The sequence below is a fragment of the Streptomyces sp. NPDC023481 genome, from assembly GCF_055560195.1.
The window spans coordinates 1-57,671 of record NZ_JBVHJE010000023.1 but is presented as its reverse complement, the minus strand read 5'-3'; the positions used below and the strand labels follow the sequence as shown (position 1 = coordinate 57,671).

40 protein-coding genes and 4 pseudogenes (1 of these 44 running past the window's edge) are annotated in these 57,671 nt (G+C 70.9%); 25 read left to right on the top strand and 19 right to left on the bottom strand.

Going from position 1 to position 57,671, the window contains the following annotated elements; translation table 11 throughout:
* From car to ACZ3ZD_RS33875, 4 genes are all read left to right on the top strand, one after another.
* Positions 1-2,670 carry the 3' portion of a carboxylic acid reductase gene (gene car / locus ACZ3ZD_RS33890; protein WP_467406138.1) on the top strand. 726 nt of this gene lie to the left of the window's left edge, so 2,670 of the gene's 3,396 nt are visible here — the last part of the coding sequence; the start codon falls outside the window, past its left edge; it ends in the stop codon at positions 2,668-2,670.
* Positions 2,667-3,431 (top strand): glucose 1-dehydrogenase, encoded by a 765-nt coding sequence (locus tag ACZ3ZD_RS33885; protein ID WP_467406134.1) that lies wholly within the window; start codon positions 2,667-2,669, stop codon positions 3,429-3,431. Before car ends, ACZ3ZD_RS33885 begins: the two co-directional genes overlap by 4 nt.
* Positions 3,432-3,577: 146 nt before the next feature.
* On the top strand, positions 3,578-4,231 hold the full coding sequence (locus ACZ3ZD_RS33880) for a ScbR family autoregulator-binding transcription factor (RefSeq protein WP_467406132.1): 654 nt from the start codon (positions 3,578-3,580) through the stop codon (positions 4,229-4,231).
* 131 nt (positions 4,232-4,362) lie between these two features.
* Positions 4,363-4,941, top strand: a complete 579-nt coding sequence (locus tag ACZ3ZD_RS33875; protein WP_467406129.1) for a dihydrofolate reductase family protein — start codon at positions 4,363-4,365, stop codon at positions 4,939-4,941.
* A 239-nt stretch (positions 4,942-5,180) separates the two neighbouring features.
* Here the strand turns inward: ACZ3ZD_RS33875 and ACZ3ZD_RS33870 are convergent, their stop codons facing one another.
* Positions 5,181-6,089 (bottom strand): squalene/phytoene synthase family protein, encoded by a 909-nt coding sequence (locus ACZ3ZD_RS33870; protein WP_467406127.1) that lies wholly within the window; start codon positions 6,087-6,089, stop codon positions 5,181-5,183.
* Positions 6,090-6,133: 44 nt separating this feature from the next.
* Between ACZ3ZD_RS33870 and ACZ3ZD_RS33865 the strand changes: the two are divergent.
* Positions 6,134-6,871, top strand: a pseudogene (locus ACZ3ZD_RS33865) (transposase); the annotation flags it as partial.
* Positions 6,872-6,941: 70 nt separating this feature from the next.
* Here ACZ3ZD_RS33865 and ACZ3ZD_RS33860 read toward each other — a convergent pair.
* From ACZ3ZD_RS33860 to ACZ3ZD_RS33845, 4 genes and pseudogenes are all read right to left on the bottom strand, one after another.
* Positions 6,942-7,481, bottom strand: coding sequence for a GNAT family N-acetyltransferase (locus ACZ3ZD_RS33860; RefSeq protein ID WP_467406268.1), 540 nt, complete (start codon positions 7,479-7,481; stop codon positions 6,942-6,944).
* Between the two features lie 777 nt (positions 7,482-8,258).
* Positions 8,259-9,128: an IS5 family transposase gene (locus tag ACZ3ZD_RS33855; protein WP_467406124.1), complete on the bottom strand. Its 870-nt coding sequence runs from the start codon at positions 9,126-9,128 to the stop codon at positions 8,259-8,261.
* A gap of 260 nt (positions 9,129-9,388) precedes the next feature.
* Positions 9,389-9,484, bottom strand: a pseudogene (locus ACZ3ZD_RS33850) (IS5 family transposase); the annotation flags it as partial.
* A gap of 20 nt (positions 9,485-9,504) precedes the next feature.
* Positions 9,505-10,239 carry a dienelactone hydrolase family protein gene (locus ACZ3ZD_RS33845; protein ID WP_467406122.1) on the bottom strand — a complete coding sequence of 245 codons (735 nt, stop codon included), beginning with the start codon at positions 10,237-10,239 and terminating at the stop codon, positions 9,505-9,507.
* 570 nt (positions 10,240-10,809) lie between these two features.
* Here ACZ3ZD_RS33845 and ACZ3ZD_RS33840 point away from each other — a divergent pair.
* Together ACZ3ZD_RS33840 and ACZ3ZD_RS33835 are read left to right on the top strand one after the other, a co-directional pair.
* Complete coding sequence (locus ACZ3ZD_RS33840; protein ID WP_467406120.1) at positions 10,810-15,798, top strand: family 43 glycosylhydrolase; 4,989 nt, start codon at positions 10,810-10,812, stop codon at positions 15,796-15,798.
* 194 nt (positions 15,799-15,992) lie between these two features.
* Positions 15,993-17,027 (top strand): iron-containing redox enzyme family protein, encoded by a 1,035-nt coding sequence (locus ACZ3ZD_RS33835; RefSeq protein ID WP_467406116.1) that lies wholly within the window; start codon positions 15,993-15,995, stop codon positions 17,025-17,027.
* 46 nt (positions 17,028-17,073) lie between these two features.
* On the opposite strand, the gene ACZ3ZD_RS33830 is transcribed toward ACZ3ZD_RS33835, so the two are convergent.
* Genes ACZ3ZD_RS33830 through ACZ3ZD_RS33820 form a run of 3 tightly spaced genes read right to left on the bottom strand, consistent with a single transcriptional unit; the run spans position 17,074 to position 19,509 of the window.
* The gene (locus ACZ3ZD_RS33830; RefSeq protein ID WP_467406113.1) at positions 17,074-17,301 is read right to left on the bottom strand and encodes a CDGSH iron-sulfur domain-containing protein; all 228 of its coding nucleotides are present in this window, start codon (positions 17,299-17,301) and stop codon (positions 17,074-17,076) included.
* A gap of 47 nt (positions 17,302-17,348) precedes the next feature.
* A complete protein-coding gene (locus ACZ3ZD_RS33825) occupies positions 17,349-18,518 on the bottom strand; it encodes a carboxylate-amine ligase (protein ID WP_467406112.1) in 1,170 nt (389 codons plus the stop codon).
* Entirely contained in the window at positions 18,511-19,509 is a 999-nt protein-coding gene (locus ACZ3ZD_RS33820) for a methyltransferase domain-containing protein (protein ID WP_467406108.1), read from the bottom strand. Before ACZ3ZD_RS33820 ends, ACZ3ZD_RS33825 begins: the two co-directional genes overlap by 8 nt.
* Before the next feature lie 314 nt (positions 19,510-19,823).
* Between ACZ3ZD_RS33820 and ACZ3ZD_RS33815 the strand changes: the two genes are divergently transcribed.
* A complete protein-coding gene (locus tag ACZ3ZD_RS33815) occupies positions 19,824-20,870 on the top strand; it encodes an ornithine carbamoyltransferase (protein WP_467406105.1) in 1,047 nt (348 codons plus the stop codon).
* Here the strand turns inward: ACZ3ZD_RS33815 and ACZ3ZD_RS33810 are convergent.
* Complete coding sequence (locus ACZ3ZD_RS33810; protein WP_467406103.1) at positions 20,811-21,263, bottom strand: MarR family winged helix-turn-helix transcriptional regulator; 453 nt, start codon at positions 21,261-21,263, stop codon at positions 20,811-20,813. The two genes, ACZ3ZD_RS33815 and ACZ3ZD_RS33810, sit on opposite strands and share 60 nt — an antisense overlap.
* A gap of 111 nt (positions 21,264-21,374) precedes the next feature.
* Here ACZ3ZD_RS33810 and ACZ3ZD_RS33805 point away from each other — a divergent pair, with 111 nt between their 5' ends.
* Positions 21,375-21,911: a phenolic acid decarboxylase gene (locus ACZ3ZD_RS33805; RefSeq protein ID WP_467406099.1), complete on the top strand. Its 537-nt coding sequence runs from the start codon at positions 21,375-21,377 to the stop codon at positions 21,909-21,911.
* Between the two features lie 17 nt (positions 21,912-21,928).
* Here the strand turns inward: ACZ3ZD_RS33805 and ACZ3ZD_RS33800 are convergent, their stop codons facing one another.
* Entirely contained in the window at positions 21,929-22,051 is a 123-nt protein-coding gene (locus ACZ3ZD_RS33800; RefSeq protein WP_467406095.1) for a hypothetical protein, read from the bottom strand.
* Between the two features lie 167 nt (positions 22,052-22,218).
* Between ACZ3ZD_RS33800 and ACZ3ZD_RS33795 the strand changes: the two genes are divergently transcribed.
* Positions 22,219-23,301, top strand: a complete 1,083-nt coding sequence (locus tag ACZ3ZD_RS33795) for a LacI family DNA-binding transcriptional regulator (protein WP_467406093.1) — start codon at positions 22,219-22,221, stop codon at positions 23,299-23,301.
* 40 nt (positions 23,302-23,341) lie between these two features.
* Here the strand turns inward: ACZ3ZD_RS33795 and ACZ3ZD_RS33790 are convergent, their stop codons facing one another.
* Both ACZ3ZD_RS33790 and ACZ3ZD_RS33785 read right to left on the bottom strand, forming a co-directional pair.
* Complete coding sequence (locus ACZ3ZD_RS33790) at positions 23,342-25,114, bottom strand: cellulase family glycosylhydrolase (protein WP_467406090.1); 1,773 nt, start codon at positions 25,112-25,114, stop codon at positions 23,342-23,344.
* A gap of 126 nt (positions 25,115-25,240) precedes the next feature.
* Positions 25,241-26,758 carry a glycoside hydrolase family 43 protein gene (locus ACZ3ZD_RS33785; RefSeq protein ID WP_467406086.1) on the bottom strand — a complete coding sequence of 506 codons (1,518 nt, stop codon included), beginning with the start codon at positions 26,756-26,758 and terminating at the stop codon, positions 25,241-25,243.
* Positions 26,759-27,162: 404 nt separating this feature from the next.
* On the opposite strand from ACZ3ZD_RS33785, the gene ACZ3ZD_RS33780 reads away from it, so the two are divergent.
* From ACZ3ZD_RS33780 to ACZ3ZD_RS33765, 4 genes are all read left to right on the top strand, one after another.
* On the top strand, positions 27,163-28,842 hold the full coding sequence (locus ACZ3ZD_RS33780; protein ID WP_467406084.1) for an extracellular solute-binding protein: 1,680 nt from the start codon (positions 27,163-27,165) through the stop codon (positions 28,840-28,842).
* Between the two features lie 55 nt (positions 28,843-28,897).
* Positions 28,898-29,914 (top strand): ABC transporter permease, encoded by a 1,017-nt coding sequence (locus ACZ3ZD_RS33775; protein WP_467406081.1) that lies wholly within the window; start codon positions 28,898-28,900, stop codon positions 29,912-29,914.
* Complete coding sequence (locus ACZ3ZD_RS33770) at positions 29,911-30,861, top strand: carbohydrate ABC transporter permease (protein WP_467406079.1); 951 nt, start codon at positions 29,911-29,913, stop codon at positions 30,859-30,861. Before ACZ3ZD_RS33775 ends, ACZ3ZD_RS33770 begins: the two co-directional genes overlap by 4 nt.
* Before the next feature lie 102 nt (positions 30,862-30,963).
* Positions 30,964-31,152 carry a hypothetical protein gene (locus ACZ3ZD_RS33765; protein WP_467406076.1) on the top strand — a complete coding sequence of 63 codons (189 nt, stop codon included), beginning with the start codon at positions 30,964-30,966 and terminating at the stop codon, positions 31,150-31,152.
* A gap of 35 nt (positions 31,153-31,187) precedes the next feature.
* Here the strand turns inward: ACZ3ZD_RS33765 and ACZ3ZD_RS33760 are convergent, their stop codons facing one another.
* Complete coding sequence (locus ACZ3ZD_RS33760; protein ID WP_467406073.1) at positions 31,188-34,223, bottom strand: glycoside hydrolase family 2 TIM barrel-domain containing protein; 3,036 nt, start codon at positions 34,221-34,223, stop codon at positions 31,188-31,190.
* Positions 34,224-34,700: 477 nt separating this feature from the next.
* Here ACZ3ZD_RS33760 and ACZ3ZD_RS33755 point away from each other — a divergent pair.
* From ACZ3ZD_RS33755 to ACZ3ZD_RS33745, 3 genes and pseudogenes are all read left to right on the top strand, one after another.
* A pseudogene (locus tag ACZ3ZD_RS33755) lies at positions 34,701-35,654 on the top strand (arabinofuranosidase catalytic domain-containing protein); the annotation flags it as partial.
* Between the two features lie 100 nt (positions 35,655-35,754).
* On the top strand, positions 35,755-36,654 hold the full coding sequence (locus ACZ3ZD_RS33750) for a CE1 family esterase (RefSeq protein ID WP_467406070.1): 900 nt from the start codon (positions 35,755-35,757) through the stop codon (positions 36,652-36,654).
* A 54-nt stretch (positions 36,655-36,708) separates the two neighbouring features.
* A pseudogene (locus tag ACZ3ZD_RS33745) lies at positions 36,709-37,773 on the top strand (arabinofuranosidase catalytic domain-containing protein); the annotation flags it as partial.
* A gap of 125 nt (positions 37,774-37,898) precedes the next feature.
* Here ACZ3ZD_RS33745 and ACZ3ZD_RS33740 read toward each other — a convergent pair.
* Complete coding sequence (locus tag ACZ3ZD_RS33740; RefSeq protein WP_467406067.1) at positions 37,899-38,375, bottom strand: MarR family winged helix-turn-helix transcriptional regulator; 477 nt, start codon at positions 38,373-38,375, stop codon at positions 37,899-37,901.
* A gap of 69 nt (positions 38,376-38,444) precedes the next feature.
* Between ACZ3ZD_RS33740 and ACZ3ZD_RS33735 the strand changes: the two genes are divergently transcribed.
* A complete protein-coding gene (locus ACZ3ZD_RS33735; RefSeq protein WP_467406064.1) occupies positions 38,445-39,338 on the top strand; it encodes an alpha/beta hydrolase in 894 nt (297 codons plus the stop codon).
* A gap of 129 nt (positions 39,339-39,467) precedes the next feature.
* Here the strand turns inward: ACZ3ZD_RS33735 and ACZ3ZD_RS33730 are convergent, their stop codons facing one another.
* Entirely contained in the window at positions 39,468-40,208 is a 741-nt protein-coding gene (locus ACZ3ZD_RS33730; RefSeq protein ID WP_467406263.1) for a dienelactone hydrolase family protein, read from the bottom strand.
* A 483-nt stretch (positions 40,209-40,691) separates the two neighbouring features.
* On the opposite strand from ACZ3ZD_RS33730, the gene ACZ3ZD_RS33725 reads away from it, so the two are divergent.
* Complete coding sequence (locus tag ACZ3ZD_RS33725; protein ID WP_467406062.1) at positions 40,692-42,755, top strand: alpha-L-fucosidase; 2,064 nt, start codon at positions 40,692-40,694, stop codon at positions 42,753-42,755.
* 183 nt (positions 42,756-42,938) lie between these two features.
* Here ACZ3ZD_RS33725 and ACZ3ZD_RS33720 read toward each other — a convergent pair whose 3' ends face one another.
* The 3 genes from ACZ3ZD_RS33720 to ACZ3ZD_RS33710 form a co-directional block, all read right to left on the bottom strand.
* A complete protein-coding gene (locus ACZ3ZD_RS33720) occupies positions 42,939-43,502 on the bottom strand; it encodes a dihydrofolate reductase family protein (protein ID WP_467406058.1) in 564 nt (187 codons plus the stop codon).
* Between the two features lie 147 nt (positions 43,503-43,649).
* Positions 43,650-45,956, bottom strand: coding sequence for an MFS transporter (locus ACZ3ZD_RS33715; RefSeq protein ID WP_467406053.1), 2,307 nt, complete (start codon positions 45,954-45,956; stop codon positions 43,650-43,652).
* Positions 45,953-46,447, bottom strand: a complete 495-nt coding sequence (locus tag ACZ3ZD_RS33710) for a MarR family winged helix-turn-helix transcriptional regulator (protein ID WP_467406049.1) — start codon at positions 46,445-46,447, stop codon at positions 45,953-45,955. Before ACZ3ZD_RS33710 ends, ACZ3ZD_RS33715 begins: the two co-directional genes overlap by 4 nt.
* Positions 46,448-47,077: 630 nt before the next feature.
* On the opposite strand from ACZ3ZD_RS33710, the gene ACZ3ZD_RS33705 reads away from it, so the two are divergent.
* From ACZ3ZD_RS33705 to ACZ3ZD_RS33680, 6 genes are all read left to right on the top strand, one after another.
* Positions 47,078-48,613, top strand: a complete 1,536-nt coding sequence (locus ACZ3ZD_RS33705) for an AMP-binding protein (protein WP_467406046.1) — start codon at positions 47,078-47,080, stop codon at positions 48,611-48,613.
* Between the two features lie 665 nt (positions 48,614-49,278).
* A complete protein-coding gene (locus ACZ3ZD_RS33700) occupies positions 49,279-50,541 on the top strand; it encodes a phenylacetate--CoA ligase family protein (RefSeq protein WP_467406043.1) in 1,263 nt (420 codons plus the stop codon).
* The gene (locus ACZ3ZD_RS33695; RefSeq protein ID WP_467406039.1) at positions 50,538-51,815 is read left to right on the top strand and encodes an MFS transporter; all 1,278 of its coding nucleotides are present in this window, start codon (positions 50,538-50,540) and stop codon (positions 51,813-51,815) included. Before ACZ3ZD_RS33700 ends, ACZ3ZD_RS33695 begins: the two co-directional genes overlap by 4 nt.
* Positions 51,812-52,948 carry a GNAT family N-acetyltransferase gene (locus ACZ3ZD_RS33690; protein WP_467406037.1) on the top strand — a complete coding sequence of 379 codons (1,137 nt, stop codon included), beginning with the start codon at positions 51,812-51,814 and terminating at the stop codon, positions 52,946-52,948. Before ACZ3ZD_RS33695 ends, ACZ3ZD_RS33690 begins: the two co-directional genes overlap by 4 nt.
* Positions 52,945-54,111, top strand: a complete 1,167-nt coding sequence (locus ACZ3ZD_RS33685) for a LuxE/PaaK family acyltransferase (protein WP_467406035.1) — start codon at positions 52,945-52,947, stop codon at positions 54,109-54,111. The genes ACZ3ZD_RS33690 and ACZ3ZD_RS33685 overlap by 4 nt, the downstream gene beginning before the upstream one ends.
* Positions 54,108-56,615 carry an acyl-CoA reductase gene (locus tag ACZ3ZD_RS33680; protein ID WP_467406032.1) on the top strand — a complete coding sequence of 836 codons (2,508 nt, stop codon included), beginning with the start codon at positions 54,108-54,110 and terminating at the stop codon, positions 56,613-56,615. Before ACZ3ZD_RS33685 ends, ACZ3ZD_RS33680 begins: the two co-directional genes overlap by 4 nt.
* A 190-nt stretch (positions 56,616-56,805) precedes the next feature.
* On the opposite strand, the gene ACZ3ZD_RS33675 is transcribed toward ACZ3ZD_RS33680, so the two are convergent.
* Positions 56,806-57,531, bottom strand: a complete 726-nt coding sequence (locus ACZ3ZD_RS33675) for a peptidylprolyl isomerase (protein ID WP_467406030.1) — start codon at positions 57,529-57,531, stop codon at positions 56,806-56,808.
* Positions 57,532-57,671 lie beyond the last annotated feature (140 nt).

Sequence of the window (57,671 nt, the reverse complement as noted above, 5' to 3'; positions counted from 1 at the left end):
TACATGCCGATGAGCCATGTGGCCGGGCACTCCTCGCTGAAGGCCACCATGGTGCGCGGCGGGACCAGCTACTTCACGGCCAGCAGCGACCTGTCGACGTTCTTCGAGGACATAGCCCTGGCACGGCCCACGGAACTGTCCCTGGTACCCCGGGTGTGCGAGATGCTCCACCAGCGCTACCTCGGCGAGGTGGACCGGCGCACGGCCGCCGGCACGGACCGCGAGGTGGCCGAGGCCGAGGTGCGCGCGGACATCCGGGACAACGTCCTCGGCGGCCGGGTCACCTGGGCCAGCAACAGCTCCGCGCCGCTCTCCGCCGAACTGACCGCGTTCACCGAGTCCCTGCTCGGTCTGGAACTGCACAACGTCTACGGCTCCACCGAGGCCGCCGGAGTCTCGGTGGACGGTGTGCTGCTGCGCCCGCCGGTGGTCGACTACAAGCTCGCCGACGTGCCCGAACTGGGCTACTTCCGCACCGACTCGCCGCATCCGCGCGGCGAACTCCTGCTGAGGAGCGACGCCGTCATCCCCGGCTACTACCGGCAGCCCGAGCTGTCGGCGGAGCTGTTCGACGAGGACGGCTACTACCGGACCGGTGACATCGTCGCGGAACTGGAACCCGACCGGATAGCGATCGTGGACCGCCGCAAGAACGTCCTGAAGCTGTCCCAGGGCGAGTTCGTCGCCACCTCCAGGCTGGAGGCCGTCTTCGCCGCGAGCCCCCTGGTGCGGCAGATCTTCGTGTACGGCAACAGCGAACGGTCCTACCTCCTGGCCGTCGTCGTTCCCACCCCCGAGGCGCTCGGCGCGGCCGGCGGCGACGAAGGGGCCCTGCGGCGACGGCTGAGCGGGTCCTTCCAGGAACTGGCCAAGGAGGCCGGGCTCAACTCGTACGAGATCCCCCGTGACGTCCTGGTCGAGACCGAACCCTTCAGCCAGGCGAACGGCCTGCTCTCGGACCACCGGAAGCTGTTGTGGCCCCGGCTGGTGGAACGTTACGGCGAGCGTCTCGAGCAGCTGTACGCCGACACGGCCGCCCGCGAGCGGGGAGAGCTGGCGGCGATCCGCCGCGCCGGCGCGGACCGGCCGGTGCTGGAGACGGTGCAGCGGGCCGCCCGGGCGCTGCTGGCCGGGTCGGCGGCCGAGGCCGGCCCGGACGCGCACTTCAGGGACCTGGGCGGGGACTCGCTGTCCGCGGTGTCCTTCTCGGGCCTGCTCGAGGAGACCTTCGGCGTGCGGGTGCCGGTGGACATGGTCATCAGCCCCGCGTACGACCTCCGGCACCTGGCCGAGCACATCGAGGCCCGGCGCGGGAGGGCCACGGGGCGGCCCACGTTCGCCTCGGTGCACGGCGAGGGCGCGGCCGAGGTGCACGCGAAGGACCTGACCCTCGACCGGTTCGTCGACGCGCGCGTCCTCACCGACGCCCGGGCGCTGCCCCGCGCGGAAGGGGAGCCGCGCACCGTGCTGCTGACCGGGGCGAGCGGCTACCTGGGCCGCTTCCTCGCCCTGGAGTGGCTGCGGACGCTGGCGCCGGCCGGCGGCCGGCTGATCGCGCTGGTGCGCGGGAGGGACGCGGTGGCGGCCAGGCGGCGGCTGGACGCGGCCTTCGACAGCGGCGACCCCGAACTGCTGCGGACGTACGAGGAACTGGCCGCCGGCCACCTGGAGGTCCTGGCCGGTGACATGGCCGAGCCGCGGCTCGGCCTGGACGAGGCGTCCTGGGACCGGCTGACCGACGACGTGGACCTGATCGTCCACGCCGGTGCGCTGGTGAACCACGTCCTGCCCTACCCGCACCTCTTCGAGGCGAACGTGGTCGGTACCGCGGAACTCGTCCAACTGGCCCTCACCCGCCGGGTGAAGCCGTTCACCTACATCTCCAGCGTCGCGGTCGCGACCTCCCGCCCGGGCCGGCCGGCCCTGGACGAGGACACCGACCCCCGCGTCGCCATGCCCGTCCAGCAGGTCGACGGCGGCTACGCCGGCGGATACGCGACCAGCAAGTGGGCCGGCGAGGTGCTGCTGCGGGAGGCGCACGAGCTGTGCGGTCTGCCGGTCACCGTCTTCCGGTCCAACATGATCCTCGCGCACAGCCGGTACGGCGGACAGCTGAACGTCCCCGACATGTTCAGCCGCCTGCTGTTCAGTGTGCTGGCCACCGGGATCGCACCGCGCAGCTTCTACCGCGGGGACGCCGGACGGGCCCACTACGACGGTCTGCCGGTCGACTTCACCGCGGCGGCCGTGGTCGCCCTGGGCGGCCGTGGCGCGCCCCGGTCGCCGTCGGAGTACCGGACGTTCAGCCTCGTGAACCCGAACGACGACGGCGTCTCCCTCGACACCTTCGTCGACTGGCTGACCCAGGAGGGCCACCGCATCGAGCGGGTGGACGACTACGCCGACTGGTACCTGCGGTTCGAGGCGGCGATGCGCGCCCTGCCGGAGGCACAGCGGCAGTACGCGGCGCTGCCCATCCTGCACGGCTTCAGGGAGCCCGAGGAACCGGTGCCCGGATCGGTGATCCCCTCCGACCGGTTCCGCGCCGCCGTCCGGGCCGGCGCCATGACCGCGCACCAGGACGTTCCGAGCCTCGGCCGGGACCTCGTGGCCAAGTACGGGCGGGATCTGCGGAACCTGATGACGAACGGGGCAGGTGTACGGGTATGAACAGTGGTCTTCTCACCGGGAAGGTCGTCCTGATCACCGGAGCGAGCAGCGGCATCGGCGCCGCCGCGGCCGACGTGTTCTGCCAGGAGGGCGCGGCGGTGGTCCTCGCCGCGCGCCGGGAGGACCGGCTGGCCGAACTGACCGGGCGGCTGCGGGACAAAGGCGCCGAGGCCGCCCACGTGGTCTGCGACGTCACCGACGCCGACGACGCGGCACGGGCCGTGGAGTGCGCCGTCTCCGCGTTCGGACGGCTGGACGGGGCGTTCAACAACGCGGGCATCGGGGGCGACCGCACGCCGCTGCACCTGATGTCCGACGACGTCTACGACACCATCATGGACGTCAACGTCCGGGGCGTGTGGAACTGCCTGCGCCACGAGATCGCCGCGATGCTGCGGTACGGCGGGGGCGCCATCGTCAACAACAGCAGTGTGGGCGGGCTGGTGGCGATCCCCGCCGCCGCTCCCTACGTCGCCGCCAAACACGCGGTGGTCGGCCTGACCCGGGCGGCGGCGGACGAGTACGCCCAGGAGGGGATCCGGGTGAACGCCGTGGCCCCGGGCACCACCCGCAGCGAGATCACCGAGGACTGGTTCCACCGCAACCCCGGTCTGGAGCGGATGGTCAACTCGATGACACCGCAGGGCCGTACGGCGGCACCGGAGGAGATCGCGGCCGCGGCGGCCTGGCTGCTGAGCGACCGTTGCCCGTTCCTGACCGGGACGGTGCTCCCCGTGGACGGCGGCTTCGTCAACCACTGACGGGCCGCCCGGGACGCGGAGCCGGATCCATCCCCCGTCTCCGGCTCCGCGTCCTCGCGTGCCGCCCCCGGGGCAGGCCGGGAAGGCCTGGTACCATACCGGACCTTCCGTGGCCGACGGTCGACGGACCGACGTTCCGGCGGGGCGTGGGAGAGAGACTGGGAGGCGGCCGAGTGGCGCGTCAGGAGCGTGGGATCCGCACGCGGGAGTCCATTCTGGAAGCCATGGCGAGCCTCTTCATCGAGGTCGGCTACGAGGCCGCCACCATCGCGGCACTCGTCGAGCGGACCGGGCTGACCAGGGGCGCGCTGTACTTCCACTTCCCGACCAAGGAAGCGATGGCGCGCGGTGTGCTCGACCGGGCCGTGACCCGCGAGGGGATCCTCCCGCAGACGTACAAGCTCCAGGAGTGGGTCGACCTCGGTCTCGTCCTCGCCCACCGGCTGCCCCACGAGCCGATGCTGCGCGCCGCCGTGCAGCTGTCCGTGGACCCCAGGGCGCGCAGCCTGTTCGGCACCCGCTGGCCGGACTGGATCAACCTCGGAGAGGGCCTGCTCGTCGAGGCCGAGGAGCGGGGCGAGTTGCTGCCCCACGCGGTGCCGGCGGAGATCGCGCGGCTGGCGGTGGGCGCCTGGACCGGTGTGCAGCTGGTGACCGAGGCACTGCCGGACGGCCCGGACCTGTCCGAGGAGATAGCGCGGCTGTACCAGCTGATCCTGCCCAACGTCGCCAGCACCGGCGTCCTCGCCAAGCTGGACACCTCCCCCTACCGGGCGAAGCGGCTGCTCGGCGTCTTCTAGGGCCTGTCGGGAGTCGTGATCACGCGTTACTCCGTTGTCCCTTCTTCGGCTGGTCCGCATACTGGAGCCCAGCCGATCTTGCACGGCCTGCACCGAGGCGGCCGTGTGCCAGAGCAGAGACGAGCATCCTTTTGCGCACACTCACGTACTATGTCGCGGCGACGCTCGACGGCTTCATAGCCGGCCCGCAGGGCGAGTTCGACTTCTTCGGCTTCGAGGGCGACATCGTCCAGGAAATCCTGACCGAGTACCCCGAGACCATCCCCGTCCAGGGCCGCGGACCACTGGGCCTGGACGACGCGCCGAACAAGCGCTTCGACACGATCCTGATGGGCCGCGCCTCGTACGCGCCCGGTCTCTCCCTCGGAATCGCCAGTCCCTACCCGCACTTGAAGCAGTACGTGTTCTCTCGCACCCTCACCTCCCAGGACCCGCAGGTCGACGTTGTCTCCGGCGACGCGGTCGCGTTCGCCCGCGGACTCAAACAGCAGGAGGGGCAGGGAATCTGGCTCTGCGGCGGCGGCAAGCTGGCGGCCCAACTGCTGCCGGAGATCGACGAGCTGATCACCAAGCGCAGCCCCATCGTCCTCGGCGCCGGCATCCCGCTGTTCGACGGCCCCTTCACCCCGACATCGTTCACCCTCACCGCAACCCGCACGTTCGATACCGGTGTGGCCATGCAGACCTACACCCGCGAGACCGCCGCGTAAGCCCCTGCACCGTCTCCGACGTGTGCTCTGGTCGCGCAGGCACTCCGGATAGGGGCCATACTGCCCTACTGGCAGGTGAGGCCGAATCAACTCCCGGGCGCTGTCGTGCAGTACGTGTCTCAGCACACGGGCGGTCTACCAGTTCGATCGCGGCTTTCGGAAGCGATCGCCGGGACCGAGATCACGACTCCGTACACGCCCTGGTCAGACTTTGGCCCGACCGTGGCTGGGTGAGCTGATCAGTTCCCCTTACGCGCCTTCCGGCGGGCTTCCAGCAGCACTCGCAGCGAGCGTGCCAGCGGTGGAGTCGTCGAGCCGCGCAGAACCCCCGCACCGCATGCCAGTACCGCGTCCGCGGTCAGCAGTTCGATCTCGACCAGCGCGCTCAGCAACGGCCGGCTCGGGACCGCAGCCAGGGCAGGCAGCTCCCGGGCCGTTTCCAAGGCGGCGCGAGCCAGCTTCACCTCATGCTTCACCAACTCCCTCAGGCGCCTTGTATCGCGGCCCGCTGCGAGGTCCTCCACCGTGACCGAGAATCGTTCCAGCGTCTGCGATGGGATGCCCATCCGTCCCTCTTCTACGTCTTCAGCGAGGTCGTTGACGAAGTCCAGCCGCTGGCTGCCATCGATGAACCTCCGGCACGCCATCCGATACCGCTCGGCGCCGAGCTTGGGCTCCAGCAGCACGCCGACCAGCATGAAAGCAGGCAGTGCGTAGGCATCCACATAGGCCTGGTAGTCAGCCTCGCCGGCAAAGCCGGCGAACTGCAGCTCTGCAGGGGCGGTGGACAGATACTCGTGCACTACCTCCTGAAGCCGCGGATACGCAGCAATCGTGTGCAGCAGCGTTCGAATCAGCGGGTCGTCGCTCAGCCCCGTCTCCAGGGACTTGCGCACCTGCTGCTCCCAAGAAGCCCATGCTGCGGCTCGCTGCGGCTTCGGCCCGGTGTCCAGAAGGTTGTCCCCGTGGTGCATCACGGCCGTCGCTGCCACCACGTGGGGGAGCATCGGTCGCGGCAGCAACATGCGCGCTGCAAGGTACGAGGTGCGGCGGAATCGCGCCACCGCTTTCCGCTGGGCATCGTAGTCGCGCTGCAGACCCGGCTCCCAGATACCCGCCGTGGTCAGGCTCTTGGTCCACTTGCTCATAGCCCGATCGTATGTGTGTGCCCCAACGAGGCCCCCTGAAGTGCGCCGCCCTGCACGCCTTCCAGAGCAAGGACGGCGGCCTGACCAGGCCCGACGCCCGCGTCATCCTCACCATGGCGCCGACCCCGGCGAAGGCCGCGAAGCTCACCCTCGCCCAGCTGCGCGCCGGGCTGAAGCTCAGCGGCCGCACTCGCGCCTTCGACACCGAAATCGAGCGGCTGCGGGGCATCTTCCGTTCCGAGTACGCCCGCCAGCTTCCGGCGGTCGCATTCGGTCACCAGCTACTGGCCCTGCTCAGGCAACTGGACGCCACGTGCCTTGCCGCGGACGACCTCGCCATTGCCGTCGAAGCCGCGTTCCGCGAGCACGCCGACAGCGAGATCCTTCTCAGCTTCCCTGGCCTGGGCCCCTTGCTCGGCGCCCGGGTGCTCGCCGAGATCGGCGACGACCGCAGCCGCTTCACCGACGCCAGAGCCCTGAAGTCCTACGCGGGCTCCGCACCGATCACCCGCGCTTCCGGCAGGAAACACTTCGTCGGCCGCCGCTTCGTCAAGAACAACCGCCTCATGAACGCCGGCTTCCTCTGGGCCTTCGCGGCCCTGCAGGCCTCACCTGGGGCCAACGCGCACTACCGGCGCCGACGCGAACACGGAGACTGGCACGCCGCAGCCCAGCGCCACCTGCTCAACCGCTTCCTCGGCCAACCCCACCACTGCCTGAAGACGCGGCAGCATTTCGACGAACAGCGCGCTTTCGCACCGCTCCTTTCAGTGCCTGCATGACCCCGAGCCCGCCCGGCTCCGCCAACGAGAACAACGGCACTTCGACGGAGCCACGCTGTCGAGCGCGAACTCAATCAGAGGGGGTGACCGGGGCCCGCAGGCCGAGCCATTGATCGGCGTCCCAGGCCCGGAACCGCTCCGCTTCGGTGAACCCCAGCTTTGTCGCGAGGCGCATCGAACGGATGTTGGCGGTCTGAGTGGCGAGCACCACTGGCTCACCCGGAAGGACGTCTTCGAGCCAGTTCAGTGCCGCCGCGCACGCCTCGGCGGCATACCCGAATCCCCACGCCCGCGGCAGGAACAGGTAGCCGAGATCGACCTTCCCCACGGCGGCGGGGCAAAGGTGCTCCGTTGCTCTCCTGAGCAGGATCTGGCCGATCATCGCCCCTTCGAGATCGACGACGAAACTCCCGGGCCGCCGTCCGGGCACCTCGGGCATCTCGCGCTCAAGCTCGTCACGAGGGCGGGGACCGCCGAGGTAAGTGTGCACCTCCGGTGAGGCGTGCAGCTCGATGAACGCCGCACGGTCCCGGGCTTCGGACTCACGCAACACGAGCCTCTCGGTCTTGATCGGTGCAGGCGGCCACGCAGCAAAATCGAGATCATCCATGTCGGCCAGCCAATCAGCGGTCTCAGTAGCGATCAAGACTCGCGGTCCCTCTTGACTTCTTAGCCCGCTGAGATGTCTTGACCGCGCCCGCTACCGGCGCCGTCAGACTGCGGACAAGGGGGTCCCCTGCACGCTGCTCCCTCGTGTCCCCGCCCACCAGGGCGGCCCGAAGCGAAGGAGCCACCGCGATGACCACCCCCCGACCCCCGGTAGGCGCCCGGAGCGCCCGCCCCGACCACGGGCCCGACCACCAGCGGGCAAGCCGTTCCGGCCTCCTGTGGTGCGCACTCGGGAGCCACTGCGGACCCCACTTTGGTGCCCGACACCGAGCCGGACGGAGAAAGCCGAGTTCACCACGCAGATCCGGGTGCGCCGCCTTGTCACCACCCTCTTCTCCCCTTCTGAACTTCTCTGTGATGTCCGTGGAGGAGGAGATCATCGGGTCGGGGGGCCGGGTGCCCTCTTCGGCCGGGCGCGGCCGGTACTCGGCAGGTGGCCGCGCGCGCCAGACGACGGGGAGGGAGCGCAGCTGATGGAGTGCTGGAGGTCGCGACGGTCGAACAGATCCAGCAGATCTCAGCCCCGCACCTGGGCTACCGGCACACCGCCAAGCCGAACCCGTCGAAGCGGAAGCAGGCCCACACCGCCTCCCACACGGGCGCGCTGTCCGATCTGCGCAAGCACGGCCTGGCGGAGAACGGCAGGCAGATTACGGGCAGGGACACGCTGCGCAACCTGACGCCCATGGGCCTTAAGAGGTCGTTTTCTCCCGACATTTCATCCCGGAATAGGCGTTTGATCCCGGCATGTCGGGTCGCGCCAGGAGATGGTGGCTTCGTTGGTGAGGCGGCGGGCCATCAGGTCGGTCATGGCGAGGTGGATCATGGCTTCGGAGCGGGCGGGCAGGGTCTCGTAGTCACGGGCCAGGCGGCGGTGGAACATCAGCCATCCGTAGGTCCGCTCCACGGTCCAGCGTTTGGGTAGCGGGGTGAATCCTCTGGTCCCTGGGGTGCGTTGGACGATTTCCATGTCGATGCCGAGGGTGGCGGCGTGCTCGACGAGGTGCTGGCGGTAGCCGCCGTCCACCCAGACTTTGCGGATGGTGGGGTGGGCGGCCGCGACCTGGTCGACCAGGTGGGTGCCGGCGACGGAGTCCTGCACGCTCGCGGCTGTGACCAGCACGGCGAGCAGCAGTCCGAGGGTGTCGGTGACGATGCTCCGCTTGCGGCCGACGATCTTCTTCGCCGCGTCGGTGCCCTGCCCGGCGGCCGGAACGCTGGTGGAGGTCTTCACGCTCTGCGCGTCGATCACGCACGCGGACGGCTCCGCATCCTTGCCCTCCCGCTGCCGTAACGGCCTGCGCAGCACGCCGGTGAGCTGGGAGAACACGCCGTCTTTCTGCCACTTGGCGAAGTAGCCGTACACGGTCTCCCAGGGCGGGAGGTCGCGCGGGAGGTAGCGCCACTGCACGCCGGTGCGGTCCACGTAGAGGATCGCGTTCATGATCTCGCGCAGATCGTGCTCGGGCGGGCGTCCGATGTCCAGTGCATGTCGGCGCCGCTCGGCCCGCCAGGCGGACAGCACCGGTTCGATCAACTCCCAGCGGGCATCGGACAGATCACTCGGATACGGGCGACGCTCGGTCATGACCTGGACATACCGCCAGTCAGGGGCGTGCGCCCAGGCGTGCACCGCCGGCGGCGGAAGCATGCGGACCGGCGTCTTGGGATGAGACAGGCGCAAGCCGCAATCCGCCCCAGCCGTCACACCGTCCAGCGCATCCGTCACCTCGCTCCCGCCAGCACCGCCGAAACGACGACCCACCCTCAGAAAGTGCAGGTCAAAGCGCACCTCAAGGGAGAAAACGACCTCTAAGACGTCGTTTCATCCCGGTTTTATTCCGGAATCTACTGTTTGGTCTGTGGTGTCGGGTCGCGCCAGGAGATGGTGTTCTCGCCGGTGAGACGGCGGGCCATGAGGTCGGTCACGGCAAGGTGCATCATCGGTTTTCCGGGCCGGAGCCTCAACAGTTGCCCATAGCGCGGCCGAGGAGGCGGAGCAGGTGGTCCCAGTGAAGCTGCAGTGCGGCGGGGTTGAATGCGTCGGTGTCGGCCATGGTGAAGCCGTGGACGGTGTCGGGGTAGATCTCGGAGGTGTAGTCGACACCCGCGGCGTCCAGGGCCTGGTTGAGTTCGGCGAGGGCCTCGGGCGTCAGGTCGGTTTCGGCGTGGCCGAAGTGGACCTGGGCGGTGAGGCGGCGCAGGCTGTCGGGCCCGGCGGCGCCCACGGGGGCATGGAATCCGGCGACGGCGGCCACCTTGCCGGGGTGGGCCGCGGCGGTGTGCACCGCCAGGAGGCCGCCTATGCAGTAGCCGGTCACCGCGACGGGTCCGGCGCCGGCCTCGGGCTGGGTGGTGAGGAACCCGAGGTAGGCGTCGGCGTCGCGCAGGGTCCGTTCGATGGTGTGCGCCTCAATCAGGGGCATCAGCCGACCCATGACCGCGGTCCGGGCCTCTTCTCCGATGTGCTCGGGAAGTTCGACCACAGGTGCCGGGCCGTGACGGTAGAAGAAGTTGGGGACGAGCACGTAGTACCCGTGGTCGGCCAGTTCGCGGGCCATCTCCCGCAGCACGGGCCGGATGCCGAAGCCATCCGCGTACATCAGCACCCCTGGGTGCCGCTCGCCGTCGTCGGGGAAGGCGGCGAAGGCATCGGCCTGGCCGTCCGCGGTGGGAATCTGCAGCATCTTGGTGGGCATGAACTCTCCTGTCGTGGTTGATGTGTCCTGTAATCAACACGACGAGGGTGGAGCCCGCGCAGCAGCGCAAAATCCTCGAACGAACAGCGGGCTCGTACTGGCCCGCATGGCGCTCAGAAGGGCACCGGGTCACCGATCCGTGTGTGGCGCAATGCCGTCCCGGTAGTCATCCCCGCAATCTAGTCCACCGAACAAAGCCGACGCCAGCACCCCCAGCCCACAGCGCGGTTCGCGAGAATGATCCCGGCCAACGCCTCGGATCCTGAACCCGGCCAATGTGCTGACCGTGACTCCAGTACCAGGCTTGGGGCCGCACGGTCCTCACCGCATTTCTGAAACACGCCCTCTAGTCACCGCTGTGCCGCACGCCGGCCGCCAGGAGCAACTACCCGCCGGAGCCCGCGCATCGGAACGCCTGCGCCCCGTTCGTTCGACCTGTCGGACATTGTTCGAAAACCCTTGACTGCACCGCACCCCGGCCGACACTCTCGCAACACGACGACGTCACACAGCCGAAACGGCAGGGTGCCCACGGCCGAGGCCCCGCCATGCGTCAGCAGGGAACCTCATATGCCGTACATCGCACGCGCCCGCAGCCGCGCGAGACGTCTCGCGGGTCGACTCGCCGGTCTGACCGCCGCGTCGCTGTTCCTGGGCCTCGCCGCACCCGCCGTCCCCGTGCAGGCCGCGGGCCCGGCCGACGCCGCGGAGATCACCGACGGTCTGGCCCTCTGGTACAAGCTCGACACCGCCTCCGGCAGCACCGTGACCGACGCCTCCGGCCACGGCCGGGACGGCACCGTGAACGGCACCGCCGACTGGTCGGCCGCCGGCCAGGGTCTCTCCTTCAACGGCTCCGACACCTACATCAAGCTGCCGGACGACGTCATGAAGGGCATGGACGCGATCAGCGTCTCGACGGACGTGCTCGTGGACTCCACGCAGAGCACGCCGTACTTCCTCTACGGCTTCGGCAACTCCAGCGGCGGCAACGGCAACGGCTACCTGTTCACCACCGGCAACTCCCTGCGCACCTCCCTCGCCACCGGAAACTGGTCGACGGAGCAGACCACCAGGGCCGCCGACGGGCACAACCTGACCCGCGGGGTCTGGAAGCACCTCACCTACACCCAGTCCGGCACCACCGGTGTGCTGTACGAGGACGGCGTGGAGGTCGGCCGGAACACGTCGGTCACCCTCACTCCCGGCGCGATCGGCTCCGGCACGACCACCGCCGACTACATAGGAAAGTCCCTCTACTCGGGCGACCGGCTCTTCAAGGGCCGTATCCGCGACTTCCGGATCTACGACCGTGCCCTGACCGGCTCCGAGGTCGAGCAGCTCTCGCTCCCCGTCGCCACGCAGGGCGTCGCCGACGACAAGGCCGCCCTCGGCCTCGGCGACACCAGCGGCGTCACCGCCGACCTGGTCCTGCCGAAGACCGGCACGGCCGGCGGCTCCACGATCGGTTGGACCAGCGACAACCCGTCCGTGGTGTCCGACAGCGGCAAGGTGACCCGGCCCGCCGCCGGCGAACCGGACGGCCACGCGACGCTCACGGCGACCCTGCGGAAGGGCACCGTGACCGACACCAAGTCCTTCCACGTCACGGTCCTGCCCGCCTTCGACGACAGGACGGCCACCGAGCAGGCCGCCGAGGCCCTCACCGTCCACAACCTCGGCGACGTACGCGGCAACCTCACCCTGCCCGCCCAGGGAGACTTCGGCACGGACGTCACCTGGTCGTCCGCCGACCCGGACGTGGTCTCCGCCGACGGGGTCGTACACCGCCCCGCCCACGGCGACGGCGCCACCACCGTCGACCTGACCGCCACGGTCACCAGGGGGGAGGCCAGGACGACCCGGACCTTCACCGCGGAGGTCCCCGAACTGCCGGAGAGGGAAGCCCTCAAGGGCTACATGTTCAGCTACTTCACCGGCGAGGGCACCGCGGACGGCGAGCAGCTCTACGCCGCCCTCAGCAAGGGCGACGACCCGCTGCACTGGCGGGAGTTGAACGACGGCAAGCCGGTGCTGACCTCCACGCTCGGCGAGAAGGGCCTGCGCGACCCGTTCATCATCCGCTCCCCGGAGGGCGACAAGTTCTACCAGATCGCCACCGACCTCAGGATCTACGGCAACGGCGACTGGGACGCCGCCCAGCGCACCGGCAGCAGGTCCGTCATGGTCTGGGAGTCCACCGACCTCGTCCACTGGACGAACCAGCGGCTGGTGAAGGTCTCACCCGACAGCGCGGGCAACACCTGGGCCCCGGAGGCGTTCTACGACGACAAGCTCGGTGAGTACGTCGTCTTCTGGGCGTCGAAGCTGTACGACGACGACGCGCACTCCGGCGACACGTACAACCGCATGATGTACGCGACCACCCGCGACTTCTACACCTTCAGCAAGCCCAGGGTCTGGATCGACCGCGGCTACTCGGTCATCGACTCCACCGTCATCCAGCACGACGGCACCTACTTCCGGCTCTCGAAGGACGAGCGGAACAACACCTCCTCCACGCCGAACAGCAAGTTCATCTTCGAGGAGAAGAGCGACTCGCTCCTTAACCCGTCCTGGGACGCGGTCGCCGAGGGCATCGGCAAGGGCGCGATGAGCGCGGCCGAGGGACCGCTGGTGTTCAAGTCCAACACCGAGGACAAGTGGTACGCGTTCCTCGACGAGTTCGGCGGCCGGGGCTACATCCCCTTCGAGACGAACGACCTGGCCTCCGGCCACTGGACCCCGGTCACCGGCTACGACCTGCCCGCCAGGCCCCGCCACGGCACGGTCCTCCCGGTCACCCAGGCCGAGTACGACCGCCTGCTGCGGGCCTACCAGCCGGACCAGCTGGTGGAGGGCGTCGAGGACGTCACCGTGCAGACGCGCACCGGTGAGGCGCCCGTCCTGCCGGCCACCGTGATCGCCACCTACGCCGACGGCGTCAAGCGGCCCGTCGCCGTCACCTGGGAGGACGTACCGGCGTCCCGGTACGCGCAGGCCGGCACCTTCACGGTGACGGGCAGCCTGCCCGACGGCGCGGCGATACCAGTGCGGGCCCGGGTCACCGTGTCCGAGGAGGGCCCCGGCGTCCCGGCCGACCTGCTGCTGCACTACGACTTCGACGAGACCGGCGGCACCATCGCCCGTGACTCCAGCGGCCACGGCTACCACGGCACCTACGTCCACACGCCCGACTTCGGCACCGGGGTCGAGGGCGGCTCGTTCAGGATGTCCGGCGGTCCGAGCTCCTCGACCACCTCGCCGTACGTCCGTATCCCGAACGGCGTGCTGAAGAACGCCGACAGCGTGACCGTGTCGACGTACGCCAAGTGGAAGGGCGGCGACTCCTTCCAGTGGCTGTTCGGGCTCGGCCCCGACAGCGACAGGTACCTCTTCGCCACCCCCTCCAACGGCGGCTCCAGCCTGTACTCGGCCATCACCAAGGCGAGTTGGCCGGCCGAGTCGAAGCTGGCGGCGGGTTCGCGGCTCACGCCCGGCGAGTGGCGGCACGTCACCGTCACCCTCGACGGCACGACCGGCACGATGGTCCTCTACGTCGACGGCGTCGAGGCGGCCCGTACCACGACCACCGTCAAGCCGTCCGAACTGTACGACGCCGGCAAGGACAGCACCGGTTACATCGGCCGCTCCCTGTACTCGGCCGACCCGTACTTCGGCGGCGAGGTCGACGACTTCCGCATCTACGACCGCGCCCTGACGGCCGCCGAGGTCATGGAGCTGAGCGGTAACACCGCGGGCATCGCGAAGGCGACGCACCCGGCGCTGAAGGTCGACGCCCTCATCGACAACGCCGACAGCAGGATCACCCTGCCGTTGAAGGAGGGCACCGATCTCACCGCGCTGGCCCCGGAGTTCACCTTCGCCCACGGCGCGGCGATCAGCCCCGCCTCGGGCAGCGTCCGGGACTTCAGCAAGCCGGTGACCTACGAGGTGACGGGATCCGACGGCACAAAGCGCACCTGGACGGTGTCCGCGCTCGTCATGAGGAGCCCGGTCCTGCCCGGGCTCAACGCCGACCCGAACATCGTCCGCTTCGGTGACACCTTCTACCTCTACCCGACGACCGACGGCTTCGAGGGCTGGAGCGGTACGCGGTTCACGGCGTACTCCTCCAAGGACCTGGTCCACTGGAAGGATCACGGTGTCATCCTCGACCTCGGGCCGGACGTCTCCTGGGCGGACAGCAGGGCGTGGGCGCCGACGATCGCCCGGAAGGACGGGAAGTACTACTTCTACTTCTGCGCCGACGCCAACATCGGCGTCGCGGTGTCCGACTCGCCGACCGGTCCGTTCAAGGACGCGCTGGGCAAGCCGCTGCTCAAGGCGGGCCAGTACAGCGGCCAGATGATCGACCCGGCGGTCTTCACCGACGACGACGGCCGGTCGTACCTCTACTGGGGCAACGGGCACGCGTACGTGGCGCCGCTGAACGCCGACATGACCTCGATCGACACGTCGAAGGTCGAGGACATCACCCCGAGCGGCTACAACGAGGGCTCGTTCGTCGTCAAGCGCGGGGGCACCTACTACTTCATGTGGTCGGAGAACGACACCCGGGACGAGAACTACCGCGTCGCCTACGCCACCGGCCCCTCCCCCACCGGCCCGTGGACCAAGCACGGTGTGATTCTGGAGAAGAACCTCTCCCTCGGTATCAAGGGCACGGGCCACCACTCGGTGGTCTACGTCCCGAAGACCGACGAGTGGTACATCGCCTACCACCGGTTCGCCATCCCGGGCGGTGACGGCACACACCGCGAAACGACCATCGACAAGCTGGAGTTCGACTCCGGCGGCCTGATCAAGAAGGTCGTCCCGACCCTGACCGGCATCGACCCCGTCGTCAACAGGAAGCCGTCGATCGTCTCCGCCACCGGCCCGGCGTCCCCCGCCCCGGCCGGCCAGCGCGTCACCGTCACGGCCGGGTTCCGGGACGCCGACGTCGGTGACACCCACACCTGCACGATCGACTGGAAGGACGGCACGGACCCGACGGCGGGCACGGTCGACGGCACGACCTGCCGGGCCGGGCACGCCTACACCAAGGCCGGCATCCGCCGCCCGGAGGTCACGGTCACCGACAACGACGGCGGCTCGGACGGCACCACCCTCCCCGAGCTGGTCGTCTACGACCGCGCCGCCGGCCCCGCGCTCGGCGCCGGCCTGATCACCTCGCCGGCCGGTGCCTACCCCGCCAAGCCGGGCCTGACCGGCACGGCCGCCTTCTCCTTCGGCGCGGTCTACCCGAAGGGGGCCACCGTCCCGAGCGGCACGGCGACCTTCGACTTCGGCGCGGCGAAGCTCAGGTTCCGCTCCACCGGCTCCGACTGGCTCGTGGTCACCGGGTCCACGGCCGTCTACCAGGGCTCCGGCACGGTGAACGGCAGCGGTGGCTACGGCTTCCGGATCACCGCCACCGACGGCCCGGACAGCTTCCGGATCACGCTCTGGAAGAAGTCCACCGGAGACGTCGTCTACGACAACACCACCGGCGCCCGGACCACGGGCCTCGTGCTGGTCGGCAACCGAGGTTAGATCCCGAGCCGGCGCCGGAACCCCGCTCGCCGAGCGGCCGGCGCCGGACGGGACAATGGGGCCGTCTTTCAGCCGATTGCACCGGATCGTCACTGTCCGTGTTGATGTGTCCGTCATGGTCCCGTACGGTGATGAGGTGGTTGGACACGTGACAACCGGCCGCTCGCCAGGACGGCGGCCCCGAGGAGGCTGACGTGGCTGCTGCCCGCCCACTTGTCCCCGACCTGTCGGATCAGAGCGTCGCGAAGCTGCCCGAGCCCCGGGGGCCGGTCACGGAAGCCCTGGTGCGGGCGCTGGCGGGCGCGCCCGGTGACTTCTCCTCCCCCGCCGGCGGCGAGGAGGACCCGCTCACGGGCGACGACCTGCACCTCGCTCTCTACGTCTGCTACGAGTTGCACTACCGGGGCTTCGCCGGCGTCGACGACCGCTGGGAGTGGGAGCCTTCGGTGGTGGCCCTGCGCGGCCGGTTGGAGCGGACCTTCGAGGAGGCGCTGCGCGACCGGTTCGGCGCCGTGGCACCCGGGGACGTCGCCGCGGTCGTCCCGGCGCTGACGCGGATCGCCGAGCAGCCGGGGCCGCAGCTCTCCCACCATGTGCGGGCGGAGGCGGATCTGGCCCAGGTGCGGGACTACGTCATCCACCGGTCCGCGTACCAGCTGAAGGAGGCCGACCCGCACGCCTGGACCATCCCGCGGCTGACGGGAAGGGCGAAGGCGGCGCTGCTGGAGGTGGAGTTCGACGAGTTCGGCAGCGGACGGCCCGAGCGCATCCACGCCGAGCTGTACCGGGAGACGATGCGCGCGCTGGACCTGGACGAGCGCTACGGCGGCTACCTGGACGTCATTCCAGGGACCGCCCTGGCGACGGTCAACATCATGTCGCTGTTCGGACTGCACCGGCGGCTGCGCGGCGCGCTCGCCGGTCATCTCGCGGTCGCGGAGATGACCTCCTCTCTGGCGAACAAGAACGTGGCGGAGGGCATGCGCAGGCTGGGCCTCGGCTCGGCGGCCACCGGTTTCTTCGACGAGCACGTGCTCGCCGACTCCGTGCACGACATGATCGCGCTGCACGACCTGGTGGGCGGTCTGCTCGCGCAGGAGCCCGCGCTCGCGGAGGACGTGCTCTTCGGCGCCACGGCGTGGACCGGCGTCGACGCCCTGTTCGCCGAGTACCTGCTCTCCTGCTGGGCGGAGGACCGCCCCTCGCTGCGAACGGTCCCGGCCGGGTAACGGGCGCCGGTCGCCTGCCGGGTTCGGGGTGCGCGTCGCCGGTCCGCTACTCGGCATCGCGGCGACGGCCGCGTCCCGGGTCGCGGAAGCGGGTCAGCTTGTGGGTGCTGTCGCACCACGGCTTCTGCGCGGACCGTCCGCAGCGGCACAGGGCCACCACCGGCCGGGTGACGTCGGTCACCGTGCCGTCGGCGTCCACGACGCGGTGGGCGCCGCGCACCAGGAGGGGGCCGTCCGGGTAGGCGGTGATCACGCATTCGGGCTCGCTGCGCACGCTGTCTCCTCCTTGTTCGATGCCGTCGTCCGGTGCCCCGGCCTCGCTCAGGGTGACGGTGTGGGCCGGGTGTCCCCCGTCTCCGCGACCAGCAGGTCGACCACGTCCGCCAGTTCGCCGCCGTCGGCGAGGGCGCGGCGCTGCCGTTCGGCGGAGGTCCCCCGCCGTAGCGTCCGGTCCACCAGACCGGTCATCTCTTTCCAGTCCCCGGCGTCCGTGAGGGGGCCGCGTACGTGCTCCAGCAGCCGGTGGACGAGGTCGGCGGCCGGTACCAGCGCGACCGCCAGGGGGTCCACGAGCTGTTCGGTGAGCCCGTACCGGACGGCCCGCCACTTCGCGACGTTCAGCAGTTCCGGGTCCACCCGGGGAGCCGGCACCCCGTCGGCGATGTCGGTGAGGCCCTGGCGGACCAGTGCGCGCGCGAGTCCGGCCTGGAGGACGGCCTCGTCCACGGTGGTGCAGGCGTCGGCGATGCGGAACTCCGCGGTGTGGTAGGTGGTGCCCGGCCGGACGTCCCAGAAGACCTGCCCGAAGTCCGCGGCTGCCCCGACCTCGATGAGCCTGCGCACCCGTTCGCGGTGTTCGGCGTAGGAGGCGAGCGTCGGTGGCATGCCCGCCATCGGCCAACGGGACCATATGATGCCGCGGTAGCTGGCGTGACCGGTGTCCTCCCGGTTCCAGAACGGGGAACTGGCCGACAGCGCCGCCAGTACGGGGACCCACGGGCGGACCCGTTCGATCACCGCCACGGCCGTGTCGCGGTCCTCGATTCCCACGTGCACGTGGCAGGCGCAGACCAGGTGCTCGGCGGCGAGGCGACCGTAGACGCGGGCGATGTGGTCGTAGCGGGGCCGGGCCGTGAACCCCACCTCGCGCCAGTCGGCGAGCGGGTAGGTGCCCGACGACACGACCGCGAGGCCCTGTCGGGCGGCGGCCCGGGTCAGGGTGTGCCGGCCGGCGCGCAGGTCGGCGCGCAGGCCGTCCAGGCCGTGACAGATGCCGGTGCGGCTCTCGATCATGCAGGGCCGCAGTTCCGAGCTGTACGTCGCGCTGCCGTCCTCGCCGTGGTGCCCCCTCAGGTCGTCGAGCAGGGGCGCGCTGTCGGCGAGCCGGCGGGTGCCCTGGTCGAGGACGAAGAACTCCTCCTCGACTCCCACGGTGAGCGGTCCGTCCCCGGGCCGCGCGGCGGGTTCGTCCCTCGGTCCGGCGTCAGACATGGCGGCGCCGCGACTCGTCGGGCAGGCTCACGACCCGGAGCGGAACGCCCCACCGGTCCGGTACGGCGTCGAGCGTCTCCAGCGCCCCGGTCACGGACCGGCAGGCCAGCCGGAGCAGCGGCAGCAACTCCCCCGGCGGCAAGGAGACGTCCGGCGCGGACACCCCGTCCGGCGTGCTCTCGGACCATCGGCAGGACAGCCCGACCACGAGGTAGTGGGGGGTGCCGTCGTGGGTCCGCAGGAGCGGGCCCTCGCCGGACGCTTCCAGGTCGCGTACCCGTGCCATGTTGTCGCGGGTGTGTTCGCCGAGCCGCAGGGCGCCCAGGGTGAGCGAGGTGATGCGGTAGCCGTGCTCGTGCAACAGGGCCGCCGCCCGGCGGGGCGTGGTGTAGCTGCCGATCGTCAGGGCGAGGTCGGAGCGCAGCGCCGAGGCGTGCCTGAGCACGTGGCGGACGAGGTTCAGCCCGTCCGGCCCGCCGTCGATGGAGGTGCGGCCGCCGGTTGCTCCGGGCGAGGGCAGCGGCACGTACGGCGGGTTGCTGGTCATCACGTCGGGTGCGGCGGTGAACGGGCACGTGTCCAGCAGTTCGGTGGACGAGAGGGCGGTGTAGTCGGCGCGGCCGAACGACACCTCCTCGCCGGACACCCCGGTGCCCCGGGTGGCGTAGTGGGCGTCGGCCCACGCCAGGCTGTCGGCGGAGATGTCGACGCCGTGCACCCGAGCGGCACGGGCGCGCGCCACCGCCGCGGCCGCCGCGCCGCTGCCCGAGCCGAGGTCCAGCACCGTGGCTCCCGGGGTGACGACGTCGACGGTCGCCCACACGCCGACCTCGGTGTCCACCGGGTCGAAGAACACACGGGCCCGCCCGGGCGGGGTGCGGTCCGCGGGCCGCAGGTGGTGGTAGTCGGTGACCCGGGTGACGGCGGCGCCGCCGTACGCCCGTTCGGCGATGGCACGGTCCGACGCGTCCTTCGATGGCGAGGCACTCACCGATACCTCCTGAGCGGAGACGTGGTCGGGACGGAGCGCTTCCAGCTAACCAGCAAAAGCAGAAGACCGGCAGTGGGCGACTGTTCTCCACCTGATTGGCCGATGCGGGCATGTACGGCGGGCAGGTCTTCGGTGACCCTGTCGGTATGCCGGTTGTGGACGCGCCTTCCCGACGCGGCCCGCAGGGTCGCCGCCGGACCGGCACGGGACGAGCGCGCGCCGCCGGGGGCCGCGCCTCCCCGAAGGTGCCGACGAGGACTGCGCCTCACCGAAAGAGCTGATGAGGACCGCACCTCACCGAAGGAGAGGACCGCATGAGCAACCTTCACGGCCGCCCCGCGGCCACCCGTGCGCAGGGGCTGTTCTCGCTGGCGGACGTCGAGCCCGCCGCGCTGCGCAAGCTGGTCGCGCGGTCCACCGAGCTGTTCCAGGACCGGCGGGCCCACGATCTGCCGCTGCGGGACCTGGTCGTCGGGACGCTGTTCACCCGCACGTCCACCCGCACCCGTACCGCCTTCCAGGTCGGCGCGGTGCGGCTCGGCGGCACCGTGGTCGGCTACGGGCCGCACGACCTCCAGCTCAACACCGGTGAGTCCGTGGGCGACACCGGCCGGATCCTCGGGGCCATGCTCGACCTGCTCGTGGCGCGCACCGCGGGCCCGCTGGCGGAGCTGCGGGAGCTGTCCGGCGAGGGCGGGCTGCCGGTGGTCAACGCGATGGCGGAGGAGGAGCACCCGACCCAGGCGGTGTGCGACCTGGCCACCCTGACGCTCGCGTACGGCGATCTGAGCGGCATCCGCGTGCTGTACGTCGGCGAGGGCAACAACACGGCCACCGCGCTGGCCCACGGGCTGGCCACGGTGCCGGGAGCGCACGTCACCTTCGTCACGCCCGAGGGGTACGGGCTGCCGGACACCGTGCTCGGCGCCGCGCGGTGCGTCGCCGAGGACACGGGTGCCGTGCTGGCCGAGACCCATTCCGTGGCGGAGGCTCCGGACCGCGTCGACGTCGTGTACACCACGCGGTGGCAGACCACCGGCACCAGCAAGCCGGACCCGTTGTGGCGGGAGGCGTTCCGGCCCTTCCACGTGGACGAGGCGCTGATGCGCCGCTGGCCGCGGGCGTCGTTCCTGCACGATCTGCCGGCCCACCGCGGCGACGAGGTCGCGGGTGCGGTCCTCGACGGTCCGCGCTCCCTCGCCTGGACGCAGGCCGCGATGAAACTCCCCAGCGCCATGGCCGTCCTGGAGTGCGTGGCGCGGCTCCCGGTCCCACCGGAGCGGGCTTCGCACGCCGCGGGGTCACTGGTGCGGTCGGCTCGGCTCCAGGACGGTGGTGAGGCGGGCCAGTACCGGGAGTGAGGCCGTCAGCGTCTCGCGGTCGTCCGTGGGGAGCTGTTCGATGGCCTGGGCGAGGGTGGCCGAGCTGGTGCGGTCGTAACGGTCGAGCAGGTCGAGGGCCGTCGCGGAAGGGGCGAGGACCACGGCACGCAGATCGCCGGGGGCGGGCTCGCGGGTCACCAGGCCCGCCGCGGTCATCGCCTTGACCAGGTTGCTGACGGTGGAGGGGGCGATGCCCAGCCGCTGAGCGGTGGCACGCGGGCTGAGCGGGCCCTCGCCGGCGAGCACGCGAAGCAGCTCGATCTGGGCTTCGGGCAGGTCGGGCAGCCCCTCGGCACTGCGGGTCGCGCGGACCACGGCTCTGCGGAGGGGGCCCAGGAGGCGGCTGAGTTCGGTGGCGGTGCCCATGTCCATGCCCTCCATACTGCCCGAGCAGTTTGTTTTGCTGCAAAATAGTTTTATGGCAAAATGAAGGTACCGGCTACAGACACAGACGCCGTACCGCACGCGACAAGGACTTCCCCCATGAACACCACCGTTCACCAGACCACCGTCGCCGACCCCACCCCGCCGCAGGACCTGTCCGCCATGGTCGGCCACCGCTTCATCTACACCTACGCCAACGGCTGGCAGTACGAGATGTACGTGAAGAACGCGACGACCATCGACTACCGCATCCACACCGGCATGGTCGGCGGCCGCTGGGTCAGGGACCAGAACGTCGACCTGGTCATGCTCACCCCGGGCGTCTACAAGGTCTCCTGGACCGAGCCCACCGGCACGTCGGTCTCGGTCAACGTGCTCCCCGGCGAGCGGGTGCTGCACGGCACGATCTTCTTCCCGCGCTGGGTCGAGGAGCACCCGCGGCGCACGGTGCTCTTCCAGAACGACCACCTCGACACGATGCACGCCTACCGCGACGCCGGGCCCACCTACCCGATCTACGTCGTCCCCGAGTTCGCGAAGATCACCCTGGACGAGTTCGTCGGAGAGGACAACGAGGACGCCGTCGCCCTCGCACCCGGCGACCTCCCCGAGGGCTGGGCCGACCGGACCAACTGAGCACGGCACACACCGGCCTACGGGTGACCGTCGCCGCGCGGGGGCTCGCCTCCGGTCAGCAGGAGGGCTCCGGCGGCGACGGATTCCTCGGCCTGCCGGTGGATCGCCGTACGCAGGTCGGTCTCCTCGGCCGGCACCATGCCAGCGACACCGTATGCGGTATGCGGCTCACCGGCCGTACGGGGGCGATGGAGTCCGCGACAGGCCGCGGCACGGGGGTGTCACAATGACGGCGGCAGGTGATGACACGCGCTCCGAAGCCTCTCGTGCGCTCGGCGGCGGGTCGCGCGACCGGGGAAAGGTGACCGTGGCGGACAGCAGGGCGGGAGTGTCTCCGAAGGGCGAACAGGATCCGCCCGGGGGACGCAGGGGGCCGGTCACCATCGCCTACATCGCCGAGTCGGCGGGCGTGTCGATCCCGACGGTCTCGAAGGTGCTCAACGGCCGGTCGGGCGTCTCCGGCGACACCCGGGCCCGGGTCGAGGAGCTGATCAACAGGTACGGCTACAAGAAGCCCCCCGGCCGCCGGAACAACACCGTGGAGCTGGTCTTCCGCGAACTCGAGAGCATGTGGGCGGTGGAGATCATCCGCGGCGTCGAGCGGACCGCCAGCAAGAACGGCGTGGGTGTCATGGTCTCCGAGTTCGGCCTCCACGACACGCCGACCAGGACCGTGGACGAGATGGTCGACCGGCGCCCTCACTGCGTGCTCTCCGTGGCACAGCTCTCCGACAAGGAGCGCGAGCAACTCAGGGACCAGGACATCCCGTTCGTGGTCTTCGACCCCACGGACGAGCTGCCGGACGACGTGCCGTTCGTCGGCGCCACCAACTGGCGCGGCGGCCAGTCGGCCACCCGGCACCTGATCGAGCTCGGCCACCAGCGCATCGCCCTGATCGGCGGCCCGGAGGATGTGTCCTGTTTCCAGGCCCGGCAGGCCGGCTACTCCTCCGCCCTGGAAGCGGCGGCCCTGCCCGCGGACCCCCGCCTGGTCGTCCACGCGGAGCTGAACCGGGAGGCGGGCCGCCAGGCCGCGCACACACTGCTGGATCTGCCCGACCGCCCTACCGCGATCTTCACCGTCAACGACCTGCAGGCCCTGGGCGTCTACCAGGCGGCGCGCGAACTCGGGCTCACCGTCCCGGACGATCTGAGCGTGGTGGGCTTCGACGACCTGCCGGTCGTCTCGTGGGTGGAGCCGCCCCTCACGACGGTGCACCAGCCACTCACGGAGATGGCATCGGCCGCCACGGAACTGGCGCTGGCCCTCGGCCGCGGTGAGCGGCCCGCTCGGACAGGCCTGGAGATCGCCACCTCGTTGACCGTCCGCGCCAGCACGGCTCCACCACCGAGGAGAACGAGGAACCCGAAGAGGCAGAAGCGCGCCTGAGAACCGCCGCGCCCCCTTGTGGCAGGCGCGGCGGACCGGTTCAGGAGGGAGAGCCGGTGACCGTGGTGCCGTCGCGCACGACGTGGTAGGTGACCTTCGCGCCGCTCCAGAAGTGGAAGGTGAGGGTCGCCTCCTGGCCGTCCTTGAGCGCTGACAGGTAGTCGGAGGTGAGCGTGAGGGTGTCGGCCCGGTACTGGGGCACGAACTGCGAGCCGAACATCTGGAAGGTGCTCCAGCTGATGGGGCCTGCCGGGGTGCCGTCAGCGTACTGGGATTCCATCGTGGCGAGCTGGTCTCCGCGGTACCGGGTGGGGAGGGTGAGGGACCCGCTGGTGGTGCCCGTCGCGCCGGAGAGCTGGGGCACCTCGCTGGAGACGATGTCGACGCTCCAGGGCCGGCCCTTCGAGAACCTGGCCTCCAGCGTCGCCCTGACACCGTACGAGCGGTCCCCGGCCAGCCGGGTGAGTGCGCTCGCTTTCAGCGTGAGCCGGTCGCCGGACACCGTGTAGTCGCGGCCCGCGTGGAGTCGGGTACGGCCCTGCCACAGGCCCCGGAAGGCGGTGCCGTGGGGGTTGAGGGTGAGCGTGCGGTCGGTGATCGTGCCGGTCGCCGGCACGTACACCTGGTCGGAGGAGGCCGTCCCCGAGCGGGTGGTGTAGCCGGCCATGATCCAGTCCATCACCTGGGGGTCACGCCACTGCAACGTGGCGCGGTTGATGTACTGGTACGGGTCCCACAGGGCCGTGGTGACGCCGCTGACGCGGGCGTCGTGGCCGAGGCGTTCCAGGTACTTCAGTGCCTCGCCCCGCTCGACCACGTACGGGTCGGAGTCGACGGGCGGGAAGCCGAACAGGCCGTACTCGCCGACGTAGACGGGGATGCCCTTGGCCACGAAGACGTCGTGCATCAGGCCGAAGGCGGTGTCCATGTCCTTCTCGGAGGTGGCCTCGAAGGTGGTGTAGCCGGCGACGTTCACGCTGAACGGCCAGAAGCCGTAGTAGTGGACGGTCGCCACCAGGTTGTCGTCGTGCAGCGACGACATCGTCGTGGCGAGGTCGTCCATCAGCGGCCGGCTCGGGGTGGCCCCGAGGGTGGGCAGCACCAGGAGGCGGTGCGCGTTGCGACCGCCGCCGGCGCGGACGGTCTGGTGGAAGGAGAGGTTCAGCTCGTTCAGCAGCCGGGTCTTCTCGGCGTCGGTGATGCCGTCGAAGGACGGCTCGTTGACGCTTTCGAAGAGCAGTCTGCGCGGCTCCTTGCGGAACGCGGTGGCGATCTGCCGCCAGGTGGCGTCGAACCGGGCCATGACGGCGTCGTGGTCGGTGGGCAGGTTCTTGATCCACTGCCAGGAGTCGTGGTGCACGTTGAGCACCACGTACAGGCCGTCCTCGATGGCCCAGTCCACGACCTGCTCGACCCGCCGCATGAAGACCGGGTCGATCGTGTACGGCGCGGTGGCCGACTGGTGGCCGCTCCATGTGACCGGGATGCGGACACTGCGGAAGCCCTTCGCCCTGACGGCGTCGAACAAAGCTCTGGTGACGGGGGGATTACCCCAGGAGGTCTCGTCGGGGATGGCGTCCAGGGTGTTGCCCAGGTTCCAGCTGGGCTGCATGGCGGCGACCATCGCCAGCTGTTCGCTCGTGCGGGGCGCGGGGCGCTGGGGTGCGGCGGTCGCGGCGGGCGCGGAGGCGCCCCAGGCCAACTGGAGGACGACCGCCGACCCGAGCAGCAGCCCGGCGAGGCGCCGCAGGCGCTCGCCCGGCCGTGGCCGGCTCCGGTGTCCTCGTCGTGGGGTGCGTTGCGTCTCATCCACTGTGCTGTCCCTTCAGACGTGGGTGTGAGGGGCCGCCACGGCCTCGCGCGGGCGCGCCGCGACGGTGGACTGAAGGAGGTGACCGGCTGACGACGGTCCGGGACTGAGGGGAGTCGGTGAACGGGGTTATCCGGCCCCACCGGAGGCGGACGTGTACGTGAACCAGTCGAAGTGGACCGTCCCCGCGGCGGCGTACAGTCCGACCACGCGTCCGGTGAAGCCACCGGCCACTTCGGTGGAGAGATAGCGGCCGTCCAGCGAGGCCAGCTCTGTCCCGGCGCCGTCGGCGGTCTCGACGCCGAAGACCAGGGAGTCGGGGCCGACGCGCGAGTCGTGGGGCTCGGGTGCCGGTCCGGTGCGCACCGTCAGCACCAGAGGACCGGAGGGCAGGGTGAGTTCCGCGACGACGCTGTGCAGCGAGCCGATCCGGGCGATCACCTGGACGCGCCCGTCGGGGCCGGCCTCGACACGGTAGTGGTGCCGTTCGTCCAGGAAGACGGCGAGGCCGCCACGCCCCTCGGCCGGGTCGGCCAGGGCCCTCGCCCGGAAGGCGAGGTGCTGCTGACGGCGGCCGACGAAGACCGCGTCCGGCTCGTCCAGGGACCCGCCCCGGGAGCGCAGGGTCAGCCAGCCGTCGCGTTCCTTGGTGGTGACCAGTTCCGCCGGACGGTCGCGCAACGAGATCCAGTGCGGCCGCAGTTCACCCGGCTCGAAGTCGTCATGGCCGTCCGTGCCGGGGCCGGGGGCCAGGGACCAAGGAAGCGGCGGGAGTTCCAGACCGATCTCGCCGACCACGGGCCAGCCGTCTTCCCATGTGACCGGTGCGAGGAAGGTCTCGCGGCCCAGGATGTGCCAGCCGGGGGTGCCGCCCTGCGGCCGTACGCCGAGCAACAGCATCCACCAGGACCCGTCCGGTGCCTGCACCAGGTCGGCGTGTCCGGTGTTCTGCACGGGCCGGCTGGTGCCGCGGTGGGTGAGGACCGGGTTGGCCGGGCACGGCGTGAACGGGCCGGACGGGGAGGGGCCTCGGGCGATGGAGACGGCGTGGCCGCGTTCGGTGCCGCCCTCGGAGAGCATCAGGTACCAGTACCCGCCGATGCGGTACAGGTGCGGCCCCTCGGGTGCGGCGGCGCCCGGTGTGCCGGACCACAGGGGGTAGGGCGTGTCGAGTGCCTCGCCCGTACGGGGATCGATGCGGGTCTGCCGGATCCCGGCGAAGGTGCACCAGCAGGTGCCGTCGTCGTCCCAGGCGAGGTCCGGGTCGATGCCCGTGACCCCGGGCAGGGGGACCGGGTCGGACCAGGGGCCGGCCGGGTCGGTGGCGGTGAACAGCACACTGCCGCCGCCGGGGGCGACATGGGCGGCCGCGAGCCAGAACCGGCCGTCGTGGTGGCGCAGCGTGGGTGCGTAGAGGCCGCCGGAGGAGGGCGTGTCCGTGGGCAGGTCCAACTGGCCGGGCCGGTCGACCACGTTGCCGATCTGGGTCCAGTTCACCAGGTCACGGCTGTGGAAGACGGGGATGGCGGGGAAGTACTCGAAGCTCGAGCAGGCGAGGTAGTAGTCCTCGCCGACGCGGCAGACGCTCGGATCGGGACGGAAGCCGGGCAGGACCGGGTTGGTCGCGGTGGCGGGATGCGTCGGCATGGTGTCAGGCCGTCCTTGGCAGGTGGGATCGGCGGAGTCCGGTCCCGGGAAGCGGTCAACTCGTCTGCGTGCGGGGGCGTTCGGCCAGGCGGGCCTCGACGGTGGTCCACTCCCTTACGCAAGCCCTTCGACGCTGGCACGGTCCACGGCGACGGTCAAGAGAAAGTTTCCTGGAAAGTGTCGGTGCCTTTCGCCTTTTGTTTTCGTCGCCGGACTCTTGCGCGGTCTTAGCCGCCGCGCTTAACCTCCCGGCAATGTCGAAGCGCTTCGACGGCTCCGCTCCCAGCGGCGCGCCGTTCGCGCCTTCTTGGTGTCCGACCGCCCGCACAGCGGTCGCGCCCGCCACGCGCCGCGTGTTCCTGCACGACACGTCATGGAATCCCCCAGGCGAAGGGCCGTCCACCATGAGCACCTCAGTGAACCGCAGAGCATTCGTGAACGGCGCCCTCGCCGTCGCCGGGGCCGCTGCCGTGTCCCCGCTCCTGGCCGCCTGCGGCGACGGCTCCGACGCCAGGGGCGGGACCAACACCGAGTCCGGCCTGGCCGCCGTACTGCCGCACTACCGGCCCCGCACCTCGGTCAAGCCCGACATCCCCTCCGTCCCCGGGCCGGCCGGCGCCTTCACCGACCCGGGCTACCTGTCCTACCCCGCCGAACCGGCCAGGACGGTGTCCGGCACCCCGGGGAGGGGCGGTACGTACACCGCGGTCACGCCGATGTGGGGCACGCTCCCGTCCCCGGGCAACTCGTTCTACCGGGCGGTGAACAAGGCGCTGGGCGCCACCGTCACCATGAAGCCGGCCAACGGCAACGACTACGCGACCATCGTGCCGACGATGACCGCGTCGAGGAAGCTGCCGGACTGGATCCAGCTGCCGACCTGGTGGAACAACAACTTCGACGTGGGCAAGCTGGCAGGCACCCAACTCGCCGACCTGACCCCGCACCTGGCCGGCGACAGGATCAAGAAGTACCCGAACCTGGCCGCGATCCCCACCCTGGCCTGGCAGGCGGGTGCCTGGGAGGACAAGATCTACGGCATTCCGTCGTTCACCAGCGGGATGCCGCTGGCCGGGGCCGTCTTCTACCGCGCGGACGTCCTGGAGGACCGCGGCATCACCGCCGACCAGGTCAGGTCCGCCGACGACCTGTGGCACCTCGGCAGGGAACTCACCCACGCCAAGGCCGGGGTCTGGGCCTACGACGACGTGTGGACCTACCTGTCCCCGGCCTGGGGACTGCCGGCGGGCTGGAAGGTCGACCACGGCAAGCTCACCCACAAGTACGAGATGCCTCAGATGCTGGAGGCGCTGGACTGGCACCACAGGCTCGCCAAGTCCGGTTTCATGCACCCCGACGCCCTGTCCGGCACCGGCAACGACGTCAGCACCCGCTTCTACTCGGGCAAGGTCCTGATCCAGGGCGGTGGCATGGGCGCCTGGACACTCAGCGATCACCAGTCCGGCACCGCGGCGGACAGGAGGTACCGCCGCGGCGCGTTCGACGTCCTCGCCGCCGACGGCAGGTCCGCTCCGCGGATCTTCCTGGGCGCGGCCACCAGCATGCTGAGCTACCTCAACGCCAGGCTCGGCAAGGACCAGATCGAGGAGCTGCTGTCCATCGCCGACTTCCTCGCCGCCCCGTTCGGCTCGGCGGAGTACACGCTGGTCAACTACGGCGTGGAAGGCGTCCACCACATCCGGCGCAATGGCGTGCCCACGTACACCGACGAAGGCCGGAAGACCGCTCAGCAGGTGGTCTTCCCGTTCCTGGCCTCACCTCCGAGCGTGGTCAGCGACCTCGGTGCCGACCAAGTCACCAAGGACTACACGGCGTGGTGTGCCCGGGCCGTCCAGCACGTCTACAAGCCGGTGTTCTACGGCATGAACATCACCCTGCCGCGACGCTTCGCCGCCATCGCCGCCGGCCAGTCCGTCGAGGACGCCATCCAGGACGTCATCCACGGCCGGAAGAAGGTGTCCGACTACCAGGCCGCCGTCTCCGCCTGGAAGTCCAGCGGCGGCGACCGTCTCCGGAGCTGGTACCAGACCGAGGTCCTCGACAAGCACGGCACCGGCCAGTAGCAGACGACGGCGCGCGGTCGGCCCCGGCCGGCCCGGCCCCCAGCGAGGAGGAACGGTGGCCGCCACCTTCACCCCCAAGGCGATCAAGCGCGAGGGCGACGACGAGGCCTCCGGCACGGCCGGAGCGCGGGCACACCGGCGGGCCGGACCCGTCCGGGCCGGACGGACGAACTGGCGGATCCGGCTGCGCCGGGACCGCGCCCTGGTCCTCATGACCCTGCCGACGGTCGCGCTGCTGCTCGTCTTCAACTACGTCCCGCTGTTCGGCCTGATCACCGCCTTCGAGTACTACGACCCGCTGGACGGCGTCCTGCACAGCCAGTGGGCCGGGCTCGACCAGTTCCAACAGCTCTTCCACGACCCGGTGTTCTGGTCAGCGCTGCGCAACACGCTCTGGCTCAGCTGCGTCCAGCTGGTCCTCTTCTTCCCGGTGCCCATCGCCCTGGCGTTGTTGCTCAACTCGGTGCTGAGCGAACGGCTGCGCAATGTCATCCAGTCGGTGGTGTACCTGCCGCACTTCTTCTCCTGGGTGCTGGCCATCACCATCTTCCAGCAGATGCTCGGCGGCGCCGGAGCGCTCAACCAGTTCCTCGCCCGGCACGGCATCGGGGCCTGGGACATCATGACCGACCCCGGTGCCTTCCCTCTGCTGGTCACCGGGCAGGCGGTGTGGAAGGAAGCGGGCTGGGGGATCATCGTCTTCCTCGCCGCGCTCGCGGCCATCGACCAGAACCTCTACGAGGCCGCGGCCGTCGACGGCGCCGGACGCCGGCACCGCATGTGGCACATCACCCTGCCCGGTATGCGCGGCGTCATCGTGCTGATGCTGGTGCTGCGCCTGGGCAACGCCCTCTCCGTCGGCTTCGAGCAGTTCCTGATCCAGCGCGACGCCGTGGGCCACGACGCGGCCGACGTACTGGACACCTTCTCCTTCTACTACGGCATCGGCACCAACAACTACAGCTACGGCGCTGCCGCCGGACTGTTCAAGAGCGTGATCTCGCTCCTGCTGATCTGGGGCGCCAACAAGCTCGCGCACGCCTTCGGTGAGGACGGGTTGTACCGCGGATGAGCCGGACGACGACACCCCCGCAGATCTCCCGGCCGCGGCCCGGCCGTCAACGGCGGCGCCCCGCCTGGGAGGAGAAACCAACCGTCCTGGGCCAGACGCTCAAGGGCGGCGTCCTGGCCCTGGTGGTGGCCGGTGTCCTGGTGCCGCTGTGGATCATCACCCTGACCAGCGTCTCCACGCCGGGCGCCATCAACCGCGCCGGCGGTCTGGTCGTGTGGCCCGACGGCCTCACCCTGGACGCCTACCGGCAGATGCTCACCGACGGCCCGGTCACCCGCGCCGTCCTCGTCAGCCTCGGTATCACCCTGGTCGGGACCGCGGTCTCCCTGGTGTGCTCCGTGCTCTGCGCCTACGGGCTCTCCCGCTCCCGGTCGTTCGGCCACCGCGCCATCCTGATGCTGCTCATCGTCACCATGTTCGTCGGCGGCGGCCTGATCCCCACCTACCTCGTCGTCACCGGACTCGGCGGGTACGGCCGGTACTGGTCGCTGATCCTGCCCAGCGCCGTGTCCGTCTTCAACATCCTGGTGCTGCGCGCCTTCTACTCCGGCACCGCCGCCGACCTGATCGAGGCGGCCCGGCTGGACGGGGCCGGGGAGTGGCGCGTCCTGTGGTCGGTGGTGCTTCCCACCTCCCGGGCGGTCACCGCGGTGGTGGCCCTGTTCTACGCGGTCGGCTACTGGAACTCCTTCTTCAACGTGATGCTGTACATGCCGACCGACAGCGCCAGGTGGCCGCTGCAGTACGTGCTGCTCCAGTACGTCAACTACGGCATGTCCATTCCGGGTTCGGCCAACGGCGGGTTCGGTTCCCTGCACACGCGGACAGCGCCGCAGTCGCTCCAGATGGCCGTGGTCGTGCTGACCCTGGTGCCGATCCTCGTCGTCTACCCCTTCATGCAGAAGCACTTCAGGGCCGGTGTGCTCACCGGCGCCGTCAAGGGCTGACCGGCCGTGACACAGCGGAGGAACCACCGGCATGGTGACCCTGGCCGAGGCGGCCGCGGGCGTCTCCCCCAGCACGGCGAGCCAGGTCATCAGCGGCCATCGGTGGTGGCGCTGTGCCCGGACGACCCGGCCGAGCGGCACTCCCCCGGGCTCACCTCGGTGACCGGTCCGGCCACGGAACGGGCGGCGGAGTTGCCGCTGACTGGCGTGAACGGGCGGACGCCGGACCGGGTCACGCTGCTCACCCCGGTGCCGACGAGCCGGGAGAGCTGCGGCCCGGCACCCCACTGACCCGGTGCAGAGGGGTGTTGCGGGCCGTACCGGTCTCACTCCGGGCCGAGGGGCGTCAGTACGAGGGTGAAGCGGGCCGGTCCGAGTTCCAGCCGGTGCTGCGGCAGGACGCCGGGGCCCACCGCGGCGCTGCCGAGGCCCTGGACGGCGTGGTCGGTGTGCAGGTGGACCACTGGTTCCGGGGTCAGCTCGTGCTGGTGCCGGGCGGCGTCGAGCCGACGGTCGCTCCAGCGTCGCGCGGCGATGTGGAAGACCTCCTCCCCCTCGACGCGGATTCCCCGGCCGGCCCCGTCGCCGATGGCCGCCCAGCGGACGTCCGCTCGGTTGCCGTTCTCCTGCGGGCGTACGTACGGCGTCTGCATCTCGTCCACCGTGGCGCGGAAGCGGCCGACGCGGACCGCCTGCCGGGAGTCCGGGTACGCCTCGCCGGGGCCCGCGCCGAACCACTCCACGTGCGACCAGTCCTCGGGCAGCCGCCAGTCCAGGCCGATCCGGGCCAGGGAGCGGGACTTGTCCCTGCGGACCAGCTCCGCGTACTCCTCGGGGGGCAGCTCCGCGTCGACCATGGTGTCGGCGAAGTCGTCGCCCCGTTCCGGCCAGTGGCCCACCGGCTCGGTGTGGACGCGCACGCGCAGGCTCTCCCCGTCGCTGTCCCACCGGTAGGTGGTCAGGTAGCCGCAGGCGGCCGCGGCGGCGGCGCTGCGCACGACGACGGTCAGCCCGTCCGGGCCGGCGTCGACGGACACGGTGCGGTGCCGCAGCCGGTCCAGGCCCCGGCCTTTCCAGTAGGCGGCGTCGCGCTGCGTCCAGCCCAGGTCGTTGTCCGTGGGGGCCCGCCACAGGTTCACCCGGGGTCCCCGCACAGCCGCCGCGCCGAGGCCCAGCAGGCTGCCGGTGGTGCTGTCGAAGCGGCCGGGACCGAGCCGGATGTACTCGTCCGCGGTACGGGCCGCGACCGGAGCGCCCCTCGTGCGGCGGCGGGAGGTCGAGGGAAGCTGGAACTGGGCCCAGGCGACCACATGCCCCTCGGGCGCCCAGTCGGCGGGCTTGGCGAGTTCCGCCTGGACGGTCAGCCAGAGCTCGCCGCCCCGGCCCGGCGCCGACGGGCCGTTCGGGGGCAGCGGGGGCAGGGGCAGCCGGCCGTGTTCCCCGGCCCCCACCTCGGGGGTGGGCAGCACGCCCCGGGCCAGCTCCGTCCCGTCCCGCTCCAGCGACCAGGTGAACCGCAGGTGGGACAGGTCGAGCACGTCGTAGTGGTTCTCCACCGTGAGCGTGCCCTGCTCCGGGCCCCAACCGATGCGCACCGGCGCGATCACCTTGGCGTACTCCAGCAGGCCCGGGGAGGCGGTGCGGTCGGGGAAGACCAGGCCGTCGCAGATGAAGTTGCCGTCGTGCAACTCCTCGCCGAAGTCGCCGCCGTACCCGAAGAACTCCTGTCCCTGCGCGTCGCGGATGCGCAGCCCCTGGTCCATCCACTCCCACACCCAGCCGCCCTGGAGCCGCGGGTAGCGGTCCCACAGGCGTGCGTACTCGGCCAGCCCGCCGGGGCCGTTGCCCATCGCGTGCGCGAACTCCGTGAGCAGGTACGGCTTGCGGTTGCGCGGGTCGTCCGCCGGGTCGCCGGAGCCGGGGCGGGCCGGGTAGGAGATCTCCCCCGGCAGCAGCAGGCCACGGCCGATGCGGGCGACGGCGGCGGGCGGACGGTACATCTCGCCGTGCACGTCGGTGTACTCGCCGAGCCGGTCGCCCTCGTAGTGGAGGGGGCGGGACGGGTCCCGGCGGCGCACCCACTCGGCCATGGCGCGCAGGTTGCGGCCGTCCCCGGCCTCGTTGCCGAGCGACCACAGGATGACGCTCGGATGGTTCTTGTCCCGTTCGACGGTGCGCTCGGCCCGGTCCATGAAGGCGTCGTGCCAGCGCGGGTCGTCGGAGGGGTTGCGCTGCCAGCGCTCCTCGTCGGCGTACTCGAACCCGTGGGTCTCGAGGTCGCACTCGACCATGACCCACAGGCCGAGTTCGTCGCACAGGTCGAGGAAGGCCGGATGCGGAGGGTAGTGGGAGGTGCGGACGGCGTTGATGTGGTGCCGCTTCATCAGCTCCACGTCGCGGCGCATGGTGTCCGGGGACAGCGTCCGGCCGTGGTCGGGATCGAACTCGTGCCGGTTGACCCCGCGCAGCACCACCCGGTGGCCGTTGACCCGGAGCACCCCGTCGTCGCCGACGGCGACGGTGCGGAACCCGAGCCGGACGCGCACCCGCTCGCTGTCGGTGGCCAGTTCCGCGTCGTAGAGCCACGGGCTCTCCGCGCTCCAGGGGCGCACCGCGGCGAACACCGACTCGCCGGCGAGCGGCCGGTCGTGGACGCCGAGGCCGGGGACGCTCATCCGTACGGGCGCCTCGGCGTCGGCCTCCACACGGAGCCGGCCCTCGCCGGTGTCCGGGTCGTAGTCGGCGTGCAGGAAGACGTCCCGGATCCCGCCGGCGGGACGTGCCTGAAGGGAGACGTTCCGGAAGATGCCCGACAGGCGCCAGGTGTCCTGGTCCTCCAGGTAGGTGCCCGCGGAGAACTGGTGCACCCGGACCGCGAGGACGTTGCGGCCCGGCCGCAGCACCCCGGTCACGTCGAACTCGGTGGGCAGCCGGCTGCCGTACGTCACGCCCAGCTCGCGACCGTTGAGCCAGACCCGGGCGCAGGAGTCCACCCCCTCGAAACGCAGCACGGCCCGCCTGCCCTCCCAGGAGGCGGGCAGGTCGAAGACCCGTCGGTAGTCCCCGGTCTCGTTCTCGTCCGGGACGAAGGGCGGGTCGACCGGGATCGGGTAGGGGATGTTGAGGTAGACGGGCCGCCCGTAGCCGTGCAGTTGCCAGTGTGAGGGCACGGGCAGCCGGTCCCAGGAGCCGTCGTCGAAGTGCGGGTCCTCGAACCCGTCGGGTTCCGGGCGCAGCGCCGGCCAGAACCGGAACGCCCACGCACCGTCGAGGTCGATCCTGGGCGCGTCGGAGTCGAGGGCCGAGCGGGGCGCGAGCCGGCCACGGCCGGGGACGAAGGATTCGAAATAGCGCGCGTGCATGCGCGTTCCTCCGGGAGATCGGGATGAACGACCGGAATGCTGCACGCGACCGTAGTATCGAAACTTTCTTGCGGGAAGCTCTTCGGTTTTCCGAGCCCGGGCAGCTCACGCCAGGTCCCGTCCTCTTCACCACCAGTGCACCACTTCCTGCCACGGCAAAACGTCCTGTGACAGGCATTGACGATTGCCCTGAGGTTCCTATCATCCAGAGTGTCCGAAACCCCGAGTGTCGTTCGAAATATCAGACATGCAAGCGCAAGGCACAGCACGCACCAGCACCACCAACGCCGCTGGATTCTCCTGGAGTCAGACGTGCCTCTATTACTGTCATGGACATGTCCGAACGGGCGAACACTCATCCGCGAACGCCCCCAAAAACGCCCCTTACGCGCGGCACTCCGAGCGGCGGCCTGCCTGGCAGCGCTCGTCACCTCCCTGCTGGCCTCGCTGATCTCCCCCGTCCCGGCGTCCGCCGCCGGCACCGGACCCTGTGACCTCTACGCCTCGGGCGGCACCCCCTGTGTGGCCGCCCACAGCACGACCCGCGCCCTGTACGGCTCGTACAACGGCCCCCTCTACCAGGTCAGGCGCGCGTCCGACAACGCCACCAGGAACATCGGCGTCACCGTCGCCGGCGGAGCGGCCGACGCCACGGCCCAGGACGCGTTCTGCGCCGGTACGACCTGCGTCATCACATGGGTCTACGACCAGTCAGGGCACGGCAACCACCTCGGCTACCAGGGGCCGGGCGGGGTCGGCGGGTCCGACACGGCGGCGAAGGCCACCAGCGAGTCGCTCACGGTCGGCGGCAAGAAGGCCTACTCGCTCTACATCAACGCCGGCAACAGCTACTGGCGTGACGGCCACCTGACGGGCGTGCCCACCGGCAGTGCTCCCGAGGGGATGTACATGGTCACCAGTGGCACGCACGTCAACAGCGGTTGCTGCTTCGACTACGGCAACAGCGAGACCACCCGCAAGGCGGACGGCCCGGGTGCGATGGACGCGATCAACTTCAGCACGTCGTGCTGGTTCGGCGGTTGCTCCGGCACGGGTCCCTGGGTGCAGGCGGACCTCGAATGGGGTCTGTTCCCCGGCGGCAGCACCTCCTGGAACCCCGACCAGCGTGCCTTCGGCGGCAAGTTCGTCACCGCGATGCTGAAGAACAACGGCACCTCCCGGTTCGCGATCAAGGGCGCGAACGCCCAGTCCGGCGGTCTGACCACGCTGTACGCGGGCTCGCTGCCCAACGGATACAGCCCCATGAGGAAGCAGGGCGCCATCATCCTCGGCAGCGGCGGGGACTGCTGCAACGGCAACACCAACCTCAGCGTCGGCACCTTCTACGAGGGCGCCATCACCGCCGGCTACCCCTCCGACGCGACGGACGCCGCCGTACAGGCCGACATCGCCGCGGCCGGATACCGCTGAGTCCCCGCTCCCACCCCCGGGGCGCCCCACCTCCACCCAGCTGATCGACCGAAGGAGTGATGTGATGCAGAAAGCCAGATCAGCCTCGTTATGGCCCACCGTGGTCGCGGCCCTTCTCGCCCTGGTCGCCACCACCGGAGCCTCGGCTCCGCACCACAGCGGCGACGGGCGGCGCGCCACCCCCGCGGCCGTCCGCGGCACCGCGGCGACGGCCGGGTGCGGCAAGGCCCCCGGGCTGGCGAGCGGCACGCACACCACGCAGGTCAACGGCAAGAGCCGCACCTACATCCTCAAGGTGCCGGACAACTACGACCGCAACCACGCCTACCGGCTCGTCTTCGGTTTCCACTGGCTCGGCGGCACCGCCACCGACGTGGCGACGGGCCGCACCGTGGAGAACGGCACCTGGGCGTACTACGGGCTGCAACGGCTGGCGAACAACAGCACGATCTTCGTGGCACCCCAGGGCCTGAACAACGGCTGGGCCAACTCCGGCGGCGAGGACGTCACCTTCACCGACGTCATGCTCGGCCAGATCGAGAACGCGCTGTGCGTCGACACCACCCGGCGCTTCTCCGTCGGCTTCAGCTACGGCGCCGCCATGACATACGCGCTGGCCTGCGCGAGGCCCGCGGTCTTCCGCGCGGTCGCCGTCCAGTCCGGCGGACAGCTCAGCGGCTGCGCCGGCGGCACCCAGCCCGTCGCCTACCTCGGCGTACACGGCATACGGGACTCGGTCCTCGGCATCTCCGGTGGCCGTACCCTGCGTGACCGGTTCGTGCGCAACAACGGCTGCGCGGCGCAGAACCCGCCCGAGCCCGCACAGGGCAGCCGGACGCACCGCGTCACCGCCTACACCGGATGCTCGGCCGGACACCCCGTCGTATGGGCCGCGTTCGACGAGGGCCACATCGCCGCCCCCCAAGACGGCGCGGACGGCGACAGCGGATCCCGGACCTGGGTGCCGGCCGAGATCTGGAAGTTCTTCACCCAGTTCTGAGACCAACCCGGCGCCCGCCGGTCAACACCCCCCCACTCCCAGAGGAGTTCACCGATGTCCCTACGACCCCGGTCCCGCACCCTGCGGCACTCGCTGCTCGCCACCGGAGCGGCCGCCGCGCTCGGCGTCGGCCTGCTCACCGGCGCGGCACCGGCCGCACCTGCCGCCACCTCACTGCCGTGCGACCTGTACGCCTCCGGCGGCACCCCCTGTGTGGCCGCCCACAGCACGACCCGCGCCCTGTACTCCTCCTACAACGGCCCGCTGTACCAGGTGCGCCGCGCGTCGGACAACGCCACCCGCGACATCGGCGTCCTGAGCACGGGAGGCGTCGCCAACGCGGCAGCCCAGGACTCCTTCTGCGCCGGCACGTCCTGCGTCATCACCGTCATCTACGACCAGTCCGGCCGCGGCAACCGCCTCACCCAGGCGCCTCCCGGCGGCTTCTCCGGCCCGGCCGCCGGCGGCTACGACAACCTCGCGAACGCCACCGCGGCACCCATCACGGTCGCCGGTCACAAGGCCTACGGCGTCTACGTCGCCCCCGGCACCGGCTACCGCAACAACAACACCAACGGCGTCGCCAAGGGCGACCAGGCGGAGGGCATGTACGCCGTCCTCGACGGGACGCACTACAACGGCGGCTGCTGCTTCGACTACGGCAACGCCGAGACCAACAGCCGCGACAACGGCAACGGCACGATGGAGGCCATCTACTTCGGCAACATCAAGGTCTGGGGCTACGGCAGCGGCAACGGCCCCTGGATCATGGCCGACCTGGAGAACGGCCTGTTCTCCGGAGTCAACCAGCACTACAACGCGGGCGACCCCTCGATCAGCCACCGCTACCTCACAGCCGTCATCAAGGGCGGCCCCAACCACTGGGCCATCCGCGGCGGCAACGCCCAGTCCGGCGGCCTGTCCACCTTCTACAACGGCGTCCGGCCCAACGTCGCCGGCTACAACCCGATGAAGAAGGAGGGCGCCATCATCCTCGGCATCGGCGGTGACAACAGCCACGGCGCCGCGGGCACCTTCTACGAAGGTGTGATGACCTCCGGCTACCCGTCGGACACCACCGAGAACTCCGTACAGGCCAACATCAACGCGGCCGGATACGGCAGGTAACGCGCCGCTCCGGCGGACAACGCCCCCAGGATCGCGGCTGGTCGAGAGACGAGCCGCGATCCGCCGTACGTCCGTGCCCCGGCCCGCCGCCGCCCCCTCCCGGGTGGCGAGGGCCGTCAGCCCGTGGGGACGCCGATCTGGTGGCGTTCGAGTACCGAGCGCAGCTCGGCCAGGGCCCGCGCGGCGGCCGTCGCGGAGGACTCGTCGAGCGTGCCTCCGATCAGCTCGGCCACTTTGACGGCGAAGGTTTCCTCCGCTGCGCCGGCGAGCCGGATGCCGTCGTCGGTCAGGGTCAGCAGCGAGGAGCGGCGGTCGGCCGGGTTCGGCTGCCGGGCGGCCCACCCCTGCTTCTCCAGGCGGTCGATCATCTTACTGGTCGCCCCGATGCCGATGGCGAACTCGGCGGCGAGGTCCGCCACGCGGGACCCGGGGTGGTCGCGCAGGTAGCGCAGGGCCTCGAACTGCGAGGTGACGATCCCGTGCCGCTCACGGAGACAGTCGTTCAGGGCGTTGTACAGACGCGTCTCGCACCGGACCAGGTCGGCGAAGAAGCCCGGGAGGTCGACTGTTCCGGCGCTCGGTGTGGATGCCATGGCATGTAGTGTACTTTACATTCCTCAGCATATACTTCCATGGCAGTCACCTATGGCAGGAGCGCACCCATGAGCAAGGAACAGCGCGCGAAAGTCGACGCGATGCTGCGGCAGGCCCGCCCCGAGGGCCCCCGACCGGTCGAAGCGATGCGAGCCGGGTTCAAGGCGCTGATGGCCCGCATGGTCGTACCCGACGGCATCCGCACCGCACAGACGACGCTCGGCGGCCGGCCGGCACTGCGTGTCGACCCGGACCAAGAGGGGCGCGCCGGGACGATCCTGTACTTCCACGGCGGCGGCTGGGTGTTCGGCTCTCCCGAGACCGCCCTGTCGCTGACGGGACACCTCGTGGCCAGGACCGGCTTCGCGGCGTACTCGCCGGACTACCGGCTCGCCCCCGAGCACCCGTTCCCGGCCGCGATCGAGGACACACTGAGCGCCTACCGCGCCCTCCTCGACAGCGGCCGGGATCCTTCGACCCTCGCGTTCGCCGGCGACTCCGCCGGCGGCGGCCTCTCCGTCACCACCTGCATCGCCGCCCGCGACGCGGGCCTCCCGCTGCCCGGCGCCATCGTGGCGTTCTCCCCGGGCCTGGACGCCACCCGAACCGGCGAGAGCATGGACACGAGGGCGGCCAGCGACCCGGTCTTCACCCGCGCGGCCGTCGAACACACCGGAGCCATGTACCTTGCCGGAGCCGACCCCGCCCAGCCCCTGCTCAGCCCGGCCGTCCTCGCCGACCTGACCGGCTTCCCCCCGATGCTGATCCAGGTGGGCACCAACGAGATCCTGCTGGACGACTCCACGCGCCTGGCGGCGCGCGCGAGGGCAGCCGGAGTCGACGTCATCCTGGACGTCACCGCCGACGTGCCGCACGTGTTCCAGTCGTTCGCCGGCGTCCTGGACGAGGCGGACGAGGCACTGGACCGGGCGGCACTCTTCCTCGACCAGCGCCTCCGCTGACGGCCGCGCCCTTCATGAGGACGACGGCAACGCCGGCGAAGCAGACCACGTCCTTCCACCCGCCGGCCCGGTCGGCTCGGTGCCGCCTGACCTACAGGCACATGATGCCGGTGGCCCGACGGCCCCGTGTCACTTCAGGTGCCGGGTGAAGAACTGGGCCGCGGCGTCCCCCGCGAACGGCGGGACGCCGGTGTGGCCGCCCATGTTGGCGTGCAGCGTCTTCTCCTTGGAGCCGAAGGCGTCGAACAGGTCCAGCGCCGCCTGCCGGTCGTTCCCCGCGTCGTCCCACTGCAACAGGACGTGCAGCGGAATGGTGACCTGGCGGGCCTCCTCCAGTACGGCGCGAGGAACAAGACTCCCGGCGAACAGGACAGCGGCCGAGATACGCGGCTCGACCACCGCCAGTCGGGTCCCGATGGAGATCACTCCCCCCGAGTACCCGACGGGGCCGCCGATCTCGGGCAGCGAGAGGAGGGCGTCCAGGGCGGCCTGCCATTCCGGGACCGCCTGGTCGACCAGGGGGAGGACGAGGGCGTCGATGATCTCGTCGCCGACCGGCTCGCCGGCCTCCACAGCCCGGCGCAGGTCGGCGCGGGCCCGCTCGGCGGCGGGCCAACGGGGCCGGTCGCCGCTTCCGGGGGGCTCGATGGTGGCCGTGGCGAAGCCGTTCGCCGCGGAGTGCCGGGCTCGGGCCGCCAGTCGGGGGTACGCCGTGCGCAGCCCGAGAGGAGGAGGGCCGAGCAGGATCAGCGGCGCCGGTGTGGATGCGCGTGCGGATCCGGGCGTCCACAGGATGCCGGGGATGTCGCCGAGGGTGAACTCGCGCTCGAGGACAGCGTCGTCAAGCCGCTGTTCAGAGGTGAAGTGCATGGTCGTGCCTTTCGGGAGTGCCATGGAACGGCGCTCCCGGACGACCTATCGCCCGACCGTGACCCCGGAGGGGAGCACCCATGTCGATACGTTCACGGGTACCACCTCCACACTCTCTCGCACGGCCTCCGGCAAGGTAGCAGTGGCCACCACGGTCCCGCCAACGGGTTTTCGCGCACGCTCCACGGCCGACCGGCTTACCTCCTCACCCGAGGAGCATAGATCCGAGCTATCACGGAAGATCAGCTCGCGATCAGGTGATGTCGATTGGTTGGTTCACCTCAAGCGCGGTGCTGAGCGGGACATTTGACCAAAGCCTGCTCTACCTCTGGACGGCATGGTTGAGCAACGTCTATAAATTCATCCGATGTGCCTGACCGGCACCGAGGGTCGGAAGGCACCGTGTCCCAGGTGCCCACGAACCCGGCGTCCTTCACCAGCCGCGCCCCGACCAGCACACCTCGACGAACCAGGAGCCGCACCATGTCCTCTGCACGTCTGAGCAGACGATCGCTGATCAAGGCCGCCGCGCTCGCCGGAGGCGTCGTGGCCTTCGGACTGCCGCAGGCCCTGTGGCCCGCCACCGCCGAGGCGTACACCGTCCCCTCCAAGATGGACTGGTGGTACCAAGCCCGGTTCGGGATGTTCATCCACTTCGGGTCCTACTCCTACCTCGGCCACGGTGAATGGGCCTTCTCCGGCGAGAGCTGGACCAAGGCCAACTACCAGACCCAGGTGTCCGCGAAGTTCAACCCCACCGCGTTCAACGCGGCGACCATCGCCCAACTGGCCGCGGACGCCGGGATGAAGTACCTGGTGATCACTGCCAAGCACCATGAGGGCTTCGCGATGTGGGACTCCAACGTCCCCGGCTTCACCGACACCAGCGGCACCAAGCTGTACAACCTCCACGACTACGCCGGTGTCCAGGGTGATCTGCTGGCGGCGCTCAAAACCGAGTGCGAGGCGCGAGGCGTCAAGTTCGGCCTCTACTACTCGATCCTGGACTGGAACCACCCCTCCCAGAACATCCGAGGCAACGGTCTCACCACGATGGCCTCGCAGGCCGCCCGCACGGGTTACATCGCCGACATGAAAGCCCAACTGCAGGAGCTGCTCGACCGCTACGACCCGGCGCTCCTGTGGTTCGACGGCGACTGGTTCGGCGAACCGTCCAGCCCCACCCTCCAGGACTGGTGGCTCCGCTCGGACGGTGTCGACCTCTACAACTGGTTGATCGCCCGCAAGCCCGGACTCGTCGTCAACGAACGGGTCAAGCGGGACTTCGGTCTGGGCGACTACACCGTCGCGGAGTTCGGTGTCCCCGACGCACCGCTGGAACGCCAGTGGGAGAGATGCGACACCATGAACGGCGCCTGGGGTTACAACGCGGGCCAGGAGAACTCCTACCAGCCCGTCAAGAACTTCGTTCAGGAGCTCGTCACCTGCGTCTCGCGGGACGGCAACTTCCTGCTGAACATCGGCCCCAAGGGCGACGGCTCGGTCACCAGCGGGTCCGTGACCATTCTTCGCGGCCTGGCCTCCTGGATGGCGACGTACGGCGACAGCGTGCACGGAGCCACGGCAAGCCCCTTCGGCGCCGACCCCAGCTGGGGAAGGGCCACCAAGAAGGACGGCAAGCTGTTCGCGCACGTCTTCACCTGGCCGTCCAACGGCGTGCTGCAGATCCCGGCGATCAGCAACACGATCAGCCGCGTCTACCTGATGAACAACCCCGCGGCCTCACTCGCCTACACCGTCAGCGGCGGCCAGATCAACGTCACCGTCCCGGCCACCGCACCGGACGCCAGTGACTCCGTGGTCTGCGTCGAGGTCAGCGGCGTCCCCACGTCCGCCGGCTCGGCCCGGGTGACGGTGTTCACGGACGTCGGTTACTCCTCGACGAGCGCCACACTGACGCTGGGCGACCACACCTCCTCCCAGCTGTCGGCCGCCGGAGTGGGGCCCGCGGCCATCTCCTCGCTGAGGGTGCCCCAGGGCTACCGGGTGACGGGCTACTCCGGCGACAACTTCACCGGCACGGCCTGGACCTTCACCGCGGACAATCCCGACCTGCGGACGACCGGCAACAACGACGCCATCGTCTCGCTGAAGGTCACCTTCAATCCAGCCTCGTACTTCCGGCTGATCAACGTGACGGACGGCCTGGCCCTGGACAGCGGCGGCAACGTCGCCAGCGGCTCCAGCCTCAAGCAGTGGACGCCGATCGACAACTCCAACCTCCAGTGGCAGGCCGTCGACCTCGGCAACGGCTACTACAAGCTGGTCAACCGCACCAACGGCATGGTCGCCGACGGCTGGGGCTCGACCGGCAACGGCGCTCCCGCCCAGCAGGCGGCCTGGAACGGCGGCCCCAACCAGCAGTGGCAGATCACGGACCGCGGCAACGGCCAGTACTCGATCGCAAACCGCGGTACCGGACTCGTCCTCGACGGCGGCGGACAGGTCCCCTCCGGATCCGTGACCAAGCAGTGGACGTGGGTGACCAGCACCAACCTGCTGTGGACCTTCCAGCCCACCTCCTGATCCCCCGGCGTGGCCGCGCCCCCCGCACCTCCTCCCGGGCGGAACGGCCACGCCGTGCCACGTCCGACGGCCGGGATCGCCGGGGGGCGGTCGTACGGGACGAGGGCTGATCAACGGGGGCCGTGCCGGCCGCGAAGGGTGAGGGCGAGATCGGGTGCCCGCCCGTGCGTTCCGGGCGGGCGCTCAGTGCCTCGTCTCGTACCTGGTCAGGATCACGCCGCAGGGAAACGTCCGTGTCTCCACCAGTTTCAGGTTCACCCGACTGTCCAGCGCCGCGAAGAACGGCGTGCCGCCGCCCACCAGGACCGGCGCGGTGGCCAGCACGTACTCGTCGATCAGCCCGGCGCGCATGGCCGCCCCGGCGAGCGTCGCGCCGCCGATGTCCATCGGGCCGCCGTCCTCGGCCTTGAGCCGGGTGATCTCGGCGACCGCGTCGCCGGTGACCAGGCGGGTGTTCCAGTCGACCGTGTCGATCGTCGAGGAGAACACCACCTTCGACATGTCCCGCCAGCGGCGCGCGAACTCGATCTCCGCCGGGGTGGCGTCGGGCTGCTGGTCGCCGGTCGGCCAGTAGGAGCTCATCGTCTGCCACAGCTTGCGCCCGTACAGCGACAGATCGGTCGCGAGCAACCTGTCGGACCAGAACCGGAACAGCTCGTCGCTCGGCACGCTCCAGCCGATGTCGTCGCCGGGCGCGGCTGTGTAGCCGTCCAGGGTCAGGTTCATGCCGTAGATCAGTTTCCGCATGGCGCCAGCCTTCCGCAGGTCGTTCTCACGCGTACAGACCGGCGCGGCGCGGGAAACTCATCGGTGCGCGCTCTGGGCTCGCATGCAGGACGAGCGTCGCCCGCCCGCTCCCCCGGGCGCGCACCGGCTTCCTCGTCCCGCCGTCCGTCACCCTTCGTCGTCGGATCCCAGGCGGAGATCCACCTGCCGGTCGTCGCCTTCTGCCAGCACCACGTCCACGACGACCGGGGCGTAGCCCGAGGTCACGACGGTGTACGTGCCCGGGGCCAGGCCGTTCAGGGTGTACGTGCCGTCGGCGACGGTCAGCGCGGAGGCGATCACCTCGCCCGACGTGTCCAGCAGGGTGATGCGCGCGTCCGCGACGGGGAGACCGGTGTGCCGGTGACGCACGGTCCCCTGGACGGTGCCCGTGCCGGCCAGCGTGACGTCCGCGACGACGGCTTCCTCTCCGCTGGTCACCCGCACGGCGCCGGGCCAGTGCCCCTCGGCCGAGACGACCACCGTGTACGACGAGGGGGGCTCTGTGGTCGCCAGCGTGTAGGTGCCGTCCTCGTCGGTCCTGCCCAGTGCCCTCTGCCGGCCGGATCGGTCGACCACGGTGAGGGCCGCGTGGGCGATGGGCTGTCCTGCGCTGTCGCGTACCCGGCCGCGCAGCACCCCGGCGGAGGGGCCGGCCACGTCCGGGGTCGGCGCGGCGGTCGGCGCCGGGGCCGTCGGCCGACTCCGGCTCGTCGCCACCGCGGTGCGACCTCGGATCAGGGAGGCGAGCGCGGCGGCCACGGACATGGCGATGGCGAGGGAGAAGACCACGACCAGGCCGTCGTGGAACGGCTGCGAGATCAGGTGGGGGAAGAACTCACGTCCGGTGAGGTGTGCCGCGGCCGAGGGTGAAAGGTGGCCGAGGATCGACGGACCGAGCAGGTGCTGGATCGGGTTGTAGCCGAGGAACGCGGCGAACAGGACGCCCACCGGCGGCAGTTGCGCCACGGTGTGGGCAGCGCCGGCCGGGACGCCCTGCGCGGTCAGCCCGGACGTGAGGGTGCGGGAGAGGGTGCCGGAGAGTCCGGCCACCATGAGGGAGAAGAACACCCCCATGGACAGCACCATGCCGGCGTTCTGGAAGGTCGCGCGCATGCCTGAGGCGGCGCCTCGGGCGTCGGCCGGCACGTTCGACATGATGATGGCCGTGTTGGGAGCGGCGAACAGCCCGCCTCCGAGGCCGTTGAGCAGGATCAGGGCGGCGAACGCCCCGTAGGAGAAGTCGCTGGGCAGGACGAGCAGTCCGGCGAAGGACACCGCCATCACCAGGAAGCCGGAAGCAGCGAACAGCCGCGCGCCGAACTTGTCGGACAACGCACCGGAGAGGGGCCCGGCGAGCAGGAAGCCCACGGTCAGCGGCAGCATGTAGATGCCCGCCCACAGGGGGGTGTCGGCGTAGTCGTAGCCGTGCAGCGGCAGCCAGATGCCCTGGAGCCAGATGATCAGCATGAACTGCAGTCCGCCCCGCGCGACGGCGCCCAGCAACGTGGCGGCGTTGCCCCCGGCGAAGGCCGCGTTGCGGAACAGGCGCAGCGGGAACATCGGCTCGGCGACCTTCATCTCCACGACGCAGAAGACCGCGAGCAGGGCAGCACCTCCGACCAGCCCCGCCAGCACCCACGGGTTGGTCCAGCCCATCGTGTGGCCGCCGTACGGCTGGATGCCGTAGGTGATCCCGGCGAGCAACGCGGTCAGACCGACGGCGAAGGTGATGTTGCCCCACCAGTCCATGCGTCCCGGCCTGCGCACACCGGTCTCGTGCAGCGACTTGTACGCCCACACCGTGCCGATCAGACCGATGGGGACGTTGACCCAGAAGATCGACCGCCAGTTCCAGGTGACCAGGACTCCGCCGAGGACCAGCCCGAGGAACGAACCGGCGATGCCGGCCACCATGTTGACTCCCAGCGCCATACCGCGCTGCCGCAGGGGGAAGGCGTCGGTGAGGATCGCCGCGGAGTTGGCCATCAGCATCGAACCGCCGACGGCCTGCACGATGCGCCAGCCGATCAGCCACAGCGCCCCGCTGCCGCCGTGGAAGGGGTCGAGCGAGAGGACCACGGAGGTGAGCGTGAAGATCAGGAAGCCCGCGTTGTAGATGCGGACCCTGCCCATCATGTCGCCGAGCCTGCCGAGCGCGACGACCAGGACGGCGGTGACGAGCATGTACCCCATCAGCATCCACAGCAGGTAGCTGACGTTCGCGGGCTGCAACGGGTCGAGGCGGATGCCGGTGAAGATGCCGGGCAGCGAGATCAGCACGATGGAACTGTTGATGGTGGCGAGGAGCATGCCCACCGTGGTGTTGGTCAGCGCCACCCACTTGTAGCCGGGGTGGTCCGAGCCGATCAGACTCCGACGGCGCCCCGCTCGGCCGACGTCATGCGCTGTGTGGTCGGTCTTCCTGGTCGTCATTCCTCGCTCCCGTTGTCTTGCCGTTCGGACGGGGGAGTCGGCTGCGGACCGTTTCCGAGCATGCGCTGGACGAGCGGAGCGACGACGTCCATCGCCGCGCCCAGTGCTCGCCGGTCGTCGTCCGGCAGCGCGGCCACCAGGTCGGCCAGGCCGGCGTCCCGGGCCTTGCGGCGTGCGGCGAGGACCTGGCGCCCGGTGTCGCTGATCGCGACGAGGGTCACTCGTCCGTCCTCCTCGTCGTCGATGCGCAGGACCAGGCCCTGGCGTTCCAGCCGTTGCACCAGTTGGGTCATCGACGGCTGGGTCACGCCTTCCGCCGCCGCCAGGAGAGTGAGCCGGACGGGGCCTTCGCGTTCGAGCCGGGCCAGGGTGGAGGCGGCGGTGAAGCTCATGCCACGGCGATCGGCCACGGCCCTGATCACGGCCGAGGCGGTCTCCGCCAGCGCGTGGGCGGTCTTCCGGGCGTCCGGGTCTTCGGAACTGTGGTCCACACTCTCCAAGTATCACCCTCCTATATAGGCAGCCTATAAAAATTTCGTATGGAATTTCCGCGGTGCTCGGGAGGCGAGGCGCCGACGGACGAGGTTGCCGGTGACCTCCCCCCTCCCCGACACAGCCGCAGCGGGACGCCGGCGGCAGCGAGGCGGACCACGGGTGGCCTGCCGCCCGCCGGCCCGGAGCGGAGGCCGCCGCTGGTCGGCCGACGGGCGGCGCGCCTCCTCGCCCAGTGCCGGGGGTGGCGCGCTTCCCTGCCCAGTGCCGGGGCGCCTCCGCCTGCAGGCGCGTCGGCAGCGGCGCCATCGCGCCGCCGATGGCACCGGTCAGTCGCGGACCGGGGTCGCCTGTCCCACGGACGGTGCGGCATGCGTCCGTCCCGTGGACGATCACCATGTCGACGCCACGCCGGAGTTGGTAATGATCACCAAGACGTCCTAGAGTCGATACATGGTTGGCCCAGGCAACCTTTTGTAGGGGTCCCCGGCCATCCCGCGTGGAGCAGGCCCGATGTGACCGAGGTCCGAACCGACCGAGGTCATGAGGCACCCGCTCCCGTCCCCCCACATATGTACGACCACCACACGGCCCGCGCCCGCACGCGAACGGGCTGAGGAGAATCACCCATGCCGAATGCCGCCCCGTACTTCCGCACCCATGTGGAGCACATCCTCGACGCCCTGATGGAGAACCCCGACCGCGAGGCGTTGGTGCACGGGAACCACCGGGTCAGTGCCGGGGAGCTGCGTGCCCTGGTGCTCCGGATGGCGTGGGCCCTGCAGGAGCAGGGAGTCGAACGCGGCCACACGGTCACCCTGCTCAGCGGCAACCTGCCGGAGGCCCTGGCCGCGCGGTACGCGGCCAATCTGATCGGCGCCCGGGTCAACCACCTGTACAGCAAGCTCGCTTCCGACGTACAGACCGCGATCGTCCGCGACGTGGAGACCCGCGCACTCGTCGTCGACCCGCGGATGACCGACCGGGCCGCCGAGATCATCGACTCCGTTCCGGTCAAGTCCGTCCTGGTACTCGGCCCGACCGACATGGGTGAGGATCTCCTCGCGCTCGCCGCGGCCCGGTCCGAAGAGCCCTTCACCAGCCGGGCGCGGCCGGACGACATCTGCGCCATCCGGCACACCGGCGGCACCACCGGCCACCCGAAGGGCATCTGCACCACCTTCCGGCAGGTGCAGGCGCAGCGCGCCGCGCGCCCGGTCGACCACGACGCGGCCTCCACGCACCGCCAGCTCGTCGCCACCACCATCGCCCACGCGGCCGGCATGCTCACGGACGCCGTGCTCGAAGGGGGCGGTGCCGTGGTCATGCTCGACGAGTTCGAGGCGGGGCAGGTGCTCGAGGCCATCGAGCGGGAGCGCATCACCCACATGTGGCTGCTGCCGCCCCTCCTCTACCAGCTGCTCGACCACCCCGCCATGGAGCACACCGACACCTCCACGCTGCGCCAGGTGCTCTACGGCGGCTGTCAGGCCTCTCCGGCACGACTCGCCGACGCCGTGCGCCGCCTCGGTCCCGTGCTGGTGCAGGGGTACGGCCAGAACGAGGCAGGACTGATCAGCATCCTCTCCTCGGACGACCATGCGCGCCCCGAGCGGCTGCGCAGCTCCGGAAAGGTCCTGGACGGCGTCGAGGTCGAAATCCGGGACACCGCCGGGAACGCGCTCCCCGACGGTGAACACGGCGAGATCGTCGTGCGTTCCGCCATGGTCATGCAGGGTTACTGGAAGCAGCCGCAGCTCACCGCCCAGGTCCTCCAGGACGGCTGGCTGCACACCGGTGACATCGGGTTCCGGGACGGCGACGGCTACCTGACCGTCGTGGACCGCCTCAAGGACATGATCGTCGTCGTCGGCGGCCACGTGTACACGACAGAGCTGGAGGATCTCCTCAACAGCCACCCGCAGGTCCGGCAGAGCGCCGTCTACGGCGTCCGGGACGAGGACCGCATGGAGCGCGTCCACGCCGCCGTCCTACTCGCCCCCGGAGCCACGACCACCGCCGACGAGCTCCGCGCCTTCGTGCGCGCCGAACGCGGCTCCATGTACGAGCCGGCCTGCATCACCTTCCCCGCCGAACTGCCCCTCACCGACGTGGGCAAGCCCGACAAGAAGGAGCTGCGCCGCCGGGCCATGGCCCCCGCGTGATCGTGCTCGCCGCGCAGCGTCCGGGTGGTGGCCCGGCCCGCCGGTGACGGGTGCGGTGGCGGGCGGCGGGCGGCAGGCGGGGCGCTGACGACTACTGCTGCCGGCAGTGACGGCTCCGGCTCAGCCGGCACCGAGTCCGCGTGCGTGGCGCTGAACGGCACGCCCCGCCACCGACGCCGTCCCCCCAGGGCGGACACCACGTCCGGTCCCTCCGCGGAGCCCCGGGAGCGCGCACCGCGGGCAGGACTCCCCCTCCCGGCGCGAGCCGATGTCATTGATCGGTGAACGAAAATTCCTCGCAGCACCGAGAGGACTGCCCGGAAATCCGGCACGGGATGACCGCCTTCCATAAGGCGTCCTTCACTCGCATTCAACGAGCGGTTATACCTGGCCGATGGAATGTGATCACCGTCTCGGCATTCGAAGGAACCGAACAACTCGGACCCTCGTCCACGAGGCTCAAAATCCCTTCACGCACTGCTACTTGGCGTAAGACCGTCCCGCATAGTGAGATATCCTGAGTCGGCGGACGTCGCGCCCGTCAGGGGCGCGCCGCTTTCCCAGGCCCTCAGCGACCTGGTCCACACCCGCCCCGGCGGGCCGTCCCCGTCGCACCTCGCCGGTCGCCTTCCGTGCCGGCGGTCCACGCCTTCGAGCAGGAATTGATGCCCGTTCAACCATTCGCGGAACTCATACGTTTCGCCCGTGACAACTCGCCTTTCTACCGTGAGCTGTACGCCCGGCTTCCCGAGGGAGTCGACCGTCTCACGGACCTCCCGGTGGTGCCCCAGGCCGAGTTCTGGCAGGCCAATTCACCCCGCGGCAACCGATTGCTGACCGCTCCCCTCAACGAAGCGGTCGTCTTCCGCAGCGGCGGGACGACCGGGTCACCGAAGTTCTCCTACTACACCCGCACGGAGTGGCGGGAGTTCACGACCGCGTTCGGTGCCGGGCTGGTCCGTGCGGGACTGCGGCCCGGACACCGGGTGGCGGACCTCTTCTACGCCGGTGACCTGTACGCCAGCTTCACCTTCGTGCTGGACTCCCTGCACCGCTCCCCCGTGGCCAACGTGCGCCTGCCCCTCGGCGGTGCGGCACCGCTGGAGTCCACCGTGGCGACGCTGGAGGAGTTCGGGGTCCAGGCGGTCGCCGGTACACCGACCACCCTGTGCTCGCTCGCCGAGTACCTCACCGGCGCCGGCCGCACGTTGCCCGAGGTGGAGCTGTTGTTCTTCGGCGGGGAATGCCTCTTCGGTGACCAACTGCCCCTGCTCGAGGCGGCGTTCCCGAACGCCCGGCCGCGTTCCCTCGGGTACGCGAGCGTGGACGCGGGGCTGCTCGGCGAGGCCGTGCCCGGCGACGACCCGCGGGTGCACCGCGCGTTCACCCCCTACACGGTGGTCGAGATCCTCGGCGACGGGACCGACCTCCCCGTCGAGGGGAACGGTGTGCCGGGGCGGCTCGTCATCACCGACCTGCGCAGGCGGCTCATGCCGGTGATCCGCTACCCGGCGGGCGACCGGGCCGAGTGGGTCGACCGCGACTCCGGTGTCTTCCGCATCCTCGGCCGTGCCGAGGAGGGCGTGCGGGTGGGACCCGTCTCGCTGTACACCGAGGACGTCCATGACGTCGTCCGAGCCGTCGACGCATCGGGCGAGGTGACGGGCCTGCAACTGGTCGTGCGCCGGCGGGACGGGCGCGACGGGCTGCTGCTGCGGCTCGCGGTCGCCGACCCCGCCGAGGGACGGGAGAAGCTGGGCGAGTCCGTCGTGGCCGCGCTGCTGGCGGAGCGTCCCCTGTACGCGACCGCGACCGCCGCCGGACACGTGAACCCGCTGACCGTCGAGTGGGTGCGGCACCGGGACCTGGCGGTCAACTCCCGTTCGGGCAAGCTCGTGCGCGTCGTCGACGAACGGCCGCATTCGTGAGCGCGGCATCCGTGCGGGCGCGGCGCCTGCCGCTCGTCCTGCGCAACCCGTCCTTCGGCAGGGTCTGGGGCGGTCAGCTCCTCACCCAGGCGGCGGGCCGCATGTTCCAGGTCGGTGCCGTGTGGTGGCTCGTCGGCTCGGCGGGCGGCGCGCACCGCGGCCTCGCCTCGGGCCTGTTCCTCATGGTGAGCACCCTGCCCGCGGTCGCGCTCGCCCCGGTCGTGGCCCGCGTCGTGGCCCGCTGCGCGCACCGCACGGTGCTGTCCGGCGCGGCGGCCGTGGCGGGGGCTGTGGCGGGTACGGGGGCGGTCCTGGCGTATGCCGGGACGCTGCCCGTGGCCGCCGTCTACGCGGTCGGGCTGGCGCTGGCCGCCTGTCAGGCGGTGTTCGATCCCTGCCTGACCACCTCGGTGCCCGAACTGGTCGAGGACGCCGACATCGAGTCGGCCACCGGGTTCGAACTGTCCACCCAGTCCGTCGCCGGGCTGAGCGGCGGGCTGCTCGGCCCGCTGGTGGTCGACGCGGGCTCGCTGACCGCCGTCATCACCGCGTGCGCCGGCGCGTACCTGCTCTCCGCGCTGCTGGTCGCCACCACCCTGTTCCCGCGGACGCGGCCGGGGGACGCGGAGGCCGACGGGACGTCCCCGGGGCGGCGCTCACTGCGCGAGGTGCTGGCCGGCCTGCCGTTCATCCGCCGGGTGCTGGTCTGTTTCGCCGCCGCCAACGTCTTCACCACCGCCGTCTACGTCGTGATGCCGCTGTACACCCGGGACGTGCTGCACGCGACCGGCTCCACGGTGGCCTCGCTGGAGGCGGCCCTCGGTGCCGGCACCCTCATCGGGTCCTTCACCGGGGGCCGGCTGCCCGGCCGTCCCGTCGCCGTCGGCAGCGCCTGCCTCGCGGTGATGGCCGCGGCCCTGGGCCTGCCGGGGCTGCTCATCCGGCAGCCGGCGGCCCTCCTGTCGATGGCCGTGGCCGGCTGGTGCGTCGGTGTGATCGGTGTGCGGTTCGTCGCGCTGTTCCAGCGACTCGTGCCCGCCGCCGACAAGCCGGGGTTCTTCGCGGTCATGCAGGCGCTGCTGGGCGCCACCTTCCCGGTGTCCTCACTGGTCTTCGGTGCGCTGGGCGACCATCTGACGGCTCGCGCGCTCTGCCTGCTCCAGGGCGCGGGTCTGGTACCGGTGGCGCTGGCACTGTGGTGGCTGGGCCGCCGCCACGACGCCGAAGCCGAGCCGGTGCCCGCCGTACCGGAGCCGGCGGGAGCGGCGTCGTGACCGTCGTCCTCTCCCCCGCCCGCGTCCAGGACATCGCGGAACTGCGGCAGTTGTACTTCGAGGTGTACGGGCACGGCTATCCGGTGCCGCTCGGCAGCGATCCGGCGGTCATGCGCCGGCTGATCACCGACGGCACCGCGCACTGGCTCACCGCCCGCACGGGTGGCGGCGCCCTGGTGGGTTCCGCCGTCGTGCTGACCGAACCGGGCAGCCGCATCGGCAAGCTCGTCGGCCTGGCCGTGCACCCCGGTCATCGCGGTGGCGGGCTCGCCTCCCGGCTGACCGGGGCGGTGTGCGCCACGGCCTTCGGCACCGGCGCACTGGACTCGGTGTACGCGACCGTCCGGCTGGTCACCGAGGGCCCGCAGCACGTCGTCGTGCGCAACGGTTTCCGGCCGCTCGGCCTGCTGCCGAACGCCGTCGAGGTCGAGGGGTGCGAGACCCTGGCGCTGTTCGCCCGCTACGCCGACGGCGTGCTGGAACACCGCGCACCGGTACCGAGTGTGCCCGAACGGCTGGGGCCGCTGCTGACCGCCGTGTCCGCCGGCGTCGGCATCGACCACGCCGGCACCCGGCCGGTGCCCCGCCGCGGCGCGGTGCGCGCGGTCGCCGGTGCCGAGCCGATCGAGCTGATCACCGCCCCGGCCTTCGTCCGGCGCCGCTTCCTGGAGCTGTTCCCGCAGCCCGACGACCGCTTCTTCCCGCTGCACACGCCCAACGCGTTCCTGGTCGCAGCCGACGGCAGCTTCGAGGCGTACGCCGACCTCGACGCCGTAGCGGGAAGCTGTGCGCTCGTCGCCGTCCATCCGCGTCCCGCCGCGGTGGCCGGGGCCCTGGAAGCCGTGATGGCCGCGGTGACCCGGGCCGGCGCGGACTACGCCGAGGCGCTGTTGCCGCTGGCCGACTCCGAGGCGCTCGAGGTGTTCCTCGCCTCGGGGTTCGTACCGAGCGCGGTCTACCCGGCCATGCGCCGCGTCGGCGACCGCCTCCACGACTACGTGGTCCTGTCGCGGACCAGCCGTCAGATCGACTTCCGCACCACCGCCGTCAGCCCGCTGCTCCAGCCGTACCTCAGCGCCTACCTGAGTGCCTGGACCGCCACCTACCTGCCCCTCCACGAGGTCTCCCGATGAAACCCCATCTCGCGCCCGTCCAGGTCCCCGACCCGGCGGCGCTCGGCCATGTGCAGCGGCTCTGCGACCTGCCGGAGCCGTACGCCCAGGGCCGGGCCGTCGACGAGTTGTTCGCCGCCGCCATGGCGGAGACGAACGCCTGGCACGCCGACCGCTCCCCCTTCTTCGCCGGCCTGCTCCAGGACCCGGCCGAGACGCCCGCGCCGACCGTCGGCAGCGGGGTGCGCGCCCCGCTGGTGCCCGCCGCCTTCTTCAAGCGCCACGAGGCGCTCTCCATCCCGCGCGAGGAGGTGTTCCTGCACCTGACGTCCTCGGGGACCACGGGACAGAAGTCGCAGATGTTCTTCGACGAGTGGACCATCCGCTCGGCGCAGCGCATGGTGGCCCGGATCTTCGACCACTACGGCTGGATCACCCCCGACCAACCGGTCAACTACCTGCTGTACAGCTACGAACCGGCGCCCTCGCTGAAACTGGGCACGTCGTTCACCGACAACTACCTGTGCGACTTCGCCCCGGCCCGGCACTCCACGCACGCGCTGCGGCACACCGGCAGCGGCCACGAGTTCGACGTGCACGGCTGCATCGCCGCGCTGCGGCGCTACGCCGAGGACGATGTGCCGGTGCGCATCCTGGGCTTCCCGGCGTTCCTCTACTTCACGCTGGAGCGGATGCGGGCGATGGGCCTGCCGCCGCTCGCCCTTCCCGAGGGGTCGCTGGTGGTCCTCGGCGGCGGCTGGAAGGGCCACGCCGACCGGCAGATCGGAAAGGACGCGTTCTACGGCGCGGTCACCGACCTCCTCGGGGTGCCGGGGGACCGGGTGCGCGACACCTTCGGCTCGGTCGAGCACTGTGTGCCGTACGTCGAGTGCGCGCACCACCGGCTGCACGTACCCGTGTGGTCGCGCGCGGCCGTACGCGACACCGGCACGCTGCGCCCGCTGCCGTACGGCGAACGCGGCTTCCTGCATCTGGTCAGCCCCTACATCACCTCCGTGCCCGCGCACAGCGTGGTGATGGGCGACCTCGCGTCGCTGCACCCGGGCGACGCCTGCCCCTGCCCGCTGTCCACCGACTGGTTCACCGTGCACGGGCGCGCCGGGGTGAGCCGCAACCGCAGCTGCGCGGTGGCCGCCGCCGAACTGATGAAGGGAATGTCGTGACCACCTCCGAACGCCACTACTGGCAGGGCGAGTTCATCGACGACGCGGAGGCCGGCCGGCGGCTCGCCGGGCTGCCGGAGCTGGCCGGGCGCGTCCTGACGCGTTCCCTGCCCACCGACGTGGTGGTGGGGGCCTGCGCCGCGGTCGGCCGCGACCTGGCCGACCCCTCCTCCGCCCTGTACGGCCGCCTCACCGGGCACCTGCCGGCCGACGAGGCCGCGGCCGTCCTGTCCGAGCTGTCCGCCGCGCTCACCCGGGAGGCCCTCGAACGCAAGCTGCGGCGGGAACTCGGCGGTCTGCGCCCCGAGCGGCTGACCCGGCCGGAGGCCCGCGAGACGGTGTACGAGGCCTGGGCACCCGTCGGCCTGCTGGTGCACATCGCACCGGGCAACGCCGCGGCGGTGGCCCCGCTGAGCGTCGTCGAGGGGCTGCTGGCCGGCAACCTCAACGTGCTCAAGACCAGCGGTTCCGACCCGGGTCTCGCCCTGGACGTGCTCGCCGCGCTCGGCGCGGCCGACCCCTCCGGGCTGATCGCCGAACGCGTCATCGCCCTGTCCTTCTCGTCCTCGCGCCGTGAGTGGCTCCAAGCGCTGTGCGGACAGGCGGACGCCATCGCGGTGTGGGGCGGCGAGGACGCGGTGCGCACGGCGGGCGAACTGGCGCCGCCCGGCTGCCGGGTGGTCGAGTGGGGCCACCGGATCTCCTTCGCCTATCTGACCCGGCGGGCGGCGTCCGACGACGGCGTCCTCGACGCGCTAGCCGAGGACGTCTGCCGGCTCGAACAGCAGGCGTGTTCCAGCCCGCAGGTGGTGTATCTCGACACCGACGAAAGCGAAGAGCTCTTCGCGTGGGCCGGACGGTTCGCCGAGCGGCTCGCGAAGGCGTCCGCCGCGCGGCCGCCGTCCGCCGCGCCGGGCACGGCCGAGCAGGCGGAGATCACCACCGTGCACCAACTCGCCCGACTGGAACAGCACCTGGGCCTGACCCGGGTGTTCGCCGCGGAGGACGGCTCCTGGCGGGTACTGGCCGACACCCGGTCCGCGCTCGACGCCTCCCCGCTGTACCGCACGATCCGGCTGAAGCCCCTGCCCCGGCACGCGGTCACCGCGACCCTTCGGCCCATGCGCCGCTACCTGCAGACGGCGGCGGTCGGGGCCGACCGCGCGGACCTGGCCGCGCTGTCCCGGGTGCTCCTCGCCGCGGGCGTCACCCGCGTCACCCCGGTCGGTTCCATGCTGGAGAGCTACGAAGGCGAACCGCACGACGGCGTCTACGCGTTGCAGCGCTACAGCCGCCGGGTGAGCGTGCGCACCGCGGACGCGGACTTCCGCACCGTGGCCTGCCTGGACGACCTGGTGGCCCCTCCGGTGCCGCCGCCCACGCCGGACGCGCCGCTGCTGGGCAAGGACGGCGTCCAGCGTGCGCTGGCCTCCCTGGAACCGCGCCACGCCCAGCTGTACTTCCACAGCGGGGGATCCACGGGCGCGCCCGCGCTGTCGGTGTTCACCTGCGACGACTACGACAACCAGATGCGTGCCGCGGCGGACGGGCTGCTCACCGCCGGTTTCGACCCGGCCCGGGACCGCGCGGCGAACCTGTTCTACTGCGGCGGGATGTACGGCAGTTTCATCAGCTTCTTCTCCATTCTGGAGCGACTCGACGCCACCCAGTTCCCCATCGCCGCGGACTCCGACCACGCCTCGGTGGCCAAGGCGCTGGTCACCCACCGGGCGGACACCGTCTTCGGCATGCCGTCCTACCTGTGGCAGCTGTTCCACGCCGAGGCGGACCGGTTGCGTGCCTACGGCGGCATCCGCAAGGTGTTCTACGGCGGCGAGCACTTCACCGCCGAGCAACGCCGTGTACTGACCGAGGAGTTCGGGGTCCAGGTGATCCGCTCCGCGGCCTACGGCAGCACCGACCTGGGGCCCCTGGGCTACCAGTGCGCCTCCTGCGAGGGCTCGGTCCACCACGTGCTGACCGACCTGCACACGCTGGAGATCCTCGACCCGCACGAGGACCGGCCGGTGGCGCCGGGCGAGCCCGGGCGACTGGTGTTCACCTCCAGGGCGCGGGCCGGACAGCGACTGGACCGCTACGAGATCGGGGACCTGGGGCGGGCGGTGCCGGGCGCGTGCGCGTGCGGCAGCCATGTGCCGCGTCTGGAACTGCTCGGGCGCTACGGCGACGTGGTACGCGTGGGTACCTACTTCATCAACTACCGCAGGATCATACGGGCGTTGGAGGAGCGACTCGGCTACCACGGTGAGGCCCAGCTGGTGGTGGCCCCGGGGATCGACCGGGAGCGGATGACGGTCCGGCTCGACGAGCAGTACGCGCCGGACGCCGACACCGCGCGGGAAGCTCTCTGCGCCGAGGTGGCGGAACTCGCCTCGGCGCAGACGGAGGGCCTGCTGTCCCTCGCCGTGCAGACGGTCCGCAGGGAGGAGTTCGAGCGCACGGCGACCAGCGGCAAGCTGCGCACGGTCATCGACCTGCGCTAGGTGTGGGAGTGCTGGTCGCAGCCACTCACCTGTGGCTGCGACCGGCACGCTCGCTCCAGGAGCGGCGGGCGAGTGCCGGCGACCGGGGGGGCGGGCAGGACCGAACGGCGGGCGCCGGTGCAGGGTCGTACGCGTGCCTGCTCCGGCAGCCCACTCGGCTGTCGGCCCACGGTGACCGCACCCCAGCTCGTCAGGGCCGGCAGGACGGCCGGACGCTGAGCAGTTCGGTCCGCAGCACGGGCGTGCCGTCGACAGGCGCCGGATCCTGCGAAGTCGGCTGGACACCGCCGGCAGCGATCTTGTCGAGCGTCTTCAGGCCGGCTGCACCGACCGTGCCGAACACCGTGTAGTCCGGTCGCAGCGCGGAGTCGCCGTAGACGACGAAGAACTGCGAACCGTTCGTGTTCGGACCGGCGTTGGCCATCGCCAGCAGACCGCGCCCGTAGAGGCGACGGGTGCCGGTCGGATCGCTCGGTGCCGGCGGCAGGTCCAGCGGAAGCTCGTCCTTGTACGCGTACCCCGGACCGCCCTCGCCGGTGCCGGTCGGGTCGCCACACTGCAGGACCTTCAGCGTCGGATACGCCGTCAGCCGATGGCACACCGTACGGTCGTAGAACCGGTGCCGCGCCAGGTGCACGAAGCTCTGGACCGTGCACGGCGCCTTCGCCCGGTCCAGGCGCAGCGGGAGCGGGCCCTGGCTGGTCCGGACAGCCGTGTCGACCGTGCCGTGACCGGGGGTGTGCCGCGGGTCGGGCGGCAGCGGAACCGGCCGCGCCGCCGGCTCGTCCGGGGTCTGGGTGTACTGGCAAGGACCGTGCGTGGTGCGCGGCGGGGCAGCGGAAGCGGAGGCGGTGGTACCGCCCCCGGACACGACCAACGCCGCTGCCGCCAACGCGGTCATGAGAGCTCGGTTCATCCTGCGCACCCTCCAGAAGATCGCCAGATTTCGGAGCGGTCGCATCCTAGGTGTTCTGTCCGGGGAGGTTGTGGACGGGTGAGTCAGATCTCGGCTGAGGGATCTTGAACGGGTGAGGGCCTTCCGGTTCGGTGTGGATT

Bases quoted from the DNA above. Each gene is read 5' to 3' on its own strand.
- ACZ3ZD_RS33715 (WP_467406053.1), bottom strand. From the start codon at position 45,956: ATGACGACCAGGAAGACCGACCACACAGCGCATGACGTCGGCCGAGCG.
- ACZ3ZD_RS33805 (WP_467406099.1), top strand. From the start codon at position 21,375: ATGAACACCACCGTTCACCAGACCACCGTCGCCGACCCCACCCCGCCG.
- ACZ3ZD_RS33855 (WP_467406124.1), bottom strand. From the start codon at position 9,128: ATGACCGAGCGTCGCCCGTATCCGAGTGATCTGTCCGATGCCCGCTGG.
- ACZ3ZD_RS33810 (WP_467406103.1), bottom strand. From the start codon at position 21,263: ATGGACATGGGCACCGCCACCGAACTCAGCCGCCTCCTGGGCCCCCTC.
- ACZ3ZD_RS33840 (WP_467406120.1), top strand. From the start codon at position 10,810: ATGCCGTACATCGCACGCGCCCGCAGCCGCGCGAGACGTCTCGCGGGT.
- ACZ3ZD_RS33845 (WP_467406122.1), bottom strand. From the start codon at position 10,239: ATGCCCACCAAGATGCTGCAGATTCCCACCGCGGACGGCCAGGCCGAT.
- ACZ3ZD_RS33770 (WP_467406079.1), top strand. From the start codon at position 29,911: ATGAGCCGGACGACGACACCCCCGCAGATCTCCCGGCCGCGGCCCGGC.
- ACZ3ZD_RS33685 (WP_467406035.1), top strand. From the start codon at position 52,945: ATGAAACCCCATCTCGCGCCCGTCCAGGTCCCCGACCCGGCGGCGCTC.
- ACZ3ZD_RS33720 (WP_467406058.1), bottom strand. From the start codon at position 43,502: ATGCGGAAACTGATCTACGGCATGAACCTGACCCTGGACGGCTACACA.
- ACZ3ZD_RS33760 (WP_467406073.1), bottom strand. From the start codon at position 34,223: ATGCACGCGCGCTATTTCGAATCCTTCGTCCCCGGCCGTGGCCGGCTC.
- ACZ3ZD_RS33800 (WP_467406095.1), bottom strand. From the start codon at position 22,051: ATGGTGCCGGCCGAGGAGACCGACCTGCGTACGGCGATCCACCGGCAG.
- ACZ3ZD_RS33885 (WP_467406134.1), top strand. From the start codon at position 2,667: ATGAACAGTGGTCTTCTCACCGGGAAGGTCGTCCTGATCACCGGAGCG.
- ACZ3ZD_RS33825 (WP_467406112.1), bottom strand. From the start codon at position 18,518: ATGTCTGACGCCGGACCGAGGGACGAACCCGCCGCGCGGCCCGGGGAC.
- ACZ3ZD_RS33740 (WP_467406067.1), bottom strand. From the start codon at position 38,375: ATGGCATCCACACCGAGCGCCGGAACAGTCGACCTCCCGGGCTTCTTC.
- ACZ3ZD_RS33735 (WP_467406064.1), top strand. From the start codon at position 38,445: ATGAGCAAGGAACAGCGCGCGAAAGTCGACGCGATGCTGCGGCAGGCC.
- ACZ3ZD_RS33780 (WP_467406084.1), top strand. From the start codon at position 27,163: ATGAGCACCTCAGTGAACCGCAGAGCATTCGTGAACGGCGCCCTCGCC.
- ACZ3ZD_RS33705 (WP_467406046.1), top strand. From the start codon at position 47,078: ATGCCGAATGCCGCCCCGTACTTCCGCACCCATGTGGAGCACATCCTC.
- ACZ3ZD_RS33815 (WP_467406105.1), top strand. From the start codon at position 19,824: ATGAGCAACCTTCACGGCCGCCCCGCGGCCACCCGTGCGCAGGGGCTG.
- ACZ3ZD_RS33870 (WP_467406127.1), bottom strand. From the start codon at position 6,089: ATGAGCAAGTGGACCAAGAGCCTGACCACGGCGGGTATCTGGGAGCCG.
- ACZ3ZD_RS33730 (WP_467406263.1), bottom strand. From the start codon at position 40,208: ATGCACTTCACCTCTGAACAGCGGCTTGACGACGCTGTCCTCGAGCGC.
- ACZ3ZD_RS33785 (WP_467406086.1), bottom strand. From the start codon at position 26,758: ATGCCGACGCATCCCGCCACCGCGACCAACCCGGTCCTGCCCGGCTTC.
- ACZ3ZD_RS33860 (WP_467406268.1), bottom strand. From the start codon at position 7,481: ATGGATGATCTCGATTTTGCTGCGTGGCCGCCTGCACCGATCAAGACC.
- ACZ3ZD_RS33725 (WP_467406062.1), top strand. From the start codon at position 40,692: ATGTCCTCTGCACGTCTGAGCAGACGATCGCTGATCAAGGCCGCCGCG.
- ACZ3ZD_RS33675 (WP_467406030.1), bottom strand. From the start codon at position 57,531: ATGAACCGAGCTCTCATGACCGCGTTGGCGGCAGCGGCGTTGGTCGTG.
- ACZ3ZD_RS33700 (WP_467406043.1), top strand. From the start codon at position 49,279: ATGCCCGTTCAACCATTCGCGGAACTCATACGTTTCGCCCGTGACAAC.